The sequence below is a fragment of the Bacillus sp. AFS029533 genome (assembly GCF_002585125.1).
Taxonomy (GTDB): domain Bacteria; phylum Bacillota; class Bacilli; order Bacillales; family Bacillaceae_G; genus Gottfriedia; species Gottfriedia luciferensis_B.
Genome location: NZ_NUQC01000001.1, coordinates 115,344 through 173,014, shown reverse-complemented (window position 1 = coordinate 173,014; position 57,671 = coordinate 115,344). Strand labels below are relative to the sequence as shown.

The following is a 57,671-nucleotide window of genomic DNA, read 5'->3' as shown; positions in this document are numbered from 1 at the left end:
CCGTTATAATCTCCAAACTAATGGAGATTATTTTTTTTAATAAAATAGTAGAATTTTAACTAATATTGCATAGAATAAAAAACAAATATTTTCATGTTAGATTTTCTAACATCGTATTGACAGATTATCTAACATGAAATAAAATACTTATAGATGAACGAAAGGAGCATTGCTATGAATGATCAAGTAAGACGCTCAACGCCACTTTTCCCAATCGGAATAGTCATTTCGTTAACTGAATTATCCGCAAGACAAATTCGATATTATGAAGAGCATGATTTAATTCGTCCTGCTCGTACTGAAGGTAATCGTAGATTATTTTCTTTCAATGATGTCGATCGATTATTAGAGATAAAAACTTTTATAGAACAAGGCTTAAATTTAGCAGGAATTAAAGAAGTACTCAATTTAAAATCGTCAGAAAAATCCAAAGAAACAGTGGTTCAACAAGTCATTGTTGAAAAATCAATATCAGATGAACAGCTCCGAAAAATGCTTCGTCAAGAGTTATATCAAAATGGTAAGTTAGGTAGAACCTCTTTACGACAAGGAGATATGTCTCGATTCTTTCATTAAGTTATTGATTAAGTCTGGATTATTCTAGCTTTTATATTTATATGGGGGGAAATATAAATGAAAAAGGAAACGATTTTAAATAGTGTTGAAGAACATAGTCTTGAATTTGTACAGTTATTTTTTACAGATGTAGAAGGGGTATTCAAACATTTAGAACTACCAATCACACAAATTGAAAAAATACTTAATAACGAAACTATGTTTGATGGCTCTAGTATTAACGGATTCACAAAAATTGAAGCAAGTGATATGATGCTTTTCCCAGATTTGAATACTTGGAAAGTCGACACTAACGAAAAGGTTGGACTCTTCATTTGTGATGTTTATTACCCGAATGGTACACCTTTTGAAGGTGATCCAAGAAATGTGCTTAAACGCGCAATTGAAAAAGCGACTGACAAGGGATTTACTTCCTTTAATGTAGGACCTGAACCTGAATTCTTCCTATTTACTAAGGAAGGAAATCAATTAGTTCCAAACGACAATGGTGGATATTTTGATGTAGCCCCCCTAGATAAAACAGTTAAAATACGACGTGAAATTACGAAAGCACTTCAGGCTTTAGGATTAGAAGTTGAGGCTTTACATCACGAAGTTGCAATCGGTCAACATGAGATCGATTGGAAATACGCACCAGGATTACAAACAGCTGATAATATTCAATTATTTAAATATACAGTTAAAACAATTGCTGAAAAAAATGGTTTAGTTGCTACATTCATGCCAAAACCAATTTTTGGAGAAAATGGCTCAGGTATGCATTGTCATATGAGTCTAGGAAATGATAATGGTAATGCCTTTTATGATCAGCATGATTCAATTGGATTATCTGAAACAGCACGACAATTTATTGCAGGTGTATTAACACATGCTCGTGCAAATGCTTCAGTTACAAATCCAACAGTTAATTCATATAAACGTTTAGTTCCAGGTTATGAAGCACCAGTTTACGTAGCTTGGTCACAAAGTAATCGTACATGTACAATTCGTATACCGGCTGCAAGAGGTGCAGGTACTAGAATCGAAGTACGAAATCCAGACCCATCTGCAAATCCTTATCTAGCTTTAGCTGTTTTATTATCTGCAGGCTTGGATGGTATTGAAAGAAAATTAACACCTCCAGTCGAACGAAGTGAAAACCTGTATTTGATGGATGACGTAACTAGAAAAGCAGAAGGCATTGAAACATTGCCTGGAAGCTTGCTTGAAGCAGTTACAGAACTTGAAAACAGTGAATTCCTGCAGCAGGTTTTAGGGAAACACGTATTTTATTCGTTCCTTCAAAACAAAAAAGAAGAATGGGATGCATATCGATTACGTGTATCAGAATGGGAAAAAGAAACATATTTAAACTGCTAATCACTAAACTTAAAATAAAAAAAATAGAAAAGTGGAAGTAGCATATCTCTACTTTTCTATTTTAAAGTGTGTTAGACTAATTTTGTTTGTTGCATACGAAAGGGGAACTTTTATAATGGCTAAGTTTACAAAAGAAGATATTTTCCGTATTTCAAAAGAACAAAACGTAAAGTACATACGTCTACAATTTACGGATTTACTAGGGATTATCAAAAACGTTGAAATTCCAGTAAGTCAGCTTGAAAAAGCTTTAGACAATAAAATGATGTTTGACGGTTCTTCAATTGAAGGATTCGTTCGTATCGAAGAATCAGATATGTATTTATTCCCTGATTTAGACACTTGGGTAGTATTCCCATGGACTGCTGAAAAAGGAAAAGTAGCTCGTTTAATCTGTGATATTTACAATGCAGATGGTACTCCATTTGAAGGAGATCCTCGTAATAACTTAAAACGTATGTTAAAAGAAATGGAAGCTCTAGGCTTCACAGATTTCAACTTAGGGCCTGAGCCAGAATTCTTCTTATTTAAATTAGATGAAAAAGGCGAACCAACTCTTGAGTTAAATGATAAGGGTGGTTACTTCGACTTAGCACCAACTGACTTAGGTGAAAACTGCCGTCGTGATATCGTTCTTGAACTTGAAGAAATGGGCTTTGAAATCGAAGCATCTCACCACGAAGTAGCTCCAGGACAACATGAAATTGATTTCAAATATGCTGGTGCAATCAAAGCTTGTGATGACATTCAAACATTTAAATTAGTTGTAAAAACAATCGCTCGTAAACACGGTTTACACGCTACATTCATGCCAAAACCACTATTTGGTGTAAACGGTTCAGGTATGCACTGTAACTTATCATTATTTACAAATGGTAAAAACGCATTCTACGATGAGACTGGTGAATTAGGTTTAAGTGAAACTGCACGTCACTTCATCGCAGGGATCTTAAAGCATGCTCCAAACTTTACAGCTGTTACAAACCCAACTGTAAACTCATACAAACGTTTAGTACCTGGCTATGAAGCTCCATGTTACGTAGCTTGGTCTGCAAGAAACCGTAGTCCACTAATTCGTATTCCTGCATCTCGTGGCTTAAGCACACGTGTAGAAGTACGTTCAGTTGACCCAGCTGCAAACCCATACTTAGCATTATCAGTATTATTAGCAGCAGGTTTAGACGGAATCAAAAATAAATTAGAAGCTCCAGCTCCAGTAGACCGTAACATCTACGTTATGTCTAAAGAAGAGCGCGAAGAAGTTGGAATCATCGATTTACCAGCAACTTTAGCAGCTGCACTTGATCTATTAAAAACTGACGAAGTAATCGTTGGTGCTCTAGGATCACACTTATTCGAACACTTTGTAGAAGCAAAAGAAATCGAATGGGATATCTTCCGTACTCAAGTTCACCCTTGGGAAAGAGATCAATACATGTCAGTATATTAATCAAATCAACCCTTGACGCTATTAGCGTTGAGGGTTTTTATCATTTCTTATACTTACTTAGGTATAGATGGTCTATATTAATTGAATAATATAACCATTAAACAATTCAATCTATTAAAAGAGTAAAATTGAGCTTTGCTTGCGCTAAAATAATAGGTTAGCCTAAGGAGAATTTAATGAACGCTATATCTAGAATGAAGTATTCAAATTGGAGATATGTAAGGTTATGTCTGCAATTGATTGTAAGTTTTATTCCGATTATTATCTTAGTAAGTTCTTTAAAAACGTTACTTTATGAATTTAGAATGATTGGCATTTTTATATCATTTATCATTATGATATTTGCAATAACAGCATTTTTTAACAAGAGTGAAGAATTTCTAAAGTTAACTCGAATTCTAGTTTTTTATAACTTTGGGGTAGTAATTGTCATTTTTTTAATTTATTACATATCTAATATTATGGTTATAACTGATTATTATGGTTTTGAAGGACTATTTAGAAAAAATATTAAAATTGCTAAGTGGATCTATTTTTTAATCTGTTTTTTCCACCCGATTGCTTTGCCAATTCCAGAAGCAGTCACTGTTTTAGCTGCAAGTACAGTGTTTGGTTCTTTTTATGGTTTTATAATTGATTTCGTAGGAATTGTTTTAGGGAATATTACTATGTTTTTTTTAGCAAGATATGGCGGATTAAAGGTAGTTAATCGGTTTATTAAAACAAAGCACCTTACAAAATATAATGAAATGGTTAAAAAAAATGAAACACTATTTATTACAATTTTGTTGATTGTTCCTGTTTTGCCAGATGAAATTGTCAGTGTTGGAGCAGGGATTACCAATGTTTCTATTAAAAAATATATATTAATCGTATGTTTTTCAAAATTAATAACATCTTCACTACTTGCATACTCAATAGAATTAACTAAGATATTTTCTTTATCAACAAACCAATTAATAATATTAATCTCAATAATAGTTCTAGTGTTATTTTTTCTTACTACATTTTTAAAAAAAAGAAAGCTTAATTAGATTTATACTTAAAAAAGGAGCCAAAAGCTCCTTTTATTTGGAGAAAATTATAATAAGGGTGAAAATAAGCGTGTTAGTGACTCAATTAACTTTTTAAATAAACTACGTTCTATAAATTCCGTAACATCTAACTTAGTAGAAACAGAAAAATCATTTAAAAAAGATTGTTTAACTTGAGCAACTGCATCTGATTCATATAAAAATGATGTCAATTCATAGTTTAAATGCAAACTTCTTACATCTAAGTTAGCAGTACCAACTGAAGCAATTTCATGATCAATCAATATAACCTTTGCGTGAAGGAAATTCTTTTTATAAGTATAAATTTTAACGCCACTTTCTAATAGAGGAGCGAAATATGACTTAGATGCTGAATCACTCAAAATACTATCACTTTTTCCCGGATAAATGATCCTTACGTCTAATCCAGACATTGCTTTAAGTTTTAAAATCGTGAAAATCTCTTGGTCTGGAACGAAATAGGGAGTGGTAATCCAGATACTGTTTTCAGCGATTGTAAGCAGAGTATGAAAAGCATTCCTCATAATTGGTTCCTTCGTGTCAGGTCCACTTCCAAAAATTTGAATACCTCCTTTTACCTTATTTTTTTCATCTTGAAGATTTTGATCATTACTTTTTTCATTGTTTGATAGAATCCTTGTGACTGACTCATTAAAAGCTCCCAAAAAATCAGTAAGGATAAAGCGATTAAGCTCTTAGAGATATTTGTGCTAATAATAAAACACCTACAATCTTCCTTATTACTATATGTAGCAATTTTAATTTTTCCAATCTTAAATATTGATATACATAATCAATAGAAGGAAAAAAATTAAAAGTTCTTTATGATTTCTTAAGAATTACTTATATAAATGTAGTAGAAAATTTAATATGTATAGTCGAAAATATGAATACTTAATTATTAAACTATGAAATGAGGAAAGAAAGTGAAATATCGTGTAATAACTTTATTGAGTAGTTGGAGTATTCTTTTAGTCGTTATGTATGAATTTGGGATAATACCATTTTCTAAGAATGAATTAATTCAATTTATTACAGATAGACAGGACTATGCACTTTTATTATTCTTTGCTATTTTTTCATTAAGATTTGTATTAATGATACCAAGTTCTTTATTTTTACTGACTGGGATTTTTCTTTTTAATCCCTGGATTGTCTTATTATTATCACTAGGATCTATGTTCATTACTGAAAGTATCATTTTCATCATTGGTAAAAAAATAAATAAGTCATTATGGTATAAAAACTTCCTAAACAAACATCCAAAAATAGGACAAAGGATACAGAAAAACCAATATTGGATGCTCTTCATCCTAGGTGCAGTTCCAACATGCCCAACTGATGCTGCCTGTTTAATTTCATCTGCCTCAGGAATGAGGTATAGGCCATACATTATGATCGTTTTGCTAAGTAACACTTGTTATGCTTTATGGTATGTGTTATTGGGAAGGTATGTCCACTTATTATAATTAAGTTTGAACTTAAACCTCTTTAAAATTCTTAAGAAATTTAGTGACTTTTTCTTCAGATATTTATTTTATTATGATTTCATCATAAAAAGTTAAATATTTGGAGGTTAAGTTATGAAAAAATTATTATTTCTATTTCAATATATATTACGACCAAGAACTGTTGGAGCATTAATGCCAAGTTCATCGTTTTTGGCTGAAAAAATGTTAGATGATATTAATTTTAAGACAGCTAAAACGATTATTGAATACGGTCCAGGAACAGGAGTTTTTACTGAAAAATTACTTGAGCAAAAATTGCCATCTACAAAAATTATTTTAGTAGAAAAAAATGATGAGTTTTATAACCATTTAATTAGAAAGTTTGGAGATAATCATAATGTAACGATTATTAATGATAGTGCGGAAAGTATTATGAAGTATTTAGAAGGTTTTGGAATAGACAATGTCGATTATGTCATTTCTGGTCTGCCATTTACTAGTTTACCCTTAAACGTATCAAAAACTATTTTATTAAGCACCAAAAAGATACTCGGAGAACAAGGAAGATTTGTTACATTCCAATATACTCAGAGAAAGATGAAATTTATTAATACCTACTTTAAAAATATAGATATTAAAAAGGAATATAGAAATTTGCCACCAGCATATGTATTAAGTTGCAATAATTAGATTAGAGTACCGCTTTGAAAGGAGTAGTGAAATTTGATAAGTAAAATATTGGTTGTAGATGATGATGAAAAAATCAAAAAATTAATTTCGATTTATCTTGAAAATGAAGGGTTTTCTACTACTTTAGCCGATGATGCAGAAGAGGCTCTTGAACTTTTAAAAGATGAAGATTTTGATTTGATTATATTAGATGTTATGCTCCCGAAAATAGATGGAATAGAAGCGTGCATAATGATTCGAGAGGAAAGGACACTACCGATCATTATGCTTTCGGCAAAATCTGAAGATCTAGACAAAATACAAGGATTAAGCTCAGGTGCAGATGATTATCTAACTAAACCATTTAATCCACTTGAGTTGATCGCTAGAGTAAAATCTCAGCTTAGAAGGTATAAAAAATATAACAATATACAAAAGAATGATGAAATAGTATTAGTTTTTGGTGACTTGCAACTAAATACAGAGACAAGACAAGTTTGGATACGAAAGAACGAAAAGAGACTAACACCAAAAGAGTTTGATATATTAGAATTACTAGTCCGAAATAAAGGAATTGTACTAAGTGTTAGTAAGATTTATGAAGCAATTTGGAAAGAAGACTTTTTAAAATCTGATAATACCGTAATGGTTCATATAACAAATATTAGAGAAAAAATTGAAGATGATCCTAAACATCCTATTTATATTAAAACAGTTTGGGGAATTGGATACAAAGTATGAAGAATTTAATTCATAACTGGCAAAGAATTAGTATTAAGTTATTAGTTGCAATCACAATTAGTTTTGGTGTTTCTTTAATTGTTACAATTTTTATTTCTCAAATTTTTATAGGACCTTATTTTGTTTCTCATCAAAATAATGTAAGTCCATTACAATATAATCTCATTATTATTCCAACATTTGTGATTATCATATTAAGTTTCATTATTAGTTTTCTGTTACTAATTAGAAATAAGATACTTTATTTAAAAGAAATTTCAAATACTGTTCAAATAATTTCTCAAGGTAAACTTGGGGCTGTGATTGAGTTAAAAGGGCGAGATGAATTGACTCAGTTGAGTATGAATATTAATACAATGTCCAAAGAGTTAGAGCGGAAATTTAAAAATGAACGTCATATTGAAAATGTCAAAAATGAATTGATAACTAGTGTTTCGCATGATTTAAGAACGCCACTAACCTCAATATTAGGATATAGTAATTTGTTGAAGAATAGAGAATACAAGAATGAAAATGAGTTATACGAATACTTGAATACAATTTATATAAAATCGAATGATTTAAAGAATTTAATCAATGAACTTTTTGAATTTACGAGGTTATCTAGTCCAGATATTATTCTATCAAAACAAAAGGTTGATTTAAGTCAGTTGATTGAACAAATAATAGGAGAGAATATACCTATTTTTCAAAAAGAAGGATTAAAAATTAAAAAGGAGTCAATTGCAGAAGATATTGAAATTAATATTGATGTCGAAAAAATGGTTAGAGTTTTTGATAACCTATTTATGAATGCAATGAAATATAGTGTTAAACCATCAACAATAAAAGTAAGTCTAACACAAAAATCTGATGAAGTATTACTTTCGATATCGAATCACGGAATTAATGTAAAAGCAGAGAATCTTAAACGATTTTTTGAAAAATTTTATCGTGAAGATTCAGCAAGAAAGAGTCAAGGTAGTGCTGGATTAGGACTTGCTATATCTAAACGAATTGTTGAACTTCATAATGGAAGTATCTGGGTCGAACTAAGAGATGATTGGATCACATTTTTTGTGAAGTTAAATAAAAAAAAGTTATAAGTTTTTTAGAAGGTGGTTCCAAGTTCCATCCTATTATGCTTTTACATAATAAAGGGAGTCGTTTTTAATAAAAACGACTCATTCCTTTATATAAATTACTATTTAAATTAACGCATCCATTTTATTCCAGTATTTGGATTCATGCCCTGCACTCTAACCATTTCAATCCAAATCATAGCAAAAGGCACTAAATATCTTGAGAAATAAAGTTTACCAACTATTAATGGATCAAAACCAATTTCTGCAATTAGGTTTGACACTTTTAAATTAGCATTATCATGATCTCCTGCTATAAGCATAGTTATCTTTTCTTCATTAACCGTTGGATCAATCATTTTTTTTAGTCCAACTGTATTTAATGTTTTAACTACTTTTGCCTTAGGTATTATTTTTTGTATTTCTTCAGCATTTGAAGTAGTAGTACCTCTTGTTAACTTTAAACCCTCACCGATAGGGTTAGTCAAATCAATTACTATTTTCCCATCTATTTCTATGATGTTTTTAACTGCACTGTCTACAGCATTACCTGGTACAGCAAGAATAATTAGTTCATTGTTAATTGCAATATCTTTCGTTTCTACATAATTAAAAATAGGATTAACCTTTTGATTACTTTCTAAATTTCTAACTCCAAATGTAATGTCATGATTGTAAGTTACCAATCTATTTGCAATAACATTCCCAATTTGACCATTCCTAATAATCCCTATTTTCATTATTGATTCTCCTTATAACTAGATCTAAACAAAGATAGATTAACCTATTTTTGATTTGTATATTCCAATAGATCTATTAAGATGTAATTCAAAAATAAGTCTTTTCCACAAATAAAGAGATGACCGAACAATTAATTCATTTCATTTGGAAATGCTTAGATGATTAAAAAAAGAAGATTTACGTTGAGTAAATCTTCTTTTTCAGAGTGTTGAAATATAAAATAGTCAATAGGGAAAACGGACATTAAATTGAACTTATTTATAATGAAATTATCAATTTTGGATGATTTATTAATTGTTTTAAATGTTAATATTTTGAGGAATTTCATAATTCTAATAATCACTAGTAAAGTTTTTTTCAGAAGTTAAAAATACTATGAGCTAATTTTTAGAAAGACAAATTCAGTTTATTTGTTTAATTAAAGTTCGATATTAGTTGACCTACAAGCTGATTATTACACAACAGTTAGGTTACTCTGAGTAAAGGCTATTTGATTAGGGTTTATTGCAGACTTATTTTGATGAATAAGTTGATTGGAACTAAAGGGGTGCTCGACTCCTATGGGATTAGCGGGAAGGCTNNAGGTTGTTTTTCAACAGCGTAAAAAGAAGATTTACGTTGAGTAAATCTTCTTTTTGTTACTTTAAGTTAATAACTTACATTCAGTACAACATTACTAACAGTATATTTACTATTGCTATAGTATCCTTTTGTGTTTGCGTCTTTTATAAACTTTAACGTAAATTTAGGACCTGATTCATAACTATCACCATACAAATAAGAAACATTTGTATCTACCAATCTTGTAATTGTCGTAGTTGTTTCATACGCTGAAAATATATCCGAAGAATCTCGAATCGTCGAATAGTATGGTGTTGTAATTAATGATTTAGATGATGTAATTGATTTTGTACTTGTATTATAAGAATCACCAGTTGTTAAATAACTTACTTTTACATTATTTACAGTAAAAGATGCTGCAGTTCCGTAAGTTGCATTTGTTGAGTCTACTATGAAAACGCCATGTTCACCAAAAACTTTACCGGTAGTACCGTTCAAATATAGTGCTGTGTTTTCATCAATTCCATAGCCTACTTTTTGACCTAAGTCTCTTTCAGCTAAAAGAATTCGACCTATGCGACCTCTTGCATCGAAATGAGTATCAATTGAAGCGTTTACAAAACCAAAACCTGTTGTATATCCACCGTTATCCGGATATAAAGAATCTGCTAGTGAGATGTCACTGATTTTTTTAGATAATAAACGGTTGTAATATAAGTATCCATAGCTGACACCTTCACCGTAAGTTTTCGGACTTTGGACAGCAGTTCCAGCACTCGTACCAGAAATAATAGCTCCAGTTGCTGCTCTTTGTTGGATTGCTGCAAAAAGTGGGGTAGGAGTTCCATCGTCTTTTAGTAAACTTCTTACATGACGGGACTGATCACCACCGTTAAAAAATATAACGTCTGCTGAGTTGATTAGATCAATATTACTTTGCTTATAAGCTTCTGTTGTATAGTTATCAACTGCCACAGGTATAAATACAGGTGTAAAACCATAACGAGTAAATAAATTTTTATACGATAAGTGACCTGTTATATCATTGGTGTATGCGTCTAATGCAGTTGCATAGTCAGCAGCTGCACTACATACAATTGCAACTACTGGATTAGTTTTGCCAGTTGCAGCTTTTAGTGCATTGTAAATTTCGGCATTACTATCATCAATTGCACCACCCATTAAAAATACTTTTGGTGCAGCTGCAGCTTCAACATTTTTTTCAGATTGTAAGAAAGAAGTTCCAAATACTAACGAAAATACTAAAACTAATGATAATACGATTGAAATCTTAAACTTGTACTTCAATTTCATCATTAATACCTCCTGAAATGTGTTATTCAAAAGTGCCTTTTACAACCGGAATACCTTCTTCAACCATCTTTTTCCCAAGTGCAATTACTGTTTCAATTTCTAAAGTATCTTGATTTAATATGACAAGATCAGCATCGTTACCAGGTTTTATATTACCTTTGTGTGGTAGTTTTAGCACTTGTGCTGGATTTGAAGTAATTACTTGTAATGCTACTTCTAATGGGATTCCTTCATCAATTACTCCATCTCTTACTTCTTGATATAGGGATGAAATTTTTCCTATTTGAAGTCCCAAATAGTCTCCGTTTGTATCAAAAAAGGGAAGACTTGCCTGGGCATCAGATGAAAAAGTTATGTTCTCAATCTGAACCCCTTCTTCAAGCATAACCCGTAGTCCCTTGCTACACTTTACTTCGCCTTCTTCTAAAAACTGAGGGATCGTACTAGTAGTAAAATCTACAAATCCACCTTTAAGAGCATAATCAATACCAGCTTTAAACAATTCTTCATTCCGATTAATATGAGTCGGGTGGAACTGACGAATTGGAATATTCGTCTGTTCAACTAGTTGATGGAGAAGTGAAAGTTTATCTTTGCCATCACCAACATGAATTTCTAAGATGCCAGCCTTTCCAGATAAAATGCCTCCATTACGTGCAGCAGATGCAATCTTTGCAAGTTCTTCAATAGTTGGTTCCGAAGAACGGTGGTCTGCAATAGCGATTTCACCAACTCCAATAATTTTATCAATTAGAATAATATCGCTCTGAATCGATTCTGTTAATGTCTTTACAGGGATTTGATAAGAACCAGTGTGAATAAAACAAGTAATCCCTTCTTCTTCTAAACCGCGTGCTTTAGCAAGCAAATTCTCCATTGTTCTTGTTGTACCGTCTGTACCTAATACACCGGCTACTGTAGTAACACCAGCAGTAGTAACATTAGTAAGCATTAGTTCTGGAGTACGTGTTTTATAACCGCCTTCACCACCACCTCCAATGATATGTACATGTGAATCAATAAAACCTGGTACAACAAAAGAGTTGGAGGCATCTATGACATCGCAGGAAAGAAACTCTGGTGGAATGGAGATATGATCTGCTATCATTTCAATTTTTCCACCTGCTAAAAGAATATCTTTTCTGCCAATAGAGTGTGGTGTGTATACTTGACCGTTTTTTATTAAGGTTAACAACTTTTTTCTCCTCCTAAATCCTTTGTTAATTCATTAAAAAGGACCGTAGTTCATTAAATGTGCGATAACAACAGCGATTAAACCAATAATATATTGAACGAATACTAATGGGAAAATCCATTTCGCCCATTTCGTCCAAGGGATCCCTGCAATTGCTAAACCTGCCATTAAAGTTCCTGCTGTTGGGAAAATAATATTACCAATACCATCAGCAAAAGAGAATGATAGAACAGCAGTTTGTCGTGTAATTCCTAGTAGGTCGGCTAATGGTGCCATTATTGGCATTGTTAACATGGCATGACCGCTACCTGAAGCTAAAATAAAGTGAATAGCTGCTTGGAAATTATACATCCCGATTACACTTAAAGAAGCAGGGATATGTTTAATGACATCAGATACTCCGTGAAGCATTGGATCAACGATATGTCCTTGATTTAAAACGACTAGAATTGCACGGGATACACCTATAATAAGAGCACCACTAATTAAAGAAGCAGATCCCCCAGTAAATGATTTAACAACGTCATCGATTGATAATTTTCCAATTATTCCAATTGCAATCGTTAAGATAATAAATAAAGAAGCAGTTTCAGTAATGTACCATTGATATTTAATAACGCCAAAAGCTAAAATAATATAGTTTATAAGAAACGCAGTTAAAATCCATTTATGTCTAGAAGATAATTTAGCTTTAGAAGTTAATAGATCGTTAGTTTGTTCAATTGAATATTTTCCATAGAATCCTATGTTAGGATCTTTCTTTACTTTCATAGCATATCGATAAATAAAAATAACAGATATTAAATAAACAACTACAAATAGGACAAGTCTAAAGCCCATACCAGAAAATGTAGGGAGTTCTGCGATTCCTTGAGCTATACCAACTGTAAACGGATTCATAATCGCTGTTGTAAAACCTGCTGACGCTCCAACTAATACGATTGCAGTTCCTGTCATAGTGTCAAATCCTAAAGCAAGTGCTAACGGAACCAGAAGTGGAATATAAGCTAAAGTTTCTTCAGCCATTCCCATTAAGGAACCTCCAACTGCAAAGAACAGCATCATAATAGGAATTAATAACTTTTCTCTAGTAGCAAGTTTTTTAGCCATTGTTGAGATTAGCACTTCAATTGTGCCAGTAGCACTTAATACACCAAAAAATCCTCCAATTATTAAAACGAAGAAAATGATATTACCTGCTTCTACCATACCCGAATGAATGGCTTTTACCATATCGAAGAGGCCAACTGGTGTAGCAGCGATTGATTTAAATGAATTCGGATCGACAGATGAATGTCCGTCAACGTCGATATGGGCGTATTCCCCAGTAGGTAAAACGTAAGTAAGAGCTGTTGCGATTAATAGAATTACTAAAAGTAATGCAAAAACATTAATTTTACGTTCTTTCATAACTTTTGTTTTAGGTGTCATTTTATTTGCGTGAATTTGTGACATAGATCCATCTCCTTTTAATGATTAAGTAGCTAATTAAGTTTAATAGAATCTGATAAATAAAACGCTTCCAAATATTCCCTCCCAAATTTAAATTCTCAAAATCTATTAAAATGGCTATAACATTCTATAAGCAAGTTGTGTGCCAACTTTAAATGTCTTATTTTTAAGAAAATTTGATAGATTCTTCAGGTTAATTGGTTCTTTTTGGTTTGTTTGGTGCTATAATAAAACCAATTTTATCAAATATGGAGAGAAATTAAAGATGAAAAATTCACTAACATTGATCACAGGCAGTTCAAAAACAAGACAAGCTTTGTCTAGTCAACTTACTCAATTGCTAGAAGAATACATAACGATTAACTCATATGCAATTGACGAGGGAGAACATAAATCATTTAAGGATGAAATTATACTTTTTTCGTCAGAGGCAGTAAAAGCTGAAACTGAAAAATTTGCACAATTAAGTGCTAAACAAATCATAGTTGGGAAAAGAACACTTAATCATGAAAATGTAGACAAATTATTGAGAATTGAGGAGGGGACAAAAGTTCTTGTAGTTAATGATGATTTTCAATCGACAGTCGAACTTATTCAGTCCTTGTACCAATTGGGGATTAATCATTTGGAGTATTTTCCATTTAAAAGTGATCAATTATATTATCCAGATATTAATTTTTCGGTTTCACCAGGTGAAACTCACTTAAGTCCGTCATATATAAAACATGTATTGGATATCGGCGTAAGACTTTTTGATATCTCTACAATTTTACACATTGTAGAATATTTTCATTTTAACGACAATATAGCAACATTAATTTCAGAAAAGTATTTACGCAATATTATTGAATTACATAGAGAACTTTTCAATGCAGATCAAAGTGTAAAGAAAGTAAATAGACATATCCAAAGTGTTGTAAATACGGTTGATGATGGAATTTTAGCGATTGATGGATATAAAAGAATAACCGTACTAAATGATCGGATTATTAAGTTGTTTAAATTAATTAAAAGTAACTATGAAGGTAAGTATATAGACGAGATTATTAAGGAACAAAATATAAGGGACTTTATTTTAAATGGTACAGATGAATCTAAATTCTTTTCGATAGACAATATTGATATTGTTATCTACCGAACGTATAGTCATGAAGATGACAGGATCGTTGCTACTTTTAAGAGTGTTAATCAAGCATTTGAAATAGAAAAAACTGCACAGAGAGAGTTTAGAAAGCAAGGTTTTTATGCAAGATATGACTTTGCGGATATTATTGGTGAGGATGACGCAATTTTAGAATGTAAACGGATCGCATCAAAGCTTGCAAAGGCAGAGCATCCTATTTTAATTCAAGGTGAAACGGGTACAGGTAAAGAGCTTTTTGCACACGCAATCCATAAACATTCAAACAGAAAAAACGGCCCTTTTTTAGCCATAAATTGTAGTGCATTTACTGAGAGTTTACTAGAAAGTGAACTATTTGGTTATGAAGATGGTACGTTTACTGGAGCAAAAAAAGGTGGGAAACAAGGCCTTTTTGAAATTGCTGATGGAGGAACGATCTTCTTAGATGAAATAGGTGACATCAGCTTAAATGTTCAATCGCATTTACTTCGTGTTCTCCAAGAACAAGAAATTCGTAGAATAGGTGGCAGAAAAATCATTCCTATTAATGTTCGCATCATTGCTGCAACTAACAAAGATATCCATCATAAAATCTCAGACGGCTCATTCCGTTCCGATTTGTATTACAGATTAAATGTGTTAAATCTCATCATTCCACCTTTACGCTTAAGAAGAACAGACATACCGATGCTTGTCCAACACTTTATCTCTAAAAGTGGAAAAGGGGTTTCAATTGAGAAAGAAGCTTTAAATGAATTAATGGGTTTAAATTGGTTAGGTAATATTAGGGAATTGAAATCAGTTATTGATTATATGCTTACTGTTTGTGAAGGAAATACGATTTCTCGAAATGACTTTCCTCATTATAACTATACAGAGAACAGGGAACAACCAAAAAGAGATTCAGATCAATTTGAACTTCCTACAAGTGTTCTTGAAATTGAAGAATCTGTTACAATTCTTGAAACAATAAAGAACTGTAATGATTTAGGTAAAGCAGCAAGTAGAGACCTTATATCCAACTCGAGTGAGGAAAAAGGTAGATACTTATCTCCACAGCAAATTAGACTTCGTTTAGAAATTATGGGGAATAAGGGCTTGATAACAAAAGGAAGAGGTAGAGCGGGTACGAAGATTACTACTATTGGAATTGACTATTTGCATCTTCTAAAAGCTAACATGAAAAATAAATCTCTTTAAGTTTTCTAAATAGTTACAATTTGGTTAGAATTGGTTGTAATTATTCACCCAAAAATAGTTTTTAAATTGAATAAATAGTATTGAAACCTTGTCTAGTCAATCTACTTATTTTTGGTATAAAACTTGCTTGTATTCAGAAGTAAGCTAAAAAATAAGTAAAGGGGTTAAGGTATGAGAAAAAAAATTATTACATTTTTGGTTAGTTTTATTTTAACGTTTTCAGTATCAGGGTTATCTTACGTAAGAGCTCAAAGTTCACAAGAAGATATTCAAGGAAACCTTGTCATTGTTGGCGGTGGGTTAGGTTCTTCGAATAAAGTAGTGTATGAAAAATTTATTGAATTGGCCGGATCTAAAAAGGCGAAAATCGGCATTATTCCTGCTGCTAGCGGTAAATTAAAATCTTCTTTAGATTTTGAACATGATTTAATAAATTATGGTGTAAGTCCAGAATCAGTAGAGATTTTACCTTTATCAAATCATGATTTTTCTGATACAGATGAAAATGAGTCTAATTGGAAGGATAATGCGAATCGTTCAGAAATTGCAAAGCAAATAAGAGGGCTGACTGCTATTTGGTTCGTAGGTGGAGACCAACAACGTATAGTCGATACATTACGATCAGAAGGTAAAGATTCAATAGTCTTACAAGAAATCTGGGATATCTATCGAAATGGTGCAGTTATTGGTGGGACGAGCGCTGGAGCTGCAATTATGAGCAACACGATGATAACAGGCGGAGATAGCTTTGGTGCATTAAAAGGATATTATGAAAAAAATCAAAATCAAAATCAAGGAAAGGGAAAAGAGTATGAACCTCTGTCAGTTGAAAAAGGACTAGGTTTCTTTCAAAAAGGTATAGTTGATCAGCATATGGATGAAAGAGCTCGCTTTGCTAGATTAGCAATTACAGCAATCCAGTATCAAAATGATGGAAATCTTGCTTATGGAATTGACGAAGACATTGCAATGGTTGTAAGCAACAAAGAAAAAACAATAGAAGTTATAGGGCGTAGTGGTGTATCAGTGATCGATGTAAATGAAGCAAAAAGAAATGGGAATTTAGAAAATATTAAAATTAACTACTTAGCTCAAGGTGACAAGATCCATTTTGATTCTAATGCGATTGATTTTTCTAAAGATAAATATGAAACAAAAGGATATGAGTATTACTCTTTTCAAGCATTACCAAATACCGGGTTACTGACTCCTTATGGAAAGTTAAAAGATTATTTAGCTTACTCGCTTGTTGATAACGAATCGATGCAGGCAATAAAATCATATCTATATGATAAAGAAGGCAAAGGGTACGAAATAGTTTTTCGTAAATCAAAGGATACAAATGGTTATTGGAAGTATACTGACGGACAAAAAGATGATTATTCTATTCAAAATGTAACAATGGATATTCATCCTAGAAAATTTGGATTTAGTGAACAAGATTCGGAAATTGACTTTAAGAAATCAGATTTTAATGTTTCCAATCATACAAGCGAAGGACCTATAAAAGGGAATTTAGTCATTGTCGGTGGAGCGTTGGGAAGCAGTAATAGTGCAGTTTATAATAAATTGATTGAACTTGCAGGAGGACCTGAAAATGCAAAAGTAGGAATCATCCCTGCAGCGAGTACAAAACTGACTTCTTCGAATGATTTTACAAAAGATTTAATTAAATACGGAGTTAAAAAAGATTCTATTGAGATTCTGCCAATATCTAATCATGATTTTAAAGGTACTCCAGAAGACGAAAAGGAATGGATTAACAATATGAATGATGATCAGTTGGTTAAAAAGATTAGTAAATTAAATTGTATTTGGTTTGTTGGTGGAGACCAGACTTTAATTACTTCATCATTATTAAATGAAAATGGTTCAAATTCAAAAGTTTTAGATGCTATATGGAAGATTTACGAAAATGGTGCTGTTATAGGTGGAACAAGTGCAGGTGCAGCTATTATGAGCAATACGATGATAGCTGGAGGAGACAGTTATGGGGCTTTGAGATATGGATTTACAAAGTCTTATAATGATATGGAACAACAGGAAGGTGGACCAGTTTACTTAGAAAAAGGATTGAATTTCTTTCAAGATGGAATTGTCGATCAGCATTTTGATAAGAAAGCTAGGTTAGGACGTTTAATAGTGACAGCAAATGAAAAAGGAAAGAAAAATCAACTAGCATATGGCGTTGATGAAGACACGGCTATGATTGTAAATAACCAAAAACATCAAGTCGATGTAGTTGGTCGTGGAGGATTAACAGTTATTGATTTATCGAAAGTAAAAGCAAGTAAAAATATGCCAAATAAGTATAAAAATGTTATTGTTTCAGTTATTTCACCTGGAGATCATGTTAATTTATTAACAAATGAGGTAAGCATAAGTAACTTAAAGTCATCAACAAAAGGATTTGAATATTATGACTCAAAAGTAGCCCCTTACACAGGAGTATTTTCTCCTCATGTGTTATTAAAAAATTTCTTAGCATATAATTTAGTTGATAATGATCAAACAAAAGAAGTACATAGCTATAGTTTTAATGATGATAAAGGATTTGAACTATCATTTAGAAAAACAGCTGAAACGAATGGGTACTGGACGTATAAGGATGGTCAAAAAGATGATTATAGTGTAGTAAACGTTTCGTTAGATATTAATCCTATAAATGTAGAAATACGTTAAGAATTTATCACTGTTTTAATCTCAATATTCACGCAAATTTTTTCTTATTCTACCATATATCGAAAAATTTAAAGCAAAATGCTTGAGAGAGCTAGTAAAGATAAGAATTTATAATAAAAAGCTAAATCCTTAAAAGAGTATCTTTAAAAAAGTACTCTTTTTTTGTTTTAAAATCATTACCTTGGTAAAGTCTATACTAAAAAATAAAATTAATCAGACTAAATAATAAAGAAAACAAGTGTTGGGGGGAAGTGATTTGAGTTCAATATTGATATTTATTTTAACGTTAATGTTATTTGCAATGTCTGGATTATTATTTCCAATTGATCTTAAATGGTATACCATGTTAAAAAAACCTGTATGGACTCCCCTAGTAAATTATTTGGAATCGTGTGGGGTGTGCTCTATCTATTAATTGCACTGTCACTAGCAATTGTAAATTACAAGGTAGGTCTAATGAATACTCCTTTCACTTTTTTACTTATCTGGTTAATAAATTATATAAGTAACCAGGCATTTAGTTATTTTCAATTTAAAAGAAAGAGACTTGATTTAGCAGCCGTTGATTGTTTAATTGTAGCAGCTACAGCAGTATTAATCATTCTATTTACGTTACCTTATTCCATAGTAGCCTCAGTACTATTAATTCCTTATGCTATTTGGACTACTTTTGCTACATATTTAGCTTTTTCTATTTACCGTTTAAATTAATAAAAATAAAATTTTTCTTTACTAATTAAATTATAAATATCGATTTACTTAATGCTAAAAAAATTATCAAGAAGGAAACAAGTAACTAAGGATGGTGAATTTATTAGTTTCCTTCTAAATATCGTAGGGTTGGAAAACAATCAAAAAGAAATGAAATTGAATCATCTGAAATTTATAACAAAATAAAATTTTGATTTTGTACTTGATTCATGTAGAACTAAGGTGTATATTAATTGACATATCAATGGTTGACCCGTCAATTATTGATAGCTCAATGATTATTAACTGTTAATAAAATTTCATCATATTTTTTGGGAGGTAACGCGTGCCTAATACAAAAGAAACAAAAGTACTATCATTATTAAAAGAATTAAAAGTTCAAATTGAAATAACATTTGAAAAATGTATGGGGATTAGTCAATCACGATTAGAAATTTTGAATCAATTGTTTGAGTACGGTGAAATTAGTCAATCTCAGCTTCAAAAAACATTAAAGATTGATAGTGCTGCAATTACTAGACATTTAAAACAACTTGAGTTAAATGGAAAGATCACTAGAAGAAAATGTGAGACTGATAACAGAATAACGTTAGTTAGATTAACACAAATGGGACAAGATCAAATGTCTAGTTTATGGAAGGAAAAAGTAGAGTTTGTAGAGAACATGCTTATTGGCTTTTCCGAAAAAGAAATTGACTTAACGCTTGAATATTTAAACCGTATACAAATAAATATGAACCGAATTAATTCTGATCGAGAAACTAAATAATACGAAAAAAATTAGTAAAGAGGAGAATACAACAATGACTACGACAACATTAACTAATAATTTTAACGAAATTTTAAAAGGAAGACGCTCAATCCGCAAATATGATCCAAATGTTAAAATCCCAGTGGAGGAAATGCATGAAATAATAGAAACAGCTACTTTAGCTCCTTCTTCAGTAAACATGCAACCGTGGAGATTCTTAGTAATTGAAAGTGATGAAGCAAAAGCTACATTAGCTCCATTAGCACGATTTAATCAATCACAAGTTGAAACTTCTTCTGCGATGATTGCACTATTTGGGGACTTAAATAATTTTGACTATGCTGAAGAAATATATGGTCGTGCAGTTGAATTAGGTTATATGCCAGCAGACGTTAAAGAGAAGCAACTAGAAACACTTAGTGGTTTCTTTGCAAACAGTACTACAGAGCAAATGAAAGATACTGTTTTAATTGATGGTGGATTGGTAGCAATGCAATTTATGCTAACTGCTCGTGCTTATGGTTATGATACTTGTCCAATCGGTGGCTTCGAAAAAGACAAAATTGCAGAAGCATTCGGTATGGATAAAGACCGATATGTTCCTGTTATGTTGATATCAATAGGTAAAGCTGTTGATGCAGGATACAATTCTGTTCGTTTACCAGTTGAACGTGTAGCAGAGTGGAAATAAAAAATAATATAAAAAAACACAATGAAAAGAAGGTAAATATTATGATTATTATTCATGCGAAAATGACAATTGATTCAACAAAAGAAGCTAAATTTTTAGAGGAAATGACTTCACTATTAGAATTATCAAGAGCAGAAGAAGGTAATATTTCATACGATTTGACAAAACAAACGGATAGAGAAAATGAATTCATCATGCTCGAAATTTGGAAAGATGTAAATGCTGTTACTGCACATAATACAAGTGCTCATTTTACAGCGTTTGCTGAAAAAGCAAAAGATTACCTTACAGCGCCAATTCAAATAAATCTTTTTGAAGCAAATAAATTAAAGTAATTTAGCAAAAATGGAATAGTGTTATAAAATAAACAAGACGATAATGCAAGTTTGAACTGTTTAAAAATTATGAGCCTATAAAGAATTATGTTCATATTGTAAATTAAACCTATCTTAATCCTTGTGGTAAGATAGGTTTTTTCTTCTTAAAATTATAACCTTGTAAGAGTAAAATAGTAATGGACTTCAATTTTATGAAATCTTAAGTCATTACCTAATTGGATTTATTCATGTTGCTATTTGAAATCTTACATACATAGAATTATTATAGTCGATACTAAAATTATGGTGTAAATTACATCATAATTTTCGATGTGGGGGTAAACTTATATGAATATTCGTGAAGGTTTAATTCCAACAGTTTTAGGTTCTGCTGTAACAGCTACTGGTTATGCTTTAAAACAAAAACGAGGAACCAATAAAATGATTGCAAATACAGTTTTTGGTTTTGGACTAGCCCATATTGTATTAGGTGCAATTGACTTAGTTGAACATCGAAGTTAGATTGAAAGAAGAGAGTGTTAATTAGTAAACACTCTCTTTTTCAATCTTTTCTTTAACAGCATGTAAAACTGGCCTGATGTTTTAGTGTATTAAGGAAGAAAACTTTGCTAATCTGGCTTATCTTTCATAAGTTTGAACATTTACACGGCCCCTTAGGACAACCTTCTATCTCTTTTTAGTAATTTGTAGTTTTCGCTACTTCAGTATTATTAGGTTCAGAAACACGAGTTAAAAAGAATATACCAATAACAAATAGAATAATTAGACTAAATACGCCCATATTAGAATGACCTGTAAGTTGAGCTGTCAAGCCGACTATTAATGGTCCCATGATCGATGCAAATTTACCGAAAATATTATAGAAGCCAAAAAACTCATTTGATTTTTCTTTAGGTACAAGTTTTGCGTAGTATGAACGACTTAAAGCTTGGATTCCACCTTGAGATGTGGCAACAAGCATAGCTAAAATCCAAAAGTCTAAAGTGGAATTTAAAAAGTAAGCATATATACAAACAATCATATAAATAATGATTCCAACATAAAGCATGATTTTACCTGAAAACTTATCTGCAAGTTTTCCGTAAATAATTGCAAATGGAGCAGCGACAACCTGTGTGACAAACAAAATAATTAATAGATTGGTTGAACTGATTCCAAGGTCAGTTCCGTAAGCTGTTGACATTGTAATAATCGTTCCAACGCCATCAATATAAAAGAAATATGCAAGTAAAAATATAAATAAAGCACGATATTGTCGGATATTTTTAAAGGTCTTTCCTAGCCTCTTAAAGCTATTTAATACAGGATTTTGTTCTGGTTCAATAAAAAAATTTTGACGAACGTTTCGAAACAAAGGAATTGTAAAAATGCCCCACCAGACAGCGGTTATGAGAAAGGCAATTTGACTTGCGCGAGTTGTTGAAATTGAAACTAGCTCCTTTTGAGCTAATACGATTAAAGCTATACTAATGATAAATGGGATTGTGCTACCAATATATCCTAGACTAAAGCCTCGAGCGGATACCTTATTCATCCGTTCTTCTGACGTTACATCTACTAAAAAAGCGTCATAAAATACATTCGCACCAGCAAAGCCAACAGCTGTAATCGTATAACAAATCAAAAGTAAGAGCCAGTTATCATTAGGAATAAATGTAAGTAGTGCAGTAAAAGAAACACCGAGAGTAAAAAAGAAAGAAAATAGCTTCTTTTTAAATCCTTTATAGTCGGCAATTGTTCCAAGGATTGGACCTAACATAGCTAAGATGAATGTAGAAATTGCGATCGTATAACCTAAATAAGCAGTAGAATCAGAAGCACTTATTCCAGCTTTTGAAGCAGAAGCTTTATAAAAAAGAGGGAATACGGCAGTGCTAATAATAATAGAATAAGCTGAATTGGCCCAATCGTAGAAAATCCAACTATTTTCTTGCTTCGTAAAACTCTTCATGAGTTTTTTCCTCCCAATGATTAGTAACTGCTATAGATTAGATACTACTAATATTTTATTTATCCTCTACAGTTTTCAGTATATTATCTAAAAATTCCCTGTATAAGCAGTGGACAAGAGGAGAATCAGTAAGGTTTCGGGACACGTGGCTAAACAAAAGCACAAAAAAAGGTAAAAAAGTAGTAGATGTTAATACATTATTTCCCACTTCTATGTTATCTTAGTTATATAACAATTCTTGGAGGTTACGAGTAATGAAATCTACTTTAAATGATACTACAAATGACAAACTACCATATTCAAGGACTAATCCATTTCCAGCGGAGGTTCTCAAAAATATTAATTTAAATGGAACAGACTCAAACAAGGAAACAAGGCATATTGAATTATCATTGAAAGGGTCAGGATTTACTTATGTCCCAGGTGCTGCTCTTGGTGTGGTTCCTTCAAATGATCCGGAGCTAGTTGCTGCTCTTATAAATGAAATGAAATGGGATGAAGAAGCAATTGTAACTGTTGGTAAGCAAGGTGAAACACTATCTTTAAAAGAAGCGCTTACATCTTATTTTGAAATTACACTGTTAACGAAGAAAATATTACAACAGGCTGCTGTATTTACAGAAAACGAAGATTTGAAAAACCTTGTGTTGGTTGAAAATGCAACTCAACTAAAGGAATATTGCTATGGACGAGATCTACTTGATATGTTACGTGATTTTGGTCCATGGAGTGCATCAGCTCAAGAAATCGTTTCATTATTAAGAAAAATGACACCGCGACTATATTCAATCGCAAGCAGTATTGCTGCAAATCCAGATGAAGTTCATCTAACAATCGGTGCTGTACGCTACACTGCACATGGACGCGAACGAAAAGGCGTTTGTTCTGTTTTATGTTCAGAACGTATTAAAGAAGGAGATACTCTTCCAGTCTATGTTCAAGCAAATAAACACTTCTATTTGCCAGAGTCTGGGGACAAAGATATTATTATGGTTGGACCTGGAACGGGTATTGCACCATTCCGTTCGTTTATCCAGGAAAGAGCAGTCAATAAAGTCACTGGCCGTTCATGGTTATTTTTTGGAGACCAGCATGAAGCGTCAGATTTCCTTTATAAAAGCGAGTTAGAAAAATATCAACAAGATGGAGTATTGACAAAAATTGATACTGCATTCTCACGTGATACAGATCAAAAAGTTTATGTTCAACATAAAATGCTTGAAAATAGCAAAGAATTGTATGAGTGGATTGAAAAAGGAGCTTATTTCTACGTTTGTGGAGATAAAGAATATATGGCAAAAGACGTTAACGAAGCGCTTATTACGATTCTTGAAAAAGAAGGTTCAATGGATCGCGAGGCAGCTGAAGCACATCTTAAAGATATGCAGAAGCAAGGGCGTTATCAACGTGATGTGTATTAAGATTAAAAGGTATTAAATTAAATAGGTATTTTGTAAAAAGAAGTAACCCTTCGTTCCAGTTGGTACGAAGGGTTACTTTTTTTATTGTTTTTAAATTCTATTTTTTGTTCTGATGCTTAATTAGAATCACTTCTTATAAATCTTTGTTAATCCAATGTTTAGTCTATCAGTTTACTCGAATACTTGACGTAGCTCAATCTGTCCTTCTCCAAGACCATGTGGATCTGGCGCGCGCATCGCCCACTTGATGGCTTCCTCGCGAGATTTCACATCTATGAACCAGTATCCTGCAATCAACTCATTGACTTCAGCGAAAGGCCCTTCTGTAATGGTCGGTGGTTCTCCGGGAATAGGGTAAGTAATACGAATACCATTTGAGCTTGGATGGAGTCCACCGACAGACACCAGAACTCCAGCATTCTTCAATTCTTCATTATATTTCTTCATCTCAGCAAACATTTGATCCATCTGCTCCTTTGGCATTGTCCCTGCTTCAGAATCTTTTGATGCCTTGACAACCATCATAAATTTCATTAGTATTTCCTCCTCTGGGTTATGTAATATTCTTAATGTTATAGCTATCATCATTATATCTTGGTTCAAGCTTGTTACCAAATGGGGTATGCCTTCACTTCAAATTCACGTCATCTTCAACATAATCATAAAGTTCTTTATGTAAATTAGATGATTGCCTACAGAAGCTTTTTCCTTTTTAAATTATTTGACATCTTAGTTGAAAAAGTACTTCTTGTTGTTCAACTAGAGCAAACATTAGCTTAATAAGAGTTATTTATGTAATTGTGATATGTAAAAGGATTGAGATGCAACAAAAATTATAATGACCGATAAGACAAAGAAGGTAATTGACCAGCTTTTCTTTTTTAAAATATATTGCTCTATCCCCGATAAAAACATATATACAGCAAGTGTTATTCCTATAAGTCCGGAATAGAAAAAATTAGTGGGATATGATTTTAAAGAAAGAATAAATAATACTGTGATTGGAATTCCCAATAGCATTTGAGTAATTACGATAGGCTTTACCCTGTTCTTGAAAAAACGGTCGCTAAATGTCATAAGATGTAAGCCTCCTTTCTGTAATAAAAAAATGTGTTTATCTCTAGATCGTCAAACATGTTGTTCAATTAAAGCATGCTTTAGTTGAAGAATTATAAGAAGGTTTCAGAGAATTTTTCTTCTGATATTACTTTAAATCCATTTCTTGTAAGTAAAGCAGAAGTAACTCCCATCCCATCAATTTTTTTACCAATAAAATCGCCATTGTAAATCTTTGAACTGCCGCAGGATGGGCTATTCTCCTTAAGTACCACTACAGTCGCTTTCATTTCTTTAGCTTTTTCGAGTGTAATATATGCACCCCTTATGTAAAGTAGGGTAACATCTTTGCCTGATTTATCAACTACTTTAGCCTTTCCATCCAGTACATCTTCTCCGTTTCCACCTATTATTTCAGCAGGCTCTCTGGGGGTTGAAAATCCTCCTAGTAATTCTGGACATATTCTAATAGCTTTATTTTCTTCTACTAGTTTACTTATTTTATTATTTAAACAATGCGTGCCATTATATCTTACCTCTAAACCTGCTAAACAAGAACTTACCAAAATCATTTACAATTCCTCCTTGAGAATAAAAAACGGTTTATTAAATTCCTCTTTAACTACGCACTGTTGATTGGTTTGAACTAATGCATTGCGTTAGTTGAAGATTGTGGATGTTATTTTATTTCATTCTTTTTTTGTTTATTAAATTCCCTCCAACCCTTAATTGAATAACCACAACACAAAATAAAAAATAATAATCCCCCGAACCAAACTTTAAACACTTCAGGGATTCGGTCGACAAGAGGTATAGAAAAGTGAACATGTTTGTGTAAATAATTCCCAATAAAACGGACTAAAAAATAAAGTACAGAATAGATAACAACATTTATGATAAATTCTTTTATCTTAAATTTTCTTTCATTTAAAAATGAAAAAAGTAATGCTAGGACAATTACAGTAATAAAGATTTCCAATTGGATTCCTCCATAATGAAGTTGCTTATAAATTAAATTATATCAAAAGTAAATTAATTTTGATTTGGGGATTATCACTTTTTTTCACAAAAGATCCAATTAATCTTAAGCAACTAAATTGCCTTTAGTTGAATAAGACAATCAACAATTTACTATATCTGAGCCAAAATTAAAGTAAGATCTAGCGATTCCATTCCAAGTAAAAATTAAATGTTTTCCACAAATTTGATCAACTAATTCCATTTTTAAAATGCATATCTTTATTAATAATAGAATAAAAGTAAAATTGTAGAAATAAATAAATGTGCGAATTAGGTAGAACATTATTTACATTTTATAAGAAGACAATATTTTTATTTTAAATTAAAAAGGGGGGAGAGAATTTGAGTTATTTAGATTCATTATTAAATCGACAAGTATTTGTACTTCTATCTGGAGATATAGCTTTTGAAGGTATTTTAACTGATGCAGGACAAGATATACTTGTATTATATAATGGTCAAAAGTATTATTATATCCCTTGGATTCATGTTCATCGAGTACATTTATGTCAACTTATTAAAGATAAGATAGATGCTCCTAACGAGCCTTCAATTGCAAATGAAATTGAATTAATTTCCTACAGAAAAGTTTTAACGAATGCGAGAGGGATCTTCTCGGAAATATATGTTACGGGTAATTTGACGTTTCATGGCTATATAACTAGTGTTTTAAGTGATTACATCGTTTTTTATTCACCCGTTTTTAAAATGATGTATATCTCTTTATCCCATCTAAAGTGGCTCTCACCTTATCATCAAAATGTAACACCTTATTCAATTGATAATGCAAACTTTCCTATTAATCCATCAAACATATCTCCTGTGCGCTCATTTGAATCTCAATTAAAAAAAGAAGAAGGAAAACTAGTTGTTTTTGATGGTGGGAATGATCCAATGAAAATTGGTTTGCTCAATTCGATTGAAAATAGTGTAATTGAGTTATCGGTCGCAAATGGGGAAGTAGTTTATTTAAGATTAAACCATATTAAGTCTGTTCATTTGCCTTAAATGAATTCATGTCTTTTATGAAAGATTAAAGACAGATTTTGTTAATTAGGGGAGCTCTTATTCTAGAGCTTCCTTTTTTATCGGTTTCTTATAGTGAAAATTATTTAAATATAATTAATCTGAATGAAAGATCATTTCTAGTCTATCTAATTAGAAAAAATATAAATAGGAGCAGATCATTTAAAATGTAAGTTGAATACCTATTAAATATGATATTCATTGTGATTTTTCTAAAGAAACTATTGGACAATTGCCACTATAGTTATTTATCTTTAGGGGACATTTGTATTATATAGGTAAAACAACCATCTTCCATAAAATAATGAATTCATCTAAAACATCATTGTTATATTTGAATAATAATATAACAAATGGACAAGTTTCATTGGAAAATATTTTATAAGAAGGTGAGTTTTATGAATTTCGAAATTCTAATGAGTGCTTCTGTTTTTCTATTAACGATGGCGGTCATTTTTTGGAGACCAAAGGGAATAAATGAAGCATGGCCTGCTGCAATTGGAGCAGTGATCATTTTAATAACTGGGATTGTAACAAAAAGTAATTTAATCGATATTATTCACAAAATTGGTGAAGCTTCTATTACAATTATCGCAACGATTGTAATGGCGATTATTTTAGAAAGTTTTGGATTTTTCCATTGGTCTGCTGCTAGGCTTGCACGTTTAGCAAAAGGTTCGGGACGCAGATTATACTGGTATATCCAGCTTTTATGCTTTTTAATGACATTACTCTTTAATAATGATGGCAGTATTTTAATTACAACTCCGATTTTAATTCTCCTATTAAAAAATTTACGTTTAAAACCACATCAACAAATTCCATATCTTCTTAGTGGAGCGTTAATTGCCACAGCTTCAAGTGCACCGATCGGTGTAAGTAATATCGTAAACTTAATCGCATTAAAAATTGTTCATATGACTCTTTATATGCACACAGCTATGATGTTTGTCCCTGCAAGTACAGGATTACTTTTTATGTCATGGCTAATGTATATGGTTTTAAGAAATAAACTACCAAAACAATTACCAGTGTCTACTGATGATATTGAAGAGTCATTTTTTATGAAAAATTTTCATCCTTTAAAAGGGAAAATGTCAGTAGAAACAAAACAAAAAAGAACAAATTTTATGTTAAAGGTATTGGGATTCGTTTTCCTAATGCGCTGCTTATTATTCGTCGCTTCATTTCTTGGAATACCGATTCAATATGTAGCAGTATTAGGATCACTCGTCTTATTAGCTTGGAGATGGTATCACTTACGGACAAGCCCTGTTGATATCTTAAAAAAGACACCTTGGCATATTTTAGTCTTTGCATTTTCGATGTATGTGATTATTTACGGTCTCCATAATGCTGGTTTAACTGCAGCTTTAGTGAAATACTGTGAACCAATCGTAAATCAAGGCTTATTTCAAGCAAGTTTTATCATGGGGGGCTTAGTTTCAATTCTATCTAATCTGTTTAATAATCATCCAGCATTAATGGTTGGAACTATTACTCTGACAGAAATGGGACTAGATCCAATTACATTAAAGACGATTTATCTAGCTAATATTATCGGCAGTGACATTGGGTCGTTATTACTTCCAGTAGGTACTTTAGCATCCTTAATTTGGATGCACATCTTAAAACAAAATAAAATTAAGATTAAATGGAAGGATTATCTAAATGTATCATTAATTGTCATTCCATTAACAACAATCGTAACGCTGTTTCTACTATATTATTGGGTGCAATTAGTTTTCGCTTAATAAACAATTTGAATCTATTAGAAAGAGGAGATGCAAGTGAGTGATGTACAATCATTAGTTGGAGAAAAAATTTATGTACAATTATCAGGTGGTAGTTATTTTGAAGGAATACTAACAGATTATGGTAGAGACGTCCTTGTACTATACAACGGACAAAAATACTATTATATTCCATGGCTTCACGTTCATAGGGTTAGTCTTAGTAACAACTATAAAGACAAAATAGACAAGCCTACAAGACCTTCAATTGCTGAAGATATTGGAACGATCTCATATCGTAAAATATTATCAAATGCAAAAGGAATCTTTGCAGAGATTTATGTTACAGGTAATATCACATTTCATGGAAATATTATAAACGTATTAAGTGACTATATCGTGTTTTATTCACCAGTATTTAAAATGTTGTATATCCCTTTATCACATTTAAAGTGGCTAACACCATACAATTATAATGCCAATCCCTATAACTCTGAAATCAATCTATTACCTGAAAATGTAAATATGTCATTTTCACGCTTGTTTGATACACAATTAAAAAAAGAAGAAGGAAAATTTGTCGTATTTGATGGGGGACTTGATCCAATGAAAATTGGAGTACTCAAGAGCGTGGAAGATGGTGTCATTGAATTAAAAGTAGCAAGTGGAGAGGTCACTTTATTGAGGCTGAATCATATTAAATCGTATCACTTACCATAGCCGATCATGTTCTAATAAAGATTTCTTGAACTCAAGTTCACCTTAGGTAGCTTGAGCAATACATGTCGTATATTAATTAAATCGACCCTTGACGTTGTATGCGTTGAGGGTTTTTCTTTTATCGGACAAGATTCTTAATTATTAATATTCCAGCGAAAATGTTAGGTATATAAAGTTACAGATAAAAAATACTATTGCTTAATTCTTCATGTAGATCCAGGTAATCCAGAATCTACTAGAGGGAAGTCTGATCAAAAAGAAGTTCAAAAAATATTAAATTTTGAAATTAAAGAAATGAGAAATTTTCTCCTAAAAAAAAATGAAGTATATGTTCCGTTTGAATTAATAGATTCAAAGGAGAAGATGGAGCGTTTAAAAGTATTTATAAAGAATAAATATGAAATGTTTTTTAGATAGAAATCAAAATAATATGCTAATTGTTAAAGGATAATAATATGTGAAAAATGCGTTGCTTTAAAGCAACGCATTTTAATTTTTGTTACTGACTTCTTATGTAATAAAATCAGCCATTGCATTTATAACTTCTAAGTTTAAACAACTTTAGAGAATTGAAAAGGTGGAGGATTAGATTAATCAATTTTTTTATATAATTTTAACTTTTAAATAAGTAGATAGTAGACATGAATGCGCTCACATAGCATTAAACCCTTAATTTTTATGTGCAAAAAAAACACATATACTTCAGAATTTTAAATAAAAGATAAATTTATTCCCCTGAAAATTACTTCATAAAAACCAACGAACTTATTCACCAAAATTACATTTTATTAAAAAAACTACCTTTTTCTATAAGTAGGGTGTGAGCTGAATAATGATTGGGTCTAAGCCCCAAATAAGCTTCGAATGCTCTCCTTATCACAGCTATTTTTTAAAAATTTCGAATTGAAATTATTGACAATATATTAGGATGAATTTAACATAATTAAATGTTAACCTAAAAATATATTTGGTTAACATTTAAAAGCGTTATTATCAAAAAAAGATTAGGAGACTAGTTCTGTTGAGGAATGAAAACTTTTTTAGTGTAAGAATGAGAGCTTCCAAGGATGGGGCACATGAAAATGGTGGAAAGCATATTTCTGGTGGTGAACTTATTTCAACTTACGACAATTTGAAAAATGCGGTTAATTTTCTGCTAGAAAAAGCCTTAACCCATACAAGAGGGAACCCGGACTTTATGCAAATTCAGTTCGAATTAATTGAAGAAACAATAACCAAGTTGCTACCTTTGCATACAGCGACAAATGAGGTTGAATCAGTACAAGAAGGACAAATACTAGCCGTGTCTCTTTTAATGAAATCAGGTGTTCCAAAAAAGAGCATTGAAAGGGCATTCCAACTAATAGATGAATATCCAAATCTTAGAGGGGCAATTTTGGTCAATATATGGAATGGGGAGCGCATAGATGATCGTCATGAAAAGGGTGTACGGGTTTCTAGAATGGACTGGTTGACGACAAATTTTGAAAAATGGGCTAACTACTTCACAATCCCTCGAAGTCAAAGGATAAAAGAGGCACTTGTTCTTGCAACAAAAGTGAATAGTCATCCAGCGACTATTTCGGAGTTATGCTGGTCAGATGATCCTGAATATACAACAGGTTATGTAGCCAGTAAAAACTTAGGTTATCAGCGGATCACAAATCTAAAAGAATACGGTGATGAACACGGATGCCGAATCTTCTTCGTAGATGGAAGAAGCGATATAGATTCATACATAGATTACTTAGAAAAACTGCCAATCATTGTTCAATGGGAGGAAGAAAATGCAACATGAACTATTTGAGAAGCTTAATAATCATATATGGTTAACATTCACACAAATGAAAGATTACGATGCTACTGAGGTAACAAATGAGGTGAATACAGTTGAAGCTTGATACATGGCTAAGCCAACGAATTAGTACGAGAAAAACAGCAGGTTTATATAGGAAATTACGAACAATGAATTCGGCACCACTTACTGAAATTTTGATTGATGGTCAAAAGCAAATTGTCTTTTCATCAAATAATTATTTAGCCCTTGCAAATGATCCTAAAGTAATACATGCCACAGAAATGTGTTTGCGAGACTTTGGAGTTGGGAGCAGTGGCTCGAGATTAACGACTGGCCATACAGATTGGCATCAAAAACTTGAGGAAAAGATTGCCTCATTTAAACAGACAGAGAAAGCCCTCCTTTTTTCAAGTGGGTATTTGGCAAATGTTGGTGTGCTATCATCTTTGCCTGAAAAGGGGGATGTTATATTGAGCGATCAATTAAACCACGCAAGTATTATTGACGGGTGTCGTCTTTCAAAAGCAAAAACGGTTGTCTATAACCATATTGATATGATTGATCTAGAGGGAAAATTGAAAGAATCGGCATCCTACCAAAGGCGATTTGTCGTAACAGATGGTGTTTTTAGTATGGATGGGACAATAGCCCCGCTCGATCAGATCATCTCACTTGCAAAACGATATGATGCCTACGTCATAGTTGATGATGCGCACGCAACAGGTGTTTTAGGTAAGAATGGGAGAGGAACAAGCGAATACTATGGAATCCATCCCGATGTTGTTATTGGTACCTTAAGCAAAGCTATTGGCACCGAAGGAGGGTTTGTAGCTGGTTCACACATATTAATTGACTTTCTGATAAACCATGCAAGGACCTTTATTTTTCAAACAGCTATGCCACCGGCGATCTGTGCAGCTTCCTATGCTGCATTTGAAATCATTGAAGATAGTCATACTAAGCGTCAGCAGTTATTTTCCAATGTAAAAAAAATAAAAGCTAGATTAAAAGAAATGGGTCACACCGTGAAGGGCGATCTTACTCCAATCATTCCAGTTCTCATAGGAGATTCGAAAGAGGCAGTGCTTTTTTCTGAAAAGCTTCTGGAAAATGGGATATACACCCCTGCGATCCGTCCCCCAACTGTACCAAATGGAGAAAGTCGCATAAGGTTAACGGTTACCTCCGACCATTCCGCGAAAGAAATTGATTATTTATTGGATTGTTTTCAAAGTATAGGAAAAGAGTTGAACATAATAAAGTGATCATTATTTTTGTAACTGGAAATATTGGCAAATCGATTATATTTAATAGTTCTTAATTTTCATTTCGCCTAGCTGTTGTTAAATAATCACCAATGAAAGTTAAATTAGGATAATAAAAAAAGAGTTTATAATTTTGATAGGATCAAGGAGACTGACATGAAGACGGATTACCAAGCATTTTCATTTACGACCGAGTTTTTTCAAAACCCTTATCAATTTTATGAGAAACTTCGGTCCATGCAACCAATCTATCGAGGAAATCTCATTAAAAATCCTGGCTGGTATGTTACAGGTTATGAGGAAGCAATTACCATCCTGAAAGATAAACGATTTAAAAATCGCATCCCACTGCCAGAGGGCTCAAAAAAATATGAGCAGCTAAAAAATATTCAAAAAGACATGATGCTTTTTAAAAACAAATCAGACCATAGGCGTTTGCGTTTTCTCGTTAGTAACGTATTTACACCAAAAATAGTGGAGCAACTTCGACCATCTATCGAAGAAACGGTAAATGAATTATTGCAACCATTTCAAAATCAGAAATCACTAGATGTAGTTTCTGATTTAGCGTTTCCTCTAGCAAGTCTCGTTATTGCGAGAATAATAGGCGTACCAAAAGAGGATTTATTTCAATTTAGAGAATGGGCGACAAGTTTAATTCAAAGTATTGATTTTACTCGTAGGGGAAAGGTGTTAGAAAACGGGGATGCAATTACTATAAAAGCAATGGATTACTTTAACGAACTGATTAGAATACGAAAACTTAACCCGAAAGAGGACTTGATTAGCAAGCTAATTATGGAGGAACAGCAAGGGGACAAGTTATCAGACGATGAATTATTAGCAACCTGTATATTACTGGTTATTGCCGGTCATGAGACAACCGTTAATCTTATCAGCAATTCAGTTCTTACTTTACTAAATCATCCTAAACAACTAATGAAACTTAAAGAAAATTCATTTTTGATTGACCAGGCTGTTGAGGAGTGTTTACGATATGAGAGCCCAACACAAATGATCGCTCGGGTAGCTACAGAAGATATTGATATTCATAATACATCTATAAAAAAAGGGGACCAAATATATCTCCTATTAGGAGCGGCTAATCGAGATCCACATAAATTTCATAATCCTAATCAATTTGATATTACGAGAAATCCTAATCCTCATATTTCTTTTGGAAATGGGGCACATTTTTGTTTAGGTGCCCCACTGGCACGCCTAGAAGCACAAATTGCGATTAAAACTCTCTTAGATTGGAAAAAAAACATACAGCTAGCCTCTTCAAACTTAAAATGGCAAAAACTAATTGGATTTCGATCTTTAAAAGAGCTCCCAATTATATTTGATTAAGTAAAAATAAAATATCGTTTTCTTATTAGAGACTGCTAGAGTGCAAACCGCTCTTGCAGTCTCTATTTTACGAATTGTTTTCAAAGAAAGAATTAGATACATTAATATCATATGTGAACAAATATTGAAAATAGAAATAAAGGTTAAAAGTAGAACGATAACGAAATAATTAAAAATACTACCTGAAAGGCTGGTCTAAAATGCTTAATTTTGTTTTTCCTGGTTTAGTCTTAATTATTCTAGTTGCAGTTTTTGTACTATTTAATAGAATCATTAAGAAATCTAAAAGATCATAGTTTGATAGAGAAAAGAATGTACAATTTGATTCTTTTTTTTATTTGGCCTTGTTAATGTGCAAATTAAAAATCGAAAAAACCACTTTAACAAAGATTACAAAATATCCATACAAATTATACCTTATTTACAGTATATATACAGTTCCTAAATACTCTTCCTTTATATTGAAATTAAGAAAATAATCAATAGGGAGTGTTATTAATGGGGAACAAGAAAACGATTATCAGTGCTGCTTTAACAATTGCAACAGCAACAACATTAGGATTTAATCATTTTGTAGATGCAAAAGAATCCGATAATAGTCACAAACAAGGAAAGGCTAAAAATGTGATCGTCTTTGTTGGAGACGGAATGGGGGCTGCTCACCGTGAGGCGATCCGACTGGCTACTGTTGGACAAACTGGTAAACTAGCAATGGATGATATGCCTTATGCTGGATTGGTACATACTAGCTCAACTACTGCTATAACAGATTCTGCAGCTGCGGCTACTGCTATGGCGTCTGGGGTAAAAACGTATAATGGGGCAATTGGTGTTGATGCAAACAAGAATTCAGTAAAAACAGTCTTGGAAATGGCGAAAGAAGCTGGTAAATCAACTGGTTTAGTTACAACTAGCCAGATTACGGATGCAACGCTAGCTGCATTTGGTGCCCATGTGACAGATCGTTCAAAACAAAGTGATATTGCTAAGCAGTATCTTGAAAACAGTAAAGTTGATGTTCTATTAGGTGGAGGAGAGGACTTTTGGTATCCTGCAGGAAATGCTGGAAGCTACGAAGACCACCCTGCAAAGGACCCTTCTGAACAAAGTAAAGGAACACAAGGAAATCTTGTTGAAGAAGCGAAAAAGCTTGGTTACAATTATGTAACGAATGCAAATGAGTTTCAAAAAGCGAAAAATGGTAAGTTGTTAGGTCTTTTTGCAAATGAAGAAATGTTCGAACAAAGAGAAGAGGGAAAAGGTGATCTTTATGATCCAGTAGTATCTCTTCCTGACATGACAAAAAAAGCAATCGATACTTTATCGGATAATAAAAAAGGTTTCTTCTTAATGGTAGAAGAAGAAGGCACAGACGAAATGTCACATGAGAACAATGCTGAAAAAGTGATCAAAGCTGGTCAAGAACTAGATAAATCAGTAACTGTAGCTAAAGAATACGCAAAGAACCACCCTGACACTCTTGTTCTAGTTGTAGCAGACCATGAATGTGGCGGCTTATCAATTGAAGATGTAGACAGCAAAGATGAGTCTGGCGATGGAATATCTAAAGAAGACGGACCATTTAATGTGGCAAACAGTAGCAATCAATTCATGATTGACTGGACAACAAGTGGTCACGGTGGCGTATCTGTTCCTTTAACAGCAATTGGTGCTGGAGCGGAGCTATTATCAGGAACATATGAAAACACTTATATCTATGAGGCTATTAAACAAGCAATGGGTTTGAAAAAATAATTTTGTTGAAAAACATTCCATTTATCTAATGGGATGTTTTTTTATTGAGACATCGGCAAGCGTTATAACAAAAAGAAAAACAGCGTTATTTACTAAATGAAAGAGAAAAGTCCAAGAAGGGGAATCACATAGACAAAGAGAATTAATGTTTTAAGGAAAAAACGGAAGAAATTATGCTAAAGATACTTTAATTACATTGAAATAATAAAAATAACTAAATAAAGGTAGTGTTATGTTGAGAAAACGGGTAATAGTACTTTTTTTAATCTGTTTTGTTTTAATTGCTTGTATACTTTTTAAATCGAAAACAGAATCGGACATTCCAAAAATAGATCACATTGTAATCGTAATTGAGGAAAATCATGCGAAACAGCAGATTATGGGAAACCATTCTGCACCTTATATTAATAAACTAATGAAGCAAGGTGCCAACTTAACTAACTATCATGCAATTGAACACCCTAGTCAGCCGAATTATTTGGACTTGTTCTCTGGATCAAATCAAGGTGTCACTGACGATGCTTTACCAAAAACAAAATTTTCAGCAGATAATTTAGCAAGTGAGCTTAATGAAAAAAAACTAACATTTGCCGGTTATTCTGAAGATTTGCCTTCAGTTGGTTTTAACGGAGAATCCAACAAAGATTATGCACGCAAACACAATCCATGGGCTAATTTTACAAATGTCTCAAAGAAAGCAAATCAACCATTAGAAAAATTTCCAACAAATTTTAGTAAACTTCCAACTGTTTCGTTTATAATCCCTAATCTCCAAAACGACATGCACGATGGAACTATTAAACAAGGAGACCTGTGGTTAAAAAAACAAATTGGTGCTTATGTCAAATGGGCAAAAACGAATAATAGTTTGTTAATTGTAACGTGGGATGAAGATGACTTTTCACATAATAACAAAATTCCTACTGTTTTTGTCGGACCTATGATAAAAAAAGGACAATATAACGAAAATTTAAACCATTTTAATCTTTTACATACAATAGAGGATATTTACGGATTAAAACATGCAGGAACAAATAAATCTGTTAAAACGATTAAAAATATATGGAAATAATTAGTGGCTTAATAATGGATGATGTAGTCAATAAAGATGAGTCTAGCAAGGTGATTTTTTGGCAAACAGTAGCAATCTAATCAGGATTGACTGGACAACAAGCGGTGATTTTAAGAAACATTCCATTTTTTATGGAATGTTTTTTTGAGCTGAAAAATTGAGCGGATAAATTAATTGTAAAAAAGTTGACAAAGTTTTAAAAAAGGGATTTGTAGAAAAATGCAGAATTTTATATTCATAATCAGAGAGGAGGTGTTTTCATGTACCTAGATGAAATACGCTCAAGAGCAAGGGATACCTTGAGAGGGAATTGGAAAAAATTTATTGGATATACGATCATAGTGAATCTATTAACTACATTAGTTGAAAATAGACTTTCTATATACTTCCCAAATCCCATAAAAAATGAATTGACGAAATACATATCTTTTTTTATTAGCTGGGATGACTACGTAACGTTTATATATAGTCTATTTATTTCGGCAATCATTACGATTGGGAGTACACGGTTATTTACATTTGCGACAAAGGAAGATGAGCAACCTTATTCCTTACAAACAATATTTTATTATTTTACTAACTTAAACTTATATTTAAATGCATTTTTACTAAATTTCTTAACTTATTTATATTCTACGCTTTGGACATTGCTTTTGATTGTTCCTGGCATTATAAAATCATATTCATATCGAATGGCCCCATACATATTTATTGAAGAACCACATTTGACTCCAAATGATGCCATTACAAAGAGTAGAAAAATGATGGATGGATATAAGTGGAAATTGTTTTGTTTAGACATTTCTTTTATTGGTTGGATTCTTTTATGCATTTTATCGATTGGGATTGGGTTTTTATGGTTGTTTCCTTATATGAGTGCAAGTGAGGCGCATTTTTATCATGAATTAAAAGGAAATTCAAAAAATGATACTGACGCTAAAGTTTTAGTATAAGTTATTAGAAAGATATTAATTAGTTGAAGAGTTTTTTTATAAAAAAACGGCTGTCCTATTTCAAATGATAAAGGACAGCCATTTTTTTACTTTACCTTGAGTAGATATAGTTTAATTAATGTCTTAAAAGGAAAGTGTAAACTTAATAGGGAATATCTATCATAAGAGGTGTTCGGACAATGTCGTTATTAAAGAGATATGGGAAATGGCTTTTCAAATTTGATAATAGAAGGAATGATCTAGCTGAATTCATCCTGGAGATAATTTTTTTACCTTCTCTTTTTTGGGGAACAAAATTCCTTCTTAAGAATTATTCTTTTATTATTGCTTTATTAGTTGTGTTTTTATCTATAAATCTCTATTCTCTCTTGGATGGCTTATTAAGAAAAAATTTAAATGAATTTAATGTCAACATACCAAAATGGATCAGTATTATTCCGACTACTTTGATCATTGCTTATATACTTTTTATAGATAAATAGAAAGGATCCCTAATATTTATATTGAGTGGAACCTAATAACTAAGTAGGAGGAATAATTATTAAAAAATCCGCTGAAATATACCCTAGAAAAATTAAAATTAAATACATATTAATAACGGCAATAGTACTTCATCTTGTCATTTTTTTGTTTCATTCTTTGCAACTAGAAGATTTTATTATTTCGATTGTATTATTTTGGGGAATCATTCAGCATAACAGAGAAGTAGATAAACTAAATAAATCTAGTATTTAAAAGGTATGTATTTAAAGATAGGGAGTATTTATGAACTATTGATAAAAAGGAAGTGATCTGTTGTCAGAAAATTGTATTAAAAGGGAACCAAATGTATCAAAAAAGAAAATCTTTGTATCACTATTATTTGTTCCAGGCTTTTATCTGATGGTTTTATTTACAACTGGATTAATCGTATTTGTTGGAAGTGGGTTAATCTTTATCATTCATTATTTTGTAGGTAAATTTTTAGGTGAATTAGGATTTGCATATTTTGGATTAATTTTACTCGATGCTCTACCTTTTTTTGGAATGATATTTGGAGTGGTAAGTTGTTTTATTGCAATTATTTCTATGTTTTTTAAAAATAAACAATTTGAGCCGGCTATATTAATTAATCCACATGATCATCCGAAACTTCGCGATTTAATTTCTGAACTTTCTGTAAAAATGGATTCACAAATGCCAGACGCGATCATTTTGCATGTAAAATCAAAATTTTTTGTGTCCGAAGGCAAAATTAATGTCTTTAATGGAACTGCAAAAGGTAGAATACTTGCAATTAGTTATCCTTTACTTCATGTATTAACGGTAAATGAACTACGTGCGATTATTGCCCATGAACTGTCACATTTTACGGGAAGAGATTTAGTTTTCCATAGGTTCGTTTTTCCTGTATATAAAGGTGCAAATAAGTATTTAGAGTATATTACATCATTATTTAATCACAATGGTCGTCGTCGTCCGATATTTATATCGATTCCAATGATATTACCAAAAGTACTTATGGAGTATTATCTTAAAATTTTCCACAAATATAATATGAAAATTTCTAGAGAAATGGAGTACAGAGCTGATTATATTGCATCAAAAATGTGTGGAAAAGAAAATTTTAAAGAGGCATTGTCCAAGTTAATAAGTCATGGTAATGTTTTTAATCGATTAATCGATGAACAAATGACTGAGAAAATTGTTCATGGTTTTCAATTTGAAAATTACTTTAGTTTTTACCGCGAACATGTTGAAACTTACAAAAAGCAAATAGAGGAGTCATTAGGTAAGGCTTTAAGAGATCATGAAGTAGAATACGCAACACATCCTACATTGAAAAATAGGATAGTAAATTTACCGAATGTTGATTCAATATATGATAATAATGAAGAAGCATTAGATTTAATCAATTCGTTTGATTATATAGAGGTAAGTATGACAAAGTATTATAATTATTATCTAAATGACAATGCTATTCATTTCTGATGATTGATAGCTCATCTAAAATAGATATTAAAAATTTAATGGAAAAACTCGTAAAAATTAGGAGCTAAAATTAGCTCCTTTTTTCTTTTATGGTAACATAATAGGAAGGATTAATATTCTTTTACATTGAATATTTTAATGGTTAACAAATATGATAAGTTCATTTTAACAATTTTAAATAATAATAAATGTTTGCTAGTTATAAGGCATAGTTAGATTAGGTCTTTGATGTTAAATGCAAATGTTTGAGAACAGGAGGAAGCATCATGACAAAAATAGCAATTATTTCAGATATCCACGGAAATAAAACTGCATTAGAAGCAGTTTTAAAAGATATTCGCTCTAGAGAAATTGAGAGGATTTTTTGCTTAGGTGATTTAATTGGTAAGGGGCCTCAAGGATCAGCGTGTATAGAGCTCGTTCAAAAAAATTGCGAAAAAGTGGTCCGTGGCAATTGGGATGTATTTATTCAGTCACCTGCAGAAAATGATTTTATACAATGGTTTAGAGACCGACTAACAGAAAAAGACTATCAATTTCTAGCTTCATTACCTTTTCATATTGATCTAGAATTAAATGGACAATTAATCAGGTTTTTTCATGCTTCACCAAGGAGTGAATTTGAGAGGATTCTACCTTTTCATCCAATTGAAAAACGGTTAAGTATGTTTGAAAATAGCGAGATAACAAATTCAAATAAAAACGAAAAGACTCCTGATATCATCTTTTATGGAGATATACATACAACCTTTTTGGAAACTTTCAAAAACGGAATTTTATGCAATGTAGGAAGTGTGGGAAATTCTCTTGATTTAACTTCAGCGTCGTATGCGATTCTTGATGGTTCTTATTCAACTAATTCAATCCAATTTGTAAGGGTGGAATATGATCGAGAAGCTGAACTTATGATTGCCGATGAGTTAAAATTGCCGGATCTAGATAAATATCATGACGAAATAATGTTCGCTAAGTACAGAAATTCATAATCTAAAATAAAAAACAGTGGGAAACCGTAGCTTTCCACTGTTTATTTTATTATTTAACTGGTTTTTTCAAAAATGGTTTTGATAGTCTCCATGAATGATTTTCACTTACAAATGTGGAACTTAATAGCAATGCCCCACCAATCATTTGAACAATTGTCATTTTCTCATGTAAGAAAACAGTTGAAATTAATAAAGAGGTGATTGGATCAACATAACTTAATGCTGCTATACTTTGCCCATTTAATTTTTGCATACCTGAAAAGAATAATAAGAATCCAATGCCCGTGTGTACGATTCCTAGGATTATTATAAATGGAATTGAAGAAACTGAGACGTCCAAAATCCCGAATCCTTCAGTAATGAATACATATGGTATGAGAAGTAATGAGGCTGTTCCAAGTTGGATAAGTGTAATTTCTAAGTCACCCATGTTTTTAATAAACTTATTGAGTAACATTAGAGAAGCATAAAACACAGCAGCTAATAATCCATAGCCAATCCCAATAAAATCCTCTAATCTAGCCGTGCCGAGCCCACCACTAGCAACTACTAATAACATACCGAATATGGCTATGACTATACAAATTAATTTCTTAGTTGATAATATTTCTTTCAGAACTAATGGGGATAAAATCAGGACTATGACTGGTGCAAAATAATAACTTAGTGCCGCGTTAGAAACAGTCGTATATTTATAAGCTTGAAAAAGAAAAATCCAATTTCCACCCAATGTAATACTAGAAAGTAAAAATATATAAATGTTATTTTTTATTGATGCCCATGATATTTTTTTCTTACCGATAAGCATGTATGTTATTAAAAATAAACTACCAATTAAACCACGCAATAAAGCTATTTCACTCGAAGCTAAATCAATGTACCTTATAAATACGCCAATCGTACCAAAGATCACCATTGATAGTAGGAATTGAATTTTAGATTTCATCGTCTACTCCTTCGAATCTACGAAACAGCTTATATTTCGCAGATTCTTAATCTGTTTTTAATATAAGCTCATTTAGTTTTACTAAAACAGCAGGAGTAAAGGGTGGTGGCGGTGAAGTTGAAAATGGTTTCCAAATATATAATTTAATAGAAGATAAAGGCATTTCGATTCCCCCTATTTCAAAAGCATATTAGTGTTACAATCAATTATACTAGATGAATGATTATGTAATGTACAAAACATTTATAAAAATAAAGATAGGAGATATAATATGGAAAAACAACGTAAAATTATTTTATACATTGGTACTTCAATTGATGGATATATAGCTAATAATGATGGTACGTTAGAATGGTTAGAAACAACAGAAGTAGAAGGAGACTCTGGCTATCATACACTTTTAGAAAGAATTGACACTATTATGATGGGAAAAGCAACATATGATGTCGTTCGTGGATTTGATATGGAGTATCCTTATAGTACATATAAAAACTATGTGTTTTCAAAATCTGCAACAGGATCAGATGAATATGCTACTTTTATAGATGAAGATATTAAAACTTTTATACAAGATTTAAAGCAACAACCTGGTAAAGATATTTGGTTAGTTGGTGGAGGGAATCTAGCTCGAGAATTTTTTAAAGAAAATTTGATTGATGAATTTCAACTTGCGATAGCACCAATCGTTTTGGGGAAAGGAATTTCTCTTTACACTGGTCATGACATTACCCAAAAATACACTTTAACGAAAGTAGAAAAGTTAGGTCAACTTGCTATGCTTCATTATGTAAAAAAATAGTAAATTCACACAGAAAAGAGCATTGAAATAAATCAATGCTCTTTTTACAATTCCTTTAATCTGATAATAGGGTCTTTTCTTGCTACTAAGTAAATAGTCTAACCGAATGCAGGTTAATTTGATCAAAACTATCTAATACATAAATAAACCATAATCTTCTAAGCTTGGATCTTCAAAAGTTTCGCTCCAATCATCATCTACTATTAACATACGGTTTTTCCAACGAATGTATGTAGTATTGCAAGAACATTAGAAAAATTTTAAGATTAAATTGTTCCTATAATTTTAGTGACTTTAATATAAAGGAGTAAGTTATGAATGGTAGAAACAGTAAACTGGAAAAATAATGCGATTGGACGTAAATTTATAACTTCTTTTAGCGGAGGAAAAGATAGTGTACTAGCTTTATATAAAGCTATGAAAGTAGGGAAAGCGGTTGGATTAATCGTTATGCTAGAGGAGGAAGGGAAACGTTCTAGATCGCACGGAATGCCTCCCGAAATAATACACGCTCAAGCTGAATCAATCGGTTTACCTGTGTATACAGGGGTGGCAAGTTGGCAGGAATATGAAAAAGTGTTTACCCAACTATTAGACAATGCAAAAAATCAAGGAGCAGATGTATTAGTAACGGGTGACATAGATATGCCTGCTCAAGATTGTTGGCATGATAAGGTTACAAAGAATGTTGGAATAAAGCTCGGTATGCCATTATGGGAATTGAATCACCGTGAAGCTGTCGATGAGTTTATAAATAGAGGTTTTCAAACGATTGTGGTAACAGTCAACTTATCGTTAGGAATGAAAGAAAAAGATTTAGGAAGAATGTTAACTCATGAATTTGTGAAGGAACTTGAAACTCGAGGGATTGATCCATGCGGAGAAAGTGGTGAGTTCCATACTACCGTGATAGATGGACCGATTTTTAATTATCCGATTTTTGTTAAAGAGTGCGAGATTATTAGGGACGGAGAGTATGCTTATTTGCCTTTGAAACTTACATAATTGAAATAGGAATTAAGAATAAATATAAAATATTAAATTAATTATGGTGAAATTTAGATAACAAAAATCTTCCAGGGAGAATTTCCTATGTATTCTTTTTTTCAAAAAGAAAAACAGCGATTTATGAAAATCGGATTAAAACCTATCGTTTGGATTGCAATATTATTTGCCGTTTTAATCGTAAGTGGATTTGATATGAATATTAAAGAGGTGTTGATTTATCTTGTACTTTATCAAATCGGTAAGAGCATTATCTATTACTTTGAATCAAAAAAGGTAAATTGGAAGGAAAGTATTAAAGGAATTATTATTTGTCTATTAATTGTAATTGTATATCACATTTTATTTCAACTCTTAATCTCAGTAGGTTTTAAGTCAATAAAGGTTATTAAAGTTATAATCGGCTTACTAGTTGCCACTTTGGGAATATTATCATTTTTGGATCTAACTTTTATTATTCCTTTTAAGATTCTTAAGCAAAAGGGAATTAGAAGAAAATAGAACTTAGGTTTTAAAAAAATCGGCAGAAAAAAACAAGGGAAGGGACAAATCTATGAAATTGTTAGTTTCAATCGTATTAGCAACCATTTTAGGCATAGTTCTTATGATGTTAGGAGAAGTTGGTATAATTATAGGCTTTGGAATTTTAGCTGGTACTTTGTTTAGAGGAGTATATCTTTTAAACGATTTAAGCAATAGACTTTCAAAAGTAGCCCCAATTGTACCGAAATCTGATAAGGTAAAAGAAGCTTATGAAAATTATTTAAGAGAAAAAGATATAAACATTTGAGGATGGAAATTATTTCGATCCTTTTTTTGTTGTATACTATTTAAATGGTTCTTACATTTTATAATAAAATGCTGAAATTAACCCAAATTACAAATAAGCGTTGTTAGTGTAATATTATAATAGAATTATATATAAAATTGTAATTATACTTTCATGGGGGAAATAGTATTGGTAACAACAAATAGTAAATCTATATCTTCATTAACTTTAGGGGTTTTATCGATCATTATTCCTTATATCGGTTTTATACTCGGAATAATAGGTCTATTTATATCTCGAAAAAGTATTGCCGAAATAAATCGTACGAATGAAAAAGGGAAAGGTTTAGCAATTTCCGGAAGGGTTTGCAGTATTGTTGGAATATGCATACAGTCAATTTTGATTATCATTTTAGTTTTAGGAATTATTACTTTTTTTTCAATGAATGATAATATGACTTTTTAATGAAAACATAATTGAACAAAAGTTTTCGAATGAAAATGATCATACTTTGAAGTTACTTTGACTGTTTGGATTTAAATGTATATAGTTTATATTAAAGTCTTATCTATCTACATAATTTTTGATTGAGGAGGGACGGACATGGAAGTTTTTGCAGATTATTTAGCAGGGATTGATCATCCAGACCACCGTGAGCGAACTGCTGAAATTTTGGATTGGATTTCGAATAAATTTCCTAGCATAGAGCCACAAATTAAGTGGAATACGCCGATGTTTTCCAATCATGGCACATTCATCATTGGCATTTCGACCGCGAAGCAACATATGAGCGTATCACCTGAAGAAAAAGGTATTGTTCAATTTGCTGATGAAATAGCAAAGGCTGGGTATAGTGCTACAAAAGGTTTGTTTCGTATTCCTTGGAAAGTCCCAGTTAATTATGAATTACTTGAGAAAATGATTGAATTCAATATTCAAGATAAAGCAGAATATACGTCATTTTGGCGTAAATAATGTTACTTATTACATAAACTAGTTGGTAACAAAACGATTAAATAAAAAATAGGAGCTGATTAGATCAGTTCCTATTTTTTATTCCAGAGTGTTGAAATATAAAATGGTCAATAGGGAAAACGGACATTAAATTGAACTTATTTATAATGAAATTATCATTTTTGGATGATTTATTAATTGTTTTAAATGTTAATATTTTGAGCAATTTCATGATTCCAATAACACTAGACATGTTTTTTTCAGAAGTTAAAAATTATGAGCTTATTCATAGAAAAACAAATTCATTTGATTAATTTAGTTTAATATTCGATATTAATAGAACTACAAACTGATTAATAAAAACTGCTGGATTACTCTAAGTAAAGGCTNNCTACTCCTTTTACGAAAATTTGGTCATTTAATCGACAAGGATATTTTTTATTTAGAAAGATTTAAATCGTAACAAGGTCATTTAAAGTACTAAATCGAATAAGATAGTATCAATGTTTTAAGATAAGTGGTGATTTAAGTGAAAGATAAAGTACCAAAGAAAATCCATATCATTGGTTCAGTTGGAAGTGGTAAGACGACATTAGCAAGACAAATGTCTAAAAAGCTAAATATACCTTATTATGAGTTAGATAATGTTGTATGGATAAGGCAAAAGGGCCATAAAGATATCAGGCGTTCCGAACAAGAAAGAGAATGCCATTTAGATACACTCATTCGCTCGGATACATGGATTATTGAAGGTGTTCATAGTGAAGAATGGGTAAGTAATAGTTTTCAAAATGCAGAGTTAATTATTTTTTTAGATACAAGCTATTCTGTTAGAACCTACCGAATAATTAAAAGATATTTCTTACAAAAACTTAAATTAGAGAAGTCAAATTATCAACCGACACTTAAAATATTCTTCAAGATGTTTAAATGGAATAAGTATTTTGAAGAAGTGGGGAAACCAACATTTTTTTCAAAGTTTAAAGATTACAATGATAAAATATTGGTTGTTAATCATATAAATGAGGTTGAAGATTATTTTAACGAAAATAGATCAAAAAATATAGGAATCGCGAAATAGCGGTTCCTAATATTTTTATTGCAGCCATCTTAATGCAATGGGATTGGCAGGTTTTCTACTAATTCTGATAAAAATACAAAATGTGCTTCTTCTTTAATTTTAGGTATATATTCCTTTATGACATTTGAGGTAATTTCGCCTGGTTCTCCAACATGTCCAATCGCTATCATAGTTGGTTCTACTTTTACTTTTTCTAATAGTAATCGTGTTTGCTTTTCTATATGTTTATAAGTGTATAAATCATCGAAGAATAACTTGTTTTCGATGACCGGCACGCCTATCTCATCTGCAATTTTAGTAACTACGCTCCGATAATTCGTCTTACTATCGAAAAAAAATAGGCCCCTTTCTTTACAAGCAGTTAAAACTATGCGCATTACTCTTTCATCGGAAGTTGCTTTTGAACCCATATGATTATTTATTCCTATTGCATATGGGACGTCATCAATAGCGGCTAGAACTCTTCTTCGAATTTCGTCATCACTTAAGTTGGTCTTAATCGCATTTGGACCTAACCAACTTGCTTTTCCTTTTCTCGGTTCCATTGGCAAATGAACAATTACTTCATAGCCTTTAGAATGAGCAACAGTTGCATCCTTTTTAGTTGAAGGTAAAAAAGGCATTACTGCAACTGTCAATGGGATCGGTAGCGAAAGCATTTGGTCCGTTCCTTTCATGTTGTTACCAAAATCATCAATCACTATCGCAAGCTTATGATTAGGCTCAGCAAATACTGTAGAGCAGGTAGTAGATAGAGCTACTAATATAGAGAAAATAGAAGTAATCCAAAGCTTCATCGGTAAATCTCCTTTTCCATTAATTACTATGCTCTACTATTTTCTGTGATTATAAAGAAAATAACCGTAAAAATTGAAAAGAAACTAAAATACAACACGTAAATATGATTTTGTGCTCAATTTTAAAAATAAAAATTCAATTAAAATATAAAGTTGAAGATATTATGAGTAGTGTATTGCAGTTCATTTTTTTATTTTAATTCCAATTTTACTTTCTAAAAAGGAACTTTAATTCTGTTGGAGAATGTAATTAAGTTAAAGTTTTGTTTCATCTTAGGAGGATATATGAAAGATTTCCATTGCTGCGCAACGTGTCAGCATTTTAAAGCTGAGAAACAAGTAAAAGGTATGAAATATTATTGTAGTAGATTGGGATTTGAAACAATGACGAACTATAAGTTTAATTGCTGGAGTCCAAATGTGAATGTGAAGAAGTTGATAAATAAGTTGAAAATGGACAGATAGACACATAAATAAAAAGAGGAAGATAATATGAATAGAAATAGGTTATATAAATCAAATACAGATTATGTATTTTTAGGTGTATGTGGAGGGATTGCAGAAGCTTTATCAATCGCATCAATTCTTGTAAGATTGGTATTTGTATTTTTGCCAGTATCTCTTTTAGTCTATCTAGTTTTGGGAGCACTGATGGGAAATGATGATTTTTATTACGTTGAAGATGGAAAGAAGAAGAGTAGGCTTAAAACACTGGTACTTGCTTTTGTTTTTGCTGTAATCGTAATGGTAATTTTATCAAACTTGGGTCTTTAGTAGGCGACCTCAACTAATTAAATAACAGATAAGTTGTAGAAGGTCCAAAAACGTTTGAGATAGATACCTATCATAATAAGTGAACAGGTGTGGTGAAATTGGACAACAACGAAACCATTTTAGTAGAGAAACAATTAAGTATACTCAATGAAATAAACACAATTTGTTTAAATCTAACAATTCAACTCTGGCTACGTGGAGGGTGGGCAATTGATTTTCTTCTTGGTAAAGTGACCCGAGAACACTCGGATATTGATTTAGTCACTTACATTCAATATCGGGAAAAATTAGAATGGGCAATGGTTAATGCTGGTTTTAATAAAATCCCAGTCAGTATGCTTCAAACGGATTTCATTAAAGATCAGGTTGAAGTGAGTTTTGTGTTTGTTAGGATAACAGAAGAAGGTAAAATCATAGCGAATGGTTTTCCTGCCTGGGAATGGAGAAAAGATGCTTTGCCAATTCAACAATATGATTTAAAAGGTATTTCAATAAATGTCCTAAATCCATACCAGTTACTTGAAGAAAAAAAGGTATATGAAAAAGGTACTGGACGCAAGCTGCGTCCAAAGGACATTGAGAGTATGAAAATAATTCAAGGAATGATTGATGAAATAAGCTAATTGAACTGAACGTAATAGATAGTAGTTTAATAAGAAAAGGAGAGAAAAGAAATGAGCACCACAAAAATTACTATGAAAAGTCCAACACCTATACTTCGTATGTTCGATGAAGATAAGGCAAAAGAATTTTACATAACATTTTTAGAATTTGAGATTGATTGGGAGCACCGATTTGAAGAAGATTTTCCTTTATATATGCAAATTTCTTATAACAACTGTATAATTCATCTTTCTGAGCACCATGGAGATTGTAGTCCAGGTGCAGCTATTCGAATTGAGGTAGAAAATTTAGACTTACTTCATTCAAAGCTACTTTCAAAGAAATATAAATATGCTCGCCCTGGCATCGAAGAAACTCCTTGGAAAACACGAGAGGTTCGGGTTGGTGATCCATTTGGTAATAGAATCGTCTTTTATGAGAACATGAAAGACTAAAAGAATTATTTCAATAATGTGAAGAACAATTAGAGGAATTACTTAAGGAGTATTCTAATTAATCCTCTTAAAAATTGAAAAAATGATTAAATCAGCCAATGTTTTTTACTATTTCAATCCTTTTTTTCTAGATATTAGTGAAGACCAAACGAACTGTATTAATCCTGCAGTCAAGACGCCTACAAGCGTATCCCTCATTCGATCCATCGCATAATCCTTTGATTGATGCTCAAATGCAAAGACAAATAGAATTGTGAGAGCTACCTGGTGAAATACTTTTTTGTCAAATTTTAAATATTTAGCAATATATGTACCAATTAGAATTAAAAGTCCTAAGGTCCATCCGTTGACTTTTAGATAACTTGCAATTATTACTGTAACTACAATTCCTATCATTGTGCCAATTACTCGCTTGATTGATAAACTAATGGTTTTGTCCATTGTCGATTGAATTGTAAGAATAAGAGAAACTGGACCTAGGTAGGGATGTGAGGAACCAAAAAATTTTGAGATTTCCCATGCCAATGTAGAACCAATTGATAATTTCCAAATCAGACTAGTTATATTTTCAGATGAGTTCAGTGATTGTGTTTCTTCCATAAGCACCTCTTGTAGAACTTTTCCATTTTTCTTTTATTATCCACTCAAATTAAATCCATTATGTATGTTTTGTTATTAAGAATAAATATAAAATTGAATACTTATAATAGTGTTTAACTATTAGACAACTAATAATTGAAAAGAGATGAAACAATGATCACAGTCTTATTTGAGTATAAGTTTGAAAAGAAATTTTTAGAGGATTTTAAATCAAGATTAAAAAAATCAGCAGATCCAAAATTTAATTCCGAGCCTTCAAATATTGGAATGAATTTTATGCAAAGAGAAGATGAGCAAAATTATTACATCAATTTATTTATTAAATATAGAAGTATAGAAGAATATGAAGAACGAACTAGATTTGAAAGAAGTCAGGTTGAATGGAATGAAACTTGGTTTAGTAATGACATTACCCATGAACTATTATCAGTAACAATCTGGAAGGATTTTAGTCCAATGTCCTAACATCTTCTTTGAAAAGTGATTTCTTATACTTCACGAAAATTTTGTGAACTTGGCATAAAAGATAATTTTTATATACCCGCAAGGAATTCATATTTCCTTGCGGGTTGTATCATTTATTCGTTAAAGTAAAAACTGAAATTTCTGGTACACTAAAGAATCGAAACGGAAGCCTAGTTGTTCCTATACCCCGATTAACGTATAAGTTCAAAGGTTTTATATGATGATTTATTTTATATAATCCTTCAGTATAAATAGTTGCTAATGGCGGAGTATAAATTGCTTCGTGAAATGGAAGTTTAACTTGTCCACCATGACTATGGCCAGAGAGTTGTAAGTCAACTGGAAACTCTTTAATTCGTTCTGCTACATCGGGTTCATGTACTAATAAGAGATTAAAGGCGTTTTTTCGTATACTTTTAAATGCTTTTGCTGGATTTGGTCTTCCTAAAAGATAGTCATCCAAACCAATAATATTAAGTTTACTGTGATCTTTTAAGACGATTTCTTTCTGTTCATTTTCTAAAACTGTAAATCCCGATTTTATGAAAACTGATGCTGAGATTTTCTTTCCTGCTCCTCCAACGTCATGATTACCGTAAATAGCATATTTACCATATTTTGCTTTTAATTGTTGAAGTACAGCAGGGATTTGATCTATCTTATTGTATATAGCGCTGTTATCAATTAAATCACCAGTAAATACAATTAAATCAGGGTTTTGGTTATTAATTTGGTCGACAACATTATTTAATTGCTTTAATGTATAATGAGCACCAAGATGGCTATCACTAAACTGAACAATTTTAAATCCTTCCATTTGCTTTGAAACGGAATTTGATGTGATTGTTATTTGATTTACATCTAACATTTTTGGTTCAATACTTTTTGAATAACTATATAAAATAATAGGGAAAATTAACAATATCAACGTAAAAACTATTAATCTTCTAACGATCCTTCGAAATATGGTATATTTCATGTCTATAACCTGCCTTTTATGAATGAATTGATACAATTAAGATTGTAAATAAAATAAATAGAGCACTGACTAAAATTTCAATTATCCTCATGTTTTCACTCCTCCTAGAACAGTTTAAGCTCCTTTTGTTACATGAACGTGACAAAATATCATAATGAACGGAGGGATTAAAAATCAATATTCTAATTGCTGATGATGAAAAAGATATGTTAAAGATCTTACAGGCATATTTCAAAAAGGAAGGATATACCGTTTTCCTAGCAGAAGACGGAGAACAAGCTATCGAAATCTTTTATAGCGAAAAAATTGATTTAGCTATTTTAGATTGGATGATGCCTTTTAATAGTGGAATGAATGTGTGTAAAGAAATAAAGAAAAATGGGGAAACAAAAGTCTTAATGCTAACAGCTAAAAGTGAAGATGAAGACGAATTACTAGCTCTTAAACAAGGAGCTGACGATTATGTAAGAAAGCCATTCCATCCTGGTGTCCTGATTACTAGAGCTAAAAAATTACTAAAAGAGGAACATCTTATTGTAATTGGTAATATAAAAGTAGATTTTAAAGGTAAAATAGCATTTAAAAACGAGGAAAATTTAAATTTAACGAAAAAGGAAATTGATTTATTAAGCTGTTTTGTTCGTAATCGCGGAAATATTTTGTCACGTGAGGATTTATTAGTGAATGTTTGGGGGATTGATTACGATGGAGATGATCGAACGGTGGATACCCATATAAGAAGATTAAGAGAAAAAATAGGAGAAGATCTTATTCAAACACATCGAGGTTTAGGATACAGTCTTATAAAAGAAAAATGAATCGATTAGGAAGAAAAATATCGATAACAATTACATTATGTATTCTTTTTGTTTTTATTTTTTATCTAATGATTAATTCTTATTTATTACCTAAATATTATTTATTTCAGATGAAAAATAGAGTGCATGACCTTTCAACAGAGATAAACAAGATGCCAATGGCTGAGTTTAAACAGTCCATAAATCAATTGGAACAAGAAAATAATGTAACAATCGCTTATGAACCAATTCAAACAAATTTAGACCATTTTAATGGAATATTAAGAGATAATTTATATCAAAAAAGAGTAACCTTAAATAAATTTTGGGTTACAGAAGATACAATAAACCAAGTTAAGAGTGGCAAAAGAATAAGTAAAATTTACAATCAAGGTAAGTTGAAATCTAGTTTTTTAGTCGATTTTATTCAAAAGGATAATGTATTTATTGTAGTGGGTGTCTCTATTGTATATTTAAGTGATGCGGTTCAAATCGTAAATAAGTTTACAATTTATATTATGATTTTCTTGATCTTAATGTTGATTTTAATGGTTTGGATTTGGTCAAAAAAAATAACTGATCCGTTAAAAGAGTTAAAAGATATTTCAATAGAAATCGCCCAATTAGAATTTAAAAAGGCAAAAATTTCAACTAATGATGAAATCGAAGAACTTGCTCAAAGTATTAACGAAATGAGCGATAAATTGAGGATTGCCCATGATGATTTAAATCAACGGAACGCAAATTTAAAAACGTTCATATCAGATATTTCTCATGAACTTAAAACACCACTGGCTTTAATCAAAGCTTATTCTGCAGGCATAAAAGACGGAATAGATGATGGGACCTATGTTGATACAATCATTAGACAAACAGATCAAATAAACCGTTTAATCGATAAATTATTAGAGTTATCAAGAATTGAACGAGAAATATTACATGTCGAACAATTTGACTTAATTAAGCTTTTTGAATCTAGTTTGGAAAACTTTGAAATCGAATTGAATCAAAATAATATCACTTTAACAAAAGAATATATTGGTACGAACCAACTAAATATTGAAGTAGATCGTGACCAATTTGAGAAAGTATTTAATAATTTAATTAGTAATGCAATTAAATATACAAAATACCCAGAAATTAAGATTAAGATTTACGAGGAAAATGAGGAAATTTTATTCAAGATTAAAAATGAAACAAATCTTAAAAATTCTACTCAAATTAAGCAAATGTGGGAACCGTTTTATGTTATGGAGGCTTCTCGAAATAAACATTTAACAGGCACAGGCTTAGGTCTAGCGATTGTAAAATCGATTTTATATCGTCATCATTTAAAACATGATGTGGAATTAATTGATGGTAATATTCAATTTTCAATTCATTTTCCAAAACCCTTACAGTAGAGTATGGGTTTTCACGTTGTTGGAAAACAACCTTGTCAATTTATCAAATTTTCGTAAAAGGAGTAAAGTGATGTTGATTTCCATTACAGGATCTCGCTTTCCATGGGGCGAGATTCTTNNGTCTCAGCCTTCCCGCTTATCCAATAGGAGTCGAGCATCCCTCCATTCCAATCAACTAATTCATCAAAAAAAGTTTACGATAAAAATCTAATCAAAAAGCCTTTACTTAGAGTAACATAACAGTTGTTTATTAAACAATTTGTAGGTCAATTAATAAAAACATTAATTTAAAAACAAATCAAATGTAGATATTTTTCTATAAGTTAAACATTACTAGTGTTGTTGGAATAAAAAAAATTCTCAAAAGTATTCACATTTAAAATCAAGAATTAATCATCAAAAAATGATAATTTTATGACTAATAACTGTTCACTTAAAGTACATTTTCCCCATTGGCCATTTTATATTTCAACACTCTAAAAACCCTTACAGTAAAGTAAGGGTTTTTAAATTTTCTTCTTAGGTTTAATATTCAAGCCATAAAGCAGCATTATGGAATTGTAAATTTATTTACACAGAAGTACCTATTAGTCTATGAAAATCGATTTTGTGGGTTTTAGACTTATTGGTGAATAACGACACCTGTACCAATTGTAACCATTGAAGATAACTCAAGAACATCCTTATTGTACATTCGAATACAACCATGTGAAACAAAGTGACCAATAGTCGCAGGATTGTCAGTTCCATGAATACCGTAATGTGGAGCTGATAGTCCCATCCAAAGTACTCCAAAAGGTCCACCTGGATTTGGATGTTTATTAATAATTGTATAGGTACCTGTAGGAGTAGGAGTAAGCATTTTTCCAACACCGATTGGGTAAGTTTTAAGCAGATTGTTGCCGTCGAAAAGTTTTAGCTGGCGGTTAGATGTAGAAATGTAGATCCAATTAGTCATTTTATCAGCTCCAGTTTTTAACTATAGTATGAAAAATGTTTAATAGTTGTTAAACACAAGAGGAGTAATAGATTCATGAAACTTAAATAGAAAAAATTGTAGAAGTTTTCATTACTTTTCTACTATTTCCTTAGTACGAAGAAAGGAGTAAATGAATACTTTATAGGACAAGCACTTTAAGGAGAGGATTAGTCTATAGTGTCTAATACAATTAAATATTTTCAAGATGCCCAAGAAGTTTCAAAAAAAATTGGCTGGTTAACCGAAGTAATTTATACTCAATGGCAAGTAGAAACAGCACATTTTACGTCTAAAAATTTTAAGAAAAATAACAATATCGCAGGTCAAACGTGGTATCCAGGCTTACCTCTTAGTAGTAGAGGAACAGCTAGACCTAAAAATGAAGGTGGGTATTATATAAAATATAATGATCCAATTCAGGGCTATGTTGATTTTATTTTAAATAATCCGCGGTACAGTAAAGTTAAAACATACAAAACTGCTAATGAACAATTTAAAGCGATTGCTGATGCAGGATGGGCAGCAGATCCTAATTATGCAGATGTGCTCATCTCGGTTAATAATGCAAATATTAAAAATGGATTATATAAAAGGATTATTCAAATTGAATTACATCCTTATAAGGGAATCTTAAAAAAAGGATCAAGGGGAGTGCAAGTAAAGAAAATTCAAGAAAAAATTGGCGTCAAAGTGGATGGGATTTTCGGAATTTTAACCGAAAAAGCAGTGAAAGAATTTCAAAGAAAAAATGATTTAGTAGTTGATGGAATTGTTGGTGTAGAAACATGGGGCAAACTTTTCAATCCAACAAATCTATAAGTTATGTAATCATTTAAAATGACCTGTATGATTCTAAATACAGGTTTTTTAATTTTAACCTACTACATAAGAGGGTTTGAAAGAATTTTATAGAAAAGTTAACTATAAACATTTAAGAATAGGAGAACGAAAGTGGAAATTAGAAATGCGGAAATGAGTGATTGTGAATCAATCGTAATTCTGGATTCTCAAATTATTGAAAGTCGAATTAGGGAAAATCAAATTAAACGATCAATTGAAGAAAATCGATGCATTGTATGTGAATTGAATAAAAGGATAGTAGGTTTTATGATTTATCATAAATTTTTCTTTGGCCATTTATTTATCGATTTAATAATTGTTTCACCAAATACGAGGAGGCTTGGTATAGCAAAAAATCTCATGAAATATGTTGAAGTTTTTTCAGAAAAGAAATTATTCTCATCTACTAACAAATCAAATAGCCAAATGCAAAAAGTCTTTCAATCACTAGGATATATTGAAAGTGGATTGATCGAGAATTTGGATGAAGGAGATCCTGAAATTATTTATGTTAAATTAATAGATTAAAACGATATTATCGATAATTTATTTTTTGAAGATGAATAATAAAAATATTATTATTACCCCAATTTTCATTAGCCACTTTCAAATACCCATCGTCAATACTATATAAATTTATTCTCAACAAGTTCTCAAACTTAGATTGAAATAATCCTATCATTTCATAGTTGCATTGAAAAGTTTACTATTATTCACAATAGTTACGAAAAGCGTGTAAAAAGTCCTGATGGATTAAACGATTTGTTACTTTAGGCTAATCAGTATAAAAAAATTTTAAATACATTCTTCCTGTTATTCTATTTATCAGTGCATGATGAATAGTAATAATATATAAATGCTCCAATTATATCACTACAAGGAGTGGAAATATGGATTTTAAAAGGGAATTCATCTTAAAAACAAAAGCAATATATAAAGAAACTGTTACAGAAAATATGGCATACAGTAAGATGTGTGAGAAATTCGAATCATATTTTATTGATTTAAAGGAGTCTTTAAAAAAGGAAATTGAAGTTTCGAATGGTGAGTTTGATATTATGATTGATAAAGATAGTGTGATTGAGGTCTTATTAAATCAAAGAGAGTTATTAATTACGATTGATGACGCTGGGGTAGTAGTTAGTATTAAATATTTTGATGAGGTACAAAATGAACAGGTTGAAAATAAGATTGATATAATTGAATATGATGGTGGGGCATATAAGAGTCAAGTCTTTCAATCACCTATTACTAGAAATATAATCGATAATTATTTAGCCATTGCGTTTAGAGATGATTTAGAGAAGAATTTTGAAAGCTATAGTGAATGACAAAGTGATATCTTCTAGGGGACTGATCGTATGTCTAGAGCTTGGAACTTCCAAGCTCTTTTATTTTGGCTATCGTTCTTCGACTTGAAATCTTAAAACAGTTTTCAATTTATCAGGTTGTGTTTTTCTTGCATCAGAAATATAGATTTCTTTATGTGTTTTTTGCACTCTTTCTAGGTTATTCTCTAAACAGAACTCTTCCATTAATTTAAAAGTTCTTGGCTCGTCATCATAGCTTCCGATGTGCATGGTTTGAACACATAAGCCTTCAGTGATCAATTCGAGTTTTACGTTTGCTAGCAGTGGACTTTTCTTTTTCTGTTTAAGTTGATCTAAAATGATATATGTTAAATCTTCTGTAACAAAGTCGGGTTGTCTAATCATTAATTTATATAAAAGATGTTCTTTATTTATATAGTCTAGTTTTCGACCTTCTTTATCTAAATCCCAAACACCTTCAAGAGGGAAGACTGTGTATTCATAGTATCCTTCTGGAACAATGTCTTTTTTGGGCAACATTTTAATGGCATAGGCTAAAGAATAAAGTGCTTCGACATTTTCTTTAAATAAATCATTATTGGGATTGCCTTTGCCTTCAATCGTTATATATTTAAAGGTTGGTATTTTAATTTTACTAGTCTTACTTTTTGGTAAATAAATTTCTTTTAAACTTTTTCTCCACTCGAGTTTACTCACTAAAAAATCTCCATTAATAATAAGTCAGTTGGTTTATTTTGTTATAACTATGCTTGTTAAAAACAAAAAGCAATCACATAAATATGTCATTGCTTTTAAAAAGTTTAATGATATGTACGATAGACTCCTATTACTTTTCCTAAAATTGATACTTGTTTTAATAAAATAGGAAACAGGGCATCATTTTCAGGTTGAAG

59 protein-coding genes and 1 pseudogene (1 of these 60 only partly in view) are annotated in these 57,671 nt (G+C 31.5%); 44 read left to right on the top strand and 16 right to left on the bottom strand.

Annotated elements, in window-relative coordinates; translation table 11 throughout:
• Positions 1–174: 174 nt before the first annotated feature.
• The 4 genes from COE53_RS00865 (at position 175) to COE53_RS00850 (ending at position 4,419) form a co-directional block, all read left to right on the top strand.
• Positions 175–576 carry a MerR family transcriptional regulator gene (locus tag COE53_RS00865; protein WP_056470089.1) on the top strand — a complete coding sequence of 134 codons (402 nt, stop codon included), beginning with the start codon at positions 175–177 and terminating at the stop codon, positions 574–576.
• Between the two features lie 57 nt (positions 577–633).
• Positions 634–1,935 (top strand): glutamine synthetase family protein, encoded by a 1,302-nt coding sequence (locus COE53_RS00860; RefSeq protein ID WP_069032287.1) that lies wholly within the window; start codon positions 634–636, stop codon positions 1,933–1,935.
• 115 nt (positions 1,936–2,050) lie between these two features.
• Positions 2,051–3,385 carry a type I glutamate--ammonia ligase gene (glnA, locus tag COE53_RS00855; protein WP_056470085.1) on the top strand — a complete coding sequence of 445 codons (1,335 nt, stop codon included), beginning with the start codon at positions 2,051–2,053 and terminating at the stop codon, positions 3,383–3,385.
• A gap of 176 nt (positions 3,386–3,561) precedes the next feature.
• Entirely contained in the window at positions 3,562–4,419 is an 858-nt protein-coding gene (locus COE53_RS00850; protein ID WP_098947280.1) for a TVP38/TMEM64 family protein, read from the top strand.
• A gap of 47 nt (positions 4,420–4,466) precedes the next feature.
• Here COE53_RS00850 and COE53_RS00845 read toward each other — a convergent pair whose 3' ends face one another.
• Positions 4,467–4,964: a phospholipase D-like domain-containing protein gene (locus COE53_RS00845; RefSeq protein WP_142350387.1), complete on the bottom strand. Its 498-nt coding sequence runs from the start codon at positions 4,962–4,964 to the stop codon at positions 4,467–4,469.
• 402 nt (positions 4,965–5,366) lie between these two features.
• Between COE53_RS00845 and COE53_RS00840 the strand changes: the two genes are divergently transcribed.
• From COE53_RS00840 to COE53_RS00825, 4 genes are all read left to right on the top strand, one after another.
• Positions 5,367–5,909, top strand: a complete 543-nt coding sequence (locus tag COE53_RS00840) for a TVP38/TMEM64 family protein (protein WP_098947277.1) — start codon at positions 5,367–5,369, stop codon at positions 5,907–5,909.
• Positions 5,910–6,023: 114 nt separating this feature from the next.
• Positions 6,024–6,581, top strand: coding sequence for a class I SAM-dependent methyltransferase (locus tag COE53_RS00835; protein ID WP_069032290.1), 558 nt, complete (start codon positions 6,024–6,026; stop codon positions 6,579–6,581).
• A gap of 33 nt (positions 6,582–6,614) precedes the next feature.
• Complete coding sequence (locus tag COE53_RS00830) at positions 6,615–7,301, top strand: response regulator transcription factor (protein WP_091021647.1); 687 nt, start codon at positions 6,615–6,617, stop codon at positions 7,299–7,301.
• The gene (locus COE53_RS00825; RefSeq protein ID WP_091021645.1) at positions 7,298–8,386 is read left to right on the top strand and encodes a HAMP domain-containing sensor histidine kinase; all 1,089 of its coding nucleotides are present in this window, start codon (positions 7,298–7,300) and stop codon (positions 8,384–8,386) included. The genes COE53_RS00830 and COE53_RS00825 overlap by 4 nt, the downstream gene beginning before the upstream one ends.
• A gap of 107 nt (positions 8,387–8,493) precedes the next feature.
• Here COE53_RS00825 and COE53_RS00820 read toward each other — a convergent pair whose 3' ends face one another.
• The 4 genes from COE53_RS00820 to COE53_RS00805 all read right to left on the bottom strand — a co-directional run bounded on the left by COE53_RS00820 (position 8,494) and on the right by COE53_RS00805 (position 13,628).
• Positions 8,494–9,102 (bottom strand): NADPH-dependent F420 reductase, encoded by a 609-nt coding sequence (locus COE53_RS00820; RefSeq protein WP_098947275.1) that lies wholly within the window; start codon positions 9,100–9,102, stop codon positions 8,494–8,496.
• A 649-nt stretch (positions 9,103–9,751) separates the two neighbouring features.
• Entirely contained in the window at positions 9,752–10,978 is a 1,227-nt protein-coding gene (locus COE53_RS00815; protein WP_069032295.1) for a cyanophycinase, read from the bottom strand.
• A 22-nt stretch (positions 10,979–11,000) separates the two neighbouring features.
• Complete coding sequence (iadA, locus tag COE53_RS00810; protein ID WP_098947273.1) at positions 11,001–12,173, bottom strand: beta-aspartyl-peptidase; 1,173 nt, start codon at positions 12,171–12,173, stop codon at positions 11,001–11,003.
• Positions 12,174–12,206: 33 nt separating this feature from the next.
• Positions 12,207–13,628: a YfcC family protein gene (locus COE53_RS00805; RefSeq protein ID WP_098947272.1), complete on the bottom strand. Its 1,422-nt coding sequence runs from the start codon at positions 13,626–13,628 to the stop codon at positions 12,207–12,209.
• A 262-nt stretch (positions 13,629–13,890) separates the two neighbouring features.
• Here COE53_RS00805 and COE53_RS00800 point away from each other — a divergent pair, with 262 nt between their 5' ends.
• From COE53_RS00800 to COE53_RS00770, 7 genes and pseudogenes are all read left to right on the top strand, one after another.
• Entirely contained in the window at positions 13,891–15,948 is a 2,058-nt protein-coding gene (locus tag COE53_RS00800; protein ID WP_098947270.1) for a sigma-54 interaction domain-containing protein, read from the top strand.
• A gap of 171 nt (positions 15,949–16,119) precedes the next feature.
• Entirely contained in the window at positions 16,120–18,630 is a 2,511-nt protein-coding gene (locus COE53_RS00795; RefSeq protein WP_098947268.1) for a cyanophycinase, read from the top strand.
• 289 nt (positions 18,631–18,919) lie between these two features.
• A pseudogene (locus COE53_RS00790) lies at positions 18,920–19,341 on the top strand (TspO/MBR family protein).
• Positions 19,342–19,666: 325 nt separating this feature from the next.
• Positions 19,667–20,110 carry a MarR family winged helix-turn-helix transcriptional regulator gene (locus COE53_RS00785; RefSeq protein ID WP_069032300.1) on the top strand — a complete coding sequence of 148 codons (444 nt, stop codon included), beginning with the start codon at positions 19,667–19,669 and terminating at the stop codon, positions 20,108–20,110.
• Between the two features lie 34 nt (positions 20,111–20,144).
• A complete protein-coding gene (locus tag COE53_RS00780) occupies positions 20,145–20,783 on the top strand; it encodes a nitroreductase family protein (protein ID WP_069032301.1) in 639 nt (212 codons plus the stop codon).
• A gap of 41 nt (positions 20,784–20,824) precedes the next feature.
• On the top strand, positions 20,825–21,118 hold the full coding sequence (locus tag COE53_RS00775; RefSeq protein WP_069032302.1) for a putative quinol monooxygenase: 294 nt from the start codon (positions 20,825–20,827) through the stop codon (positions 21,116–21,118).
• A 330-nt stretch (positions 21,119–21,448) separates the two neighbouring features.
• On the top strand, positions 21,449–21,622 hold the full coding sequence (locus COE53_RS00770; RefSeq protein ID WP_025671792.1) for a hypothetical protein: 174 nt from the start codon (positions 21,449–21,451) through the stop codon (positions 21,620–21,622).
• Between the two features lie 175 nt (positions 21,623–21,797).
• Here COE53_RS00770 and COE53_RS00765 read toward each other — a convergent pair whose 3' ends face one another.
• On the bottom strand, positions 21,798–23,072 hold the full coding sequence (locus COE53_RS00765; protein WP_069032303.1) for an MFS transporter: 1,275 nt from the start codon (positions 23,070–23,072) through the stop codon (positions 21,798–21,800).
• 254 nt (positions 23,073–23,326) lie between these two features.
• Between COE53_RS00765 and COE53_RS00760 the strand changes: the two genes are divergently transcribed.
• Entirely contained in the window at positions 23,327–24,493 is a 1,167-nt protein-coding gene (locus COE53_RS00760; RefSeq protein ID WP_098947266.1) for a sulfite reductase subunit alpha, read from the top strand.
• 171 nt (positions 24,494–24,664) lie between these two features.
• Here the strand turns inward: COE53_RS00760 and COE53_RS00755 are convergent, their stop codons facing one another.
• The 3 genes from COE53_RS00755 to COE53_RS00740 all read right to left on the bottom strand — a co-directional run bounded on the left by COE53_RS00755 (position 24,665) and on the right by COE53_RS00740 (position 26,528).
• Positions 24,665–25,027 (bottom strand): YciI family protein, encoded by a 363-nt coding sequence (locus COE53_RS00755; RefSeq protein ID WP_091021625.1) that lies wholly within the window; start codon positions 25,025–25,027, stop codon positions 24,665–24,667.
• Positions 25,028–25,662: 635 nt separating this feature from the next.
• Positions 25,663–26,121, bottom strand: a complete 459-nt coding sequence (locus tag COE53_RS00745; RefSeq protein WP_069032307.1) for a 2-thiouracil desulfurase family protein — start codon at positions 26,119–26,121, stop codon at positions 25,663–25,665.
• 107 nt (positions 26,122–26,228) lie between these two features.
• Positions 26,229–26,528: a hypothetical protein gene (locus COE53_RS00740; protein WP_069032308.1), complete on the bottom strand. Its 300-nt coding sequence runs from the start codon at positions 26,526–26,528 to the stop codon at positions 26,229–26,231.
• Between the two features lie 383 nt (positions 26,529–26,911).
• Between COE53_RS00740 and COE53_RS00735 the strand changes: the two genes are divergently transcribed.
• The 11 genes from COE53_RS00735 to COE53_RS00680 all read left to right on the top strand — a co-directional run bounded on the left by COE53_RS00735 (position 26,912) and on the right by COE53_RS00680 (position 41,201).
• Entirely contained in the window at positions 26,912–27,577 is a 666-nt protein-coding gene (locus COE53_RS00735; RefSeq protein WP_098947263.1) for a DUF2642 domain-containing protein, read from the top strand.
• 416 nt (positions 27,578–27,993) lie between these two features.
• A complete protein-coding gene (locus COE53_RS00730) occupies positions 27,994–29,349 on the top strand; it encodes an arsenic transporter (RefSeq protein ID WP_069032310.1) in 1,356 nt (451 codons plus the stop codon).
• 36 nt (positions 29,350–29,385) lie between these two features.
• Entirely contained in the window at positions 29,386–30,048 is a 663-nt protein-coding gene (locus tag COE53_RS00725) for a hypothetical protein (protein ID WP_069032311.1), read from the top strand.
• A 1,021-nt stretch (positions 30,049–31,069) separates the two neighbouring features.
• Complete coding sequence (bioW, locus tag COE53_RS00720; protein WP_069032312.1) at positions 31,070–31,846, top strand: 6-carboxyhexanoate--CoA ligase; 777 nt, start codon at positions 31,070–31,072, stop codon at positions 31,844–31,846.
• Positions 31,847–31,938: 92 nt separating this feature from the next.
• Positions 31,939–33,111, top strand: a complete 1,173-nt coding sequence (bioF, locus tag COE53_RS00715) for an 8-amino-7-oxononanoate synthase (protein WP_069032313.1) — start codon at positions 31,939–31,941, stop codon at positions 33,109–33,111.
• Between the two features lie 156 nt (positions 33,112–33,267).
• Positions 33,268–34,464 (top strand): cytochrome P450, encoded by a 1,197-nt coding sequence (locus COE53_RS00710; RefSeq protein WP_098947261.1) that lies wholly within the window; start codon positions 33,268–33,270, stop codon positions 34,462–34,464.
• Positions 34,465–34,962: 498 nt separating this feature from the next.
• Complete coding sequence (locus COE53_RS00705) at positions 34,963–36,219, top strand: alkaline phosphatase (RefSeq protein WP_069032315.1); 1,257 nt, start codon at positions 34,963–34,965, stop codon at positions 36,217–36,219.
• 232 nt (positions 36,220–36,451) lie between these two features.
• On the top strand, positions 36,452–37,291 hold the full coding sequence (locus tag COE53_RS00700; RefSeq protein WP_084006739.1) for an alkaline phosphatase family protein: 840 nt from the start codon (positions 36,452–36,454) through the stop codon (positions 37,289–37,291).
• Positions 37,292–37,551: 260 nt separating this feature from the next.
• Positions 37,552–38,244 carry a DUF975 family protein gene (locus tag COE53_RS00695; RefSeq protein ID WP_098947259.1) on the top strand — a complete coding sequence of 231 codons (693 nt, stop codon included), beginning with the start codon at positions 37,552–37,554 and terminating at the stop codon, positions 38,242–38,244.
• Between the two features lie 795 nt (positions 38,245–39,039).
• Positions 39,040–40,215 carry a M48 family metallopeptidase gene (locus COE53_RS00685; RefSeq protein WP_069032319.1) on the top strand — a complete coding sequence of 392 codons (1,176 nt, stop codon included), beginning with the start codon at positions 39,040–39,042 and terminating at the stop codon, positions 40,213–40,215.
• A gap of 266 nt (positions 40,216–40,481) precedes the next feature.
• Positions 40,482–41,201 carry a metallophosphoesterase family protein gene (locus COE53_RS00680; RefSeq protein ID WP_069032320.1) on the top strand — a complete coding sequence of 240 codons (720 nt, stop codon included), beginning with the start codon at positions 40,482–40,484 and terminating at the stop codon, positions 41,199–41,201.
• A 49-nt stretch (positions 41,202–41,250) separates the two neighbouring features.
• Here the strand turns inward: COE53_RS00680 and COE53_RS00675 are convergent, their stop codons facing one another.
• Positions 41,251–42,147 carry a DMT family transporter gene (locus COE53_RS00675; RefSeq protein WP_069032321.1) on the bottom strand — a complete coding sequence of 299 codons (897 nt, stop codon included), beginning with the start codon at positions 42,145–42,147 and terminating at the stop codon, positions 41,251–41,253.
• A 271-nt stretch (positions 42,148–42,418) separates the two neighbouring features.
• Between COE53_RS00675 and COE53_RS00670 the strand changes: the two genes are divergently transcribed.
• From COE53_RS00670 to COE53_RS00640, 7 genes are all read left to right on the top strand, one after another.
• Complete coding sequence (locus COE53_RS00670) at positions 42,419–42,946, top strand: dihydrofolate reductase family protein (RefSeq protein WP_069032322.1); 528 nt, start codon at positions 42,419–42,421, stop codon at positions 42,944–42,946.
• Between the two features lie 318 nt (positions 42,947–43,264).
• Entirely contained in the window at positions 43,265–43,951 is a 687-nt protein-coding gene (locus COE53_RS00665; protein WP_069032323.1) for a Dph6-related ATP pyrophosphatase, read from the top strand.
• 87 nt (positions 43,952–44,038) lie between these two features.
• The gene (locus COE53_RS00660; protein WP_069032324.1) at positions 44,039–44,452 is read left to right on the top strand and encodes a hypothetical protein; all 414 of its coding nucleotides are present in this window, start codon (positions 44,039–44,041) and stop codon (positions 44,450–44,452) included.
• 52 nt (positions 44,453–44,504) lie between these two features.
• Positions 44,505–44,741, top strand: coding sequence for a hypothetical protein (locus COE53_RS00655; RefSeq protein WP_069032325.1), 237 nt, complete (start codon positions 44,505–44,507; stop codon positions 44,739–44,741).
• A 168-nt stretch (positions 44,742–44,909) separates the two neighbouring features.
• Positions 44,910–45,185 carry a DUF4190 domain-containing protein gene (locus COE53_RS00650; protein ID WP_254664535.1) on the top strand — a complete coding sequence of 92 codons (276 nt, stop codon included), beginning with the start codon at positions 44,910–44,912 and terminating at the stop codon, positions 45,183–45,185.
• Between the two features lie 138 nt (positions 45,186–45,323).
• Positions 45,324–45,695, top strand: coding sequence for an iron chaperone (locus tag COE53_RS00645; protein WP_069032327.1), 372 nt, complete (start codon positions 45,324–45,326; stop codon positions 45,693–45,695).
• A 508-nt stretch (positions 45,696–46,203) separates the two neighbouring features.
• Positions 46,204–46,755, top strand: a complete 552-nt coding sequence (locus tag COE53_RS00640; protein WP_069032328.1) for an AAA family ATPase — start codon at positions 46,204–46,206, stop codon at positions 46,753–46,755.
• A gap of 29 nt (positions 46,756–46,784) precedes the next feature.
• Here the strand turns inward: COE53_RS00640 and COE53_RS00635 are convergent, their stop codons facing one another.
• Positions 46,785–47,552, bottom strand: a complete 768-nt coding sequence (locus tag COE53_RS00635) for a divergent polysaccharide deacetylase family protein (protein ID WP_069032329.1) — start codon at positions 47,550–47,552, stop codon at positions 46,785–46,787.
• Between the two features lie 285 nt (positions 47,553–47,837).
• On the opposite strand from COE53_RS00635, the gene COE53_RS00630 reads away from it, so the two are divergent.
• From COE53_RS00630 to COE53_RS00615, 4 genes are all read left to right on the top strand, one after another.
• The gene (locus COE53_RS00630; RefSeq protein ID WP_069032330.1) at positions 47,838–48,017 is read left to right on the top strand and encodes a hypothetical protein; all 180 of its coding nucleotides are present in this window, start codon (positions 47,838–47,840) and stop codon (positions 48,015–48,017) included.
• Between the two features lie 27 nt (positions 48,018–48,044).
• Positions 48,045–48,326 (top strand): PspC domain-containing protein, encoded by a 282-nt coding sequence (locus COE53_RS00625; protein ID WP_069032331.1) that lies wholly within the window; start codon positions 48,045–48,047, stop codon positions 48,324–48,326.
• Between the two features lie 92 nt (positions 48,327–48,418).
• A complete protein-coding gene (locus COE53_RS00620; RefSeq protein WP_254664545.1) occupies positions 48,419–48,949 on the top strand; it encodes a nucleotidyltransferase domain-containing protein in 531 nt (176 codons plus the stop codon).
• 51 nt (positions 48,950–49,000) lie between these two features.
• Entirely contained in the window at positions 49,001–49,384 is a 384-nt protein-coding gene (locus COE53_RS00615; RefSeq protein ID WP_069032333.1) for a glyoxalase superfamily protein, read from the top strand.
• A gap of 108 nt (positions 49,385–49,492) precedes the next feature.
• On the opposite strand, the gene COE53_RS00610 is transcribed toward COE53_RS00615, so the two are convergent.
• Positions 49,493–49,984 (bottom strand): FUSC family protein, encoded by a 492-nt coding sequence (locus COE53_RS00610; protein WP_069032334.1) that lies wholly within the window; start codon positions 49,982–49,984, stop codon positions 49,493–49,495.
• Between the two features lie 153 nt (positions 49,985–50,137).
• Here COE53_RS00610 and COE53_RS00605 point away from each other — a divergent pair, with 153 nt between their 5' ends.
• Positions 50,138–50,449 carry a hypothetical protein gene (locus tag COE53_RS00605; RefSeq protein WP_069032335.1) on the top strand — a complete coding sequence of 104 codons (312 nt, stop codon included), beginning with the start codon at positions 50,138–50,140 and terminating at the stop codon, positions 50,447–50,449.
• Positions 50,450–50,558: 109 nt separating this feature from the next.
• Here the strand turns inward: COE53_RS00605 and COE53_RS00600 are convergent, their stop codons facing one another.
• Entirely contained in the window at positions 50,559–51,428 is an 870-nt protein-coding gene (locus tag COE53_RS00600) for a metallophosphoesterase (RefSeq protein ID WP_069032336.1), read from the bottom strand.
• Positions 51,429–51,601: 173 nt separating this feature from the next.
• Here COE53_RS00600 and COE53_RS00595 point away from each other — a divergent pair, with 173 nt between their 5' ends.
• Positions 51,602–52,246: a response regulator transcription factor gene (locus COE53_RS00595; protein WP_069032337.1), complete on the top strand. Its 645-nt coding sequence runs from the start codon at positions 51,602–51,604 to the stop codon at positions 52,244–52,246.
• Positions 52,247–52,398: 152 nt separating this feature from the next.
• Positions 52,399–53,628 (top strand): sensor histidine kinase, encoded by a 1,230-nt coding sequence (locus COE53_RS00590; protein WP_175403439.1) that lies wholly within the window; start codon positions 52,399–52,401, stop codon positions 53,626–53,628.
• A 622-nt stretch (positions 53,629–54,250) separates the two neighbouring features.
• Here the strand turns inward: COE53_RS00590 and COE53_RS00585 are convergent.
• Positions 54,251–54,586, bottom strand: a complete 336-nt coding sequence (locus tag COE53_RS00585; protein WP_069032339.1) for a L,D-transpeptidase — start codon at positions 54,584–54,586, stop codon at positions 54,251–54,253.
• 198 nt (positions 54,587–54,784) lie between these two features.
• On the opposite strand from COE53_RS00585, the gene COE53_RS23785 reads away from it, so the two are divergent.
• From COE53_RS23785 to COE53_RS00570, 3 genes are all read left to right on the top strand, one after another.
• The gene (locus COE53_RS23785; RefSeq protein WP_069032340.1) at positions 54,785–55,426 is read left to right on the top strand and encodes a glucosaminidase domain-containing protein; all 642 of its coding nucleotides are present in this window, start codon (positions 54,785–54,787) and stop codon (positions 55,424–55,426) included.
• Between the two features lie 132 nt (positions 55,427–55,558).
• The gene (locus tag COE53_RS00575) at positions 55,559–55,975 is read left to right on the top strand and encodes a GNAT family N-acetyltransferase (protein ID WP_254664536.1); all 417 of its coding nucleotides are present in this window, start codon (positions 55,559–55,561) and stop codon (positions 55,973–55,975) included.
• Between the two features lie 362 nt (positions 55,976–56,337).
• The gene (locus tag COE53_RS00570) at positions 56,338–56,778 is read left to right on the top strand and encodes a hypothetical protein (RefSeq protein ID WP_069032341.1); all 441 of its coding nucleotides are present in this window, start codon (positions 56,338–56,340) and stop codon (positions 56,776–56,778) included.
• A 69-nt stretch (positions 56,779–56,847) separates the two neighbouring features.
• On the opposite strand, the gene COE53_RS00565 is transcribed toward COE53_RS00570, so the two are convergent.
• Both COE53_RS00565 and lexA read right to left on the bottom strand, forming a co-directional pair.
• A complete protein-coding gene (locus COE53_RS00565; RefSeq protein WP_069032342.1) occupies positions 56,848–57,474 on the bottom strand; it encodes a GyrI-like domain-containing protein in 627 nt (208 codons plus the stop codon).
• Between the two features lie 104 nt (positions 57,475–57,578).
• Positions 57,579–57,671, bottom strand: the 3' portion of a protein-coding gene (gene lexA, locus COE53_RS00560; protein ID WP_069032343.1) for a transcriptional repressor LexA. Its footprint extends 555 nt past the window's final position; only the last 93 of its 648 coding nucleotides appear in the window; the start codon falls outside the window, past its right edge — the gene reads right to left on this strand; its stop codon occupies positions 57,579–57,581.

Excerpts from the sequence above, each read along its gene's own strand:
- COE53_RS00865 (WP_056470089.1), top strand. The coding sequence starts at position 175 with ATGAATGATCAAGTAAGACGCTCAACGCCACTTTTCCCAATCGGAATA.
- COE53_RS00860 (WP_069032287.1), top strand. The coding sequence starts at position 634 with ATGAAAAAGGAAACGATTTTAAATAGTGTTGAAGAACATAGTCTTGAA.
- glnA (WP_056470085.1), top strand. The coding sequence starts at position 2,051 with ATGGCTAAGTTTACAAAAGAAGATATTTTCCGTATTTCAAAAGAACAA.
- COE53_RS00850 (WP_098947280.1), top strand. The coding sequence starts at position 3,562 with ATGAACGCTATATCTAGAATGAAGTATTCAAATTGGAGATATGTAAGG.
- COE53_RS00845 (WP_142350387.1), bottom strand. The coding sequence starts at position 4,964 with ATGAGGAATGCTTTTCATACTCTGCTTACAATCGCTGAAAACAGTATC.
- COE53_RS00835 (WP_069032290.1), top strand. The coding sequence starts at position 6,024 with ATGAAAAAATTATTATTTCTATTTCAATATATATTACGACCAAGAACT.
- COE53_RS00825 (WP_091021645.1), top strand. The coding sequence starts at position 7,298 with ATGAAGAATTTAATTCATAACTGGCAAAGAATTAGTATTAAGTTATTA.
- COE53_RS00820 (WP_098947275.1), bottom strand. The coding sequence starts at position 9,102 with ATGAAAATAGGGATTATTAGGAATGGTCAAATTGGGAATGTTATTGCA.
- COE53_RS00815 (WP_069032295.1), bottom strand. The coding sequence starts at position 10,978 with ATGAAATTGAAGTACAAGTTTAAGATTTCAATCGTATTATCATTAGTT.
- COE53_RS00805 (WP_098947272.1), bottom strand. The coding sequence starts at position 13,628 with ATGTCACAAATTCACGCAAATAAAATGACACCTAAAACAAAAGTTATG.
- COE53_RS00800 (WP_098947270.1), top strand. The coding sequence starts at position 13,891 with ATGAAAAATTCACTAACATTGATCACAGGCAGTTCAAAAACAAGACAA.
- COE53_RS00795 (WP_098947268.1), top strand. The coding sequence starts at position 16,120 with ATGAGAAAAAAAATTATTACATTTTTGGTTAGTTTTATTTTAACGTTT.
- COE53_RS00780 (WP_069032301.1), top strand. The coding sequence starts at position 20,145 with ATGACTACGACAACATTAACTAATAATTTTAACGAAATTTTAAAAGGA.
- COE53_RS00775 (WP_069032302.1), top strand. The coding sequence starts at position 20,825 with ATGATTATTATTCATGCGAAAATGACAATTGATTCAACAAAAGAAGCT.
- COE53_RS00770 (WP_025671792.1), top strand. The coding sequence starts at position 21,449 with ATGAATATTCGTGAAGGTTTAATTCCAACAGTTTTAGGTTCTGCTGTA.
- COE53_RS00765 (WP_069032303.1), bottom strand. The coding sequence starts at position 23,072 with ATGAAGAGTTTTACGAAGCAAGAAAATAGTTGGATTTTCTACGATTGG.
- COE53_RS00760 (WP_098947266.1), top strand. The coding sequence starts at position 23,327 with ATGAAATCTACTTTAAATGATACTACAAATGACAAACTACCATATTCA.
- COE53_RS00755 (WP_091021625.1), bottom strand. The coding sequence starts at position 25,027 with ATGAAATTTATGATGGTTGTCAAGGCATCAAAAGATTCTGAAGCAGGG.
- COE53_RS00745 (WP_069032307.1), bottom strand. The coding sequence starts at position 26,121 with ATGATTTTGGTAAGTTCTTGTTTAGCAGGTTTAGAGGTAAGATATAAT.
- COE53_RS00730 (WP_069032310.1), top strand. The coding sequence starts at position 27,994 with ATGAATTTCGAAATTCTAATGAGTGCTTCTGTTTTTCTATTAACGATG.
- COE53_RS00710 (WP_098947261.1), top strand. The coding sequence starts at position 33,268 with ATGAAGACGGATTACCAAGCATTTTCATTTACGACCGAGTTTTTTCAA.
- COE53_RS00705 (WP_069032315.1), top strand. The coding sequence starts at position 34,963 with ATGGGGAACAAGAAAACGATTATCAGTGCTGCTTTAACAATTGCAACA.
- COE53_RS00700 (WP_084006739.1), top strand. The coding sequence starts at position 36,452 with ATGTTGAGAAAACGGGTAATAGTACTTTTTTTAATCTGTTTTGTTTTA.
- COE53_RS00695 (WP_098947259.1), top strand. The coding sequence starts at position 37,552 with ATGTACCTAGATGAAATACGCTCAAGAGCAAGGGATACCTTGAGAGGG.
- COE53_RS00680 (WP_069032320.1), top strand. The coding sequence starts at position 40,482 with ATGACAAAAATAGCAATTATTTCAGATATCCACGGAAATAAAACTGCA.
- COE53_RS00675 (WP_069032321.1), bottom strand. The coding sequence starts at position 42,147 with ATGAAATCTAAAATTCAATTCCTACTATCAATGGTGATCTTTGGTACG.
- COE53_RS00670 (WP_069032322.1), top strand. The coding sequence starts at position 42,419 with ATGGAAAAACAACGTAAAATTATTTTATACATTGGTACTTCAATTGAT.
- COE53_RS00665 (WP_069032323.1), top strand. The coding sequence starts at position 43,265 with ATGGTAGAAACAGTAAACTGGAAAAATAATGCGATTGGACGTAAATTT.
- COE53_RS00660 (WP_069032324.1), top strand. The coding sequence starts at position 44,039 with ATGTATTCTTTTTTTCAAAAAGAAAAACAGCGATTTATGAAAATCGGA.
- COE53_RS00655 (WP_069032325.1), top strand. The coding sequence starts at position 44,505 with ATGAAATTGTTAGTTTCAATCGTATTAGCAACCATTTTAGGCATAGTT.
- COE53_RS00645 (WP_069032327.1), top strand. The coding sequence starts at position 45,324 with ATGGAAGTTTTTGCAGATTATTTAGCAGGGATTGATCATCCAGACCAC.
- COE53_RS00635 (WP_069032329.1), bottom strand. The coding sequence starts at position 47,552 with ATGAAGCTTTGGATTACTTCTATTTTCTCTATATTAGTAGCTCTATCT.
- COE53_RS00630 (WP_069032330.1), top strand. The coding sequence starts at position 47,838 with ATGAAAGATTTCCATTGCTGCGCAACGTGTCAGCATTTTAAAGCTGAG.
- COE53_RS00625 (WP_069032331.1), top strand. The coding sequence starts at position 48,045 with ATGAATAGAAATAGGTTATATAAATCAAATACAGATTATGTATTTTTA.
- COE53_RS00615 (WP_069032333.1), top strand. The coding sequence starts at position 49,001 with ATGAGCACCACAAAAATTACTATGAAAAGTCCAACACCTATACTTCGT.
- COE53_RS00610 (WP_069032334.1), bottom strand. The coding sequence starts at position 49,984 with ATGGAAGAAACACAATCACTGAACTCATCTGAAAATATAACTAGTCTG.
- COE53_RS00605 (WP_069032335.1), top strand. The coding sequence starts at position 50,138 with ATGATCACAGTCTTATTTGAGTATAAGTTTGAAAAGAAATTTTTAGAG.
- COE53_RS00600 (WP_069032336.1), bottom strand. The coding sequence starts at position 51,428 with ATGAAATATACCATATTTCGAAGGATCGTTAGAAGATTAATAGTTTTT.
- COE53_RS00590 (WP_175403439.1), top strand. The coding sequence starts at position 52,399 with ATGCCAATGGCTGAGTTTAAACAGTCCATAAATCAATTGGAACAAGAA.
- COE53_RS00585 (WP_069032339.1), bottom strand. The coding sequence starts at position 54,586 with ATGACTAATTGGATCTACATTTCTACATCTAACCGCCAGCTAAAACTT.
- COE53_RS00570 (WP_069032341.1), top strand. The coding sequence starts at position 56,338 with ATGGATTTTAAAAGGGAATTCATCTTAAAAACAAAAGCAATATATAAA.